General features: G+C 67.0%; 55 protein-coding genes and 1 tRNA gene (2 of these 56 running past the window's edge). 33 read left to right on the forward strand and 23 right to left on the reverse strand.

The annotated features are described in order from the left end of the window. Positions 1–45 carry the final stretch of an NADPH-dependent FMN reductase gene (locus D9V34_RS04420; RefSeq protein ID WP_121687668.1) on the forward strand. Its footprint begins 510 nt before the window's first position, so 45 of the gene's 555 nt are visible here — the last part of the coding sequence; the start codon falls outside the window, past its left edge; its stop codon occupies positions 43–45. A 104-nt stretch (positions 46–149) separates the two neighbouring features. Here D9V34_RS04420 and D9V34_RS04425 read toward each other — a convergent pair whose 3' ends face one another. Further along, positions 150–917 carry a helix-turn-helix transcriptional regulator gene (locus D9V34_RS04425; RefSeq protein WP_147441611.1) on the reverse strand — a complete coding sequence of 256 codons (768 nt, stop codon included), beginning with the start codon at positions 915–917 and terminating at the stop codon, positions 150–152. Between the two features lie 71 nt (positions 918–988). On the opposite strand from D9V34_RS04425, the gene D9V34_RS04430 reads away from it, so the two are divergent. The 7 genes from D9V34_RS04430 (at position 989) to D9V34_RS04460 (ending at position 7918) form a co-directional block, all read left to right on the forward strand. Further along, a complete protein-coding gene (locus tag D9V34_RS04430; RefSeq protein WP_121687670.1) occupies positions 989–1840 on the forward strand; it encodes a siderophore-interacting protein in 852 nt (283 codons plus the stop codon). 40 nt (positions 1841–1880) lie between these two features. Continuing rightward, positions 1881–2909: a Fe2+-enterobactin ABC transporter substrate-binding protein gene (gene fepB, locus D9V34_RS04435; RefSeq protein WP_183091843.1), complete on the forward strand. Its 1029-nt coding sequence runs from the start codon at positions 1881–1883 to the stop codon at positions 2907–2909. Then, a complete protein-coding gene (locus D9V34_RS04440; RefSeq protein ID WP_121687672.1) occupies positions 2893–3903 on the forward strand; it encodes a FecCD family ABC transporter permease in 1011 nt (336 codons plus the stop codon). Before fepB ends, D9V34_RS04440 begins: the two co-directional genes overlap by 17 nt. Next, positions 3900–4952 (forward strand): FecCD family ABC transporter permease, encoded by a 1053-nt coding sequence (locus tag D9V34_RS04445; protein ID WP_245991903.1) that lies wholly within the window; start codon positions 3900–3902, stop codon positions 4950–4952. Before D9V34_RS04440 ends, D9V34_RS04445 begins: the two co-directional genes overlap by 4 nt. After that, positions 4949–5749 (forward strand): ABC transporter ATP-binding protein, encoded by an 801-nt coding sequence (locus tag D9V34_RS04450; protein WP_121687673.1) that lies wholly within the window; start codon positions 4949–4951, stop codon positions 5747–5749. The genes D9V34_RS04445 and D9V34_RS04450 overlap by 4 nt, the downstream gene beginning before the upstream one ends. Next, positions 5742–7070: an enterochelin esterase domain-containing protein gene (locus D9V34_RS04455; protein WP_121687674.1), complete on the forward strand. Its 1329-nt coding sequence runs from the start codon at positions 5742–5744 to the stop codon at positions 7068–7070. The genes D9V34_RS04450 and D9V34_RS04455 overlap by 8 nt, the downstream gene beginning before the upstream one ends. Positions 7071–7213: 143 nt before the next feature. Beyond that, positions 7214–7918, forward strand: a complete 705-nt coding sequence (locus D9V34_RS04460) for an NADPH-dependent F420 reductase (protein ID WP_121687675.1) — start codon at positions 7214–7216, stop codon at positions 7916–7918. Positions 7919–7965: 47 nt separating this feature from the next. On the opposite strand, the gene D9V34_RS04465 is transcribed toward D9V34_RS04460, so the two are convergent. Beyond that, a complete protein-coding gene (locus D9V34_RS04465) occupies positions 7966–9216 on the reverse strand; it encodes an MFS transporter (RefSeq protein WP_183091844.1) in 1251 nt (416 codons plus the stop codon). A 115-nt stretch (positions 9217–9331) separates the two neighbouring features. Between D9V34_RS04465 and D9V34_RS04470 the strand changes: the two genes are divergently transcribed. The 4 genes from D9V34_RS04470 to D9V34_RS04485 are packed head-to-tail and all read left to right on the forward strand — an operon-like array spanning position 9332 to position 12279. Further along, the gene (locus D9V34_RS04470; protein WP_121687677.1) at positions 9332–9700 is read left to right on the forward strand and encodes a MerR family transcriptional regulator; all 369 of its coding nucleotides are present in this window, start codon (positions 9332–9334) and stop codon (positions 9698–9700) included. A 57-nt stretch (positions 9701–9757) separates the two neighbouring features. Further along, positions 9758–10861 carry a DNA alkylation repair protein gene (locus D9V34_RS04475; protein ID WP_121687678.1) on the forward strand — a complete coding sequence of 368 codons (1104 nt, stop codon included), beginning with the start codon at positions 9758–9760 and terminating at the stop codon, positions 10859–10861. A gap of 53 nt (positions 10862–10914) precedes the next feature. Then, a complete protein-coding gene (locus tag D9V34_RS04480) occupies positions 10915–11331 on the forward strand; it encodes an NUDIX hydrolase (protein ID WP_121687679.1) in 417 nt (138 codons plus the stop codon). 54 nt (positions 11332–11385) lie between these two features. Then, a complete protein-coding gene (locus D9V34_RS04485) occupies positions 11386–12279 on the forward strand; it encodes an exonuclease domain-containing protein (RefSeq protein ID WP_121687680.1) in 894 nt (297 codons plus the stop codon). A gap of 18 nt (positions 12280–12297) precedes the next feature. Here the strand turns inward: D9V34_RS04485 and D9V34_RS04490 are convergent, their stop codons facing one another. Next, a complete protein-coding gene (locus tag D9V34_RS04490) occupies positions 12298–12882 on the reverse strand; it encodes a DUF1349 domain-containing protein (protein ID WP_121687681.1) in 585 nt (194 codons plus the stop codon). A gap of 115 nt (positions 12883–12997) precedes the next feature. On the opposite strand from D9V34_RS04490, the gene D9V34_RS04495 reads away from it, so the two are divergent. Beyond that, complete coding sequence (locus D9V34_RS04495; RefSeq protein ID WP_121687682.1) at positions 12998–14767, forward strand: ABC transporter ATP-binding protein; 1770 nt, start codon at positions 12998–13000, stop codon at positions 14765–14767. Here the strand turns inward: D9V34_RS04495 and D9V34_RS04500 are convergent. Beyond that, positions 14764–16542: a sensor histidine kinase gene (locus D9V34_RS04500; protein WP_245991905.1), complete on the reverse strand. Its 1779-nt coding sequence runs from the start codon at positions 16540–16542 to the stop codon at positions 14764–14766. The genes D9V34_RS04495 and D9V34_RS04500 overlap by 4 nt on opposite strands. A gap of 5 nt (positions 16543–16547) precedes the next feature. After that, positions 16548–17312, reverse strand: a complete 765-nt coding sequence (locus D9V34_RS04505; protein WP_281272267.1) for a response regulator transcription factor — start codon at positions 17310–17312, stop codon at positions 16548–16550. A 271-nt stretch (positions 17313–17583) separates the two neighbouring features. Between D9V34_RS04505 and D9V34_RS04510 the strand changes: the two genes are divergently transcribed. From D9V34_RS04510 to D9V34_RS04525, 4 genes are all read left to right on the forward strand, one after another. Then, positions 17584–19008, forward strand: coding sequence for an ABC transporter permease (locus D9V34_RS04510; protein WP_342772980.1), 1425 nt, complete (start codon positions 17584–17586; stop codon positions 19006–19008). 23 nt (positions 19009–19031) lie between these two features. Continuing rightward, complete coding sequence (locus D9V34_RS04515; protein WP_121687684.1) at positions 19032–19709, forward strand: ABC transporter ATP-binding protein; 678 nt, start codon at positions 19032–19034, stop codon at positions 19707–19709. A gap of 149 nt (positions 19710–19858) precedes the next feature. Further along, positions 19859–21604 (forward strand): MDR family MFS transporter, encoded by a 1746-nt coding sequence (locus D9V34_RS04520; protein WP_245991906.1) that lies wholly within the window; start codon positions 19859–19861, stop codon positions 21602–21604. A 9-nt stretch (positions 21605–21613) separates the two neighbouring features. Further along, positions 21614–22240 carry a MarR family winged helix-turn-helix transcriptional regulator gene (locus D9V34_RS04525; protein WP_121687685.1) on the forward strand — a complete coding sequence of 209 codons (627 nt, stop codon included), beginning with the start codon at positions 21614–21616 and terminating at the stop codon, positions 22238–22240. 182 nt (positions 22241–22422) lie between these two features. Here D9V34_RS04525 and D9V34_RS04530 read toward each other — a convergent pair whose 3' ends face one another. Beyond that, the gene (locus D9V34_RS04530) at positions 22423–23004 is read right to left on the reverse strand and encodes a hypothetical protein (RefSeq protein ID WP_147441612.1); all 582 of its coding nucleotides are present in this window, start codon (positions 23002–23004) and stop codon (positions 22423–22425) included. A gap of 146 nt (positions 23005–23150) precedes the next feature. On the opposite strand from D9V34_RS04530, the gene D9V34_RS04535 reads away from it, so the two are divergent. Then, a complete protein-coding gene (locus D9V34_RS04535) occupies positions 23151–23786 on the forward strand; it encodes a YqaJ viral recombinase family protein (RefSeq protein ID WP_051701725.1) in 636 nt (211 codons plus the stop codon). 140 nt (positions 23787–23926) lie between these two features. Here the strand turns inward: D9V34_RS04535 and D9V34_RS04540 are convergent, their stop codons facing one another. Beyond that, the gene (locus tag D9V34_RS04540) at positions 23927–24556 is read right to left on the reverse strand and encodes a M15 family metallopeptidase (protein ID WP_121687687.1); all 630 of its coding nucleotides are present in this window, start codon (positions 24554–24556) and stop codon (positions 23927–23929) included. 128 nt (positions 24557–24684) lie between these two features. Here D9V34_RS04540 and D9V34_RS04545 point away from each other — a divergent pair, with 128 nt between their 5' ends. After that, a complete protein-coding gene (locus D9V34_RS04545) occupies positions 24685–27330 on the forward strand; it encodes a hypothetical protein (protein WP_147441613.1) in 2646 nt (881 codons plus the stop codon). A 96-nt stretch (positions 27331–27426) separates the two neighbouring features. Here the strand turns inward: D9V34_RS04545 and D9V34_RS04550 are convergent, their stop codons facing one another. Next, positions 27427–28455 carry an ABC transporter substrate-binding protein gene (locus D9V34_RS04550; RefSeq protein ID WP_121687689.1) on the reverse strand — a complete coding sequence of 343 codons (1029 nt, stop codon included), beginning with the start codon at positions 28453–28455 and terminating at the stop codon, positions 27427–27429. A 132-nt stretch (positions 28456–28587) separates the two neighbouring features. On the opposite strand from D9V34_RS04550, the gene D9V34_RS04555 reads away from it, so the two are divergent. The 3 genes from D9V34_RS04555 to D9V34_RS04565 are packed head-to-tail and all read left to right on the forward strand — an operon-like array spanning position 28588 to position 31668. Next, entirely contained in the window at positions 28588–29628 is a 1041-nt protein-coding gene (locus D9V34_RS04555) for an iron chelate uptake ABC transporter family permease subunit (RefSeq protein ID WP_245991908.1), read from the forward strand. Continuing rightward, a complete protein-coding gene (locus D9V34_RS04560; RefSeq protein WP_245991910.1) occupies positions 29625–30644 on the forward strand; it encodes a FecCD family ABC transporter permease in 1020 nt (339 codons plus the stop codon). The genes D9V34_RS04555 and D9V34_RS04560 overlap by 4 nt, the downstream gene beginning before the upstream one ends. A gap of 40 nt (positions 30645–30684) precedes the next feature. Continuing rightward, positions 30685–31668 carry an NADP-dependent oxidoreductase gene (locus tag D9V34_RS04565; RefSeq protein ID WP_121687691.1) on the forward strand — a complete coding sequence of 328 codons (984 nt, stop codon included), beginning with the start codon at positions 30685–30687 and terminating at the stop codon, positions 31666–31668. 169 nt (positions 31669–31837) lie between these two features. Here the strand turns inward: D9V34_RS04565 and D9V34_RS04570 are convergent, their stop codons facing one another. The 5 genes from D9V34_RS04570 to D9V34_RS04590 form a co-directional block, all read right to left on the reverse strand. Beyond that, complete coding sequence (locus D9V34_RS04570; protein ID WP_121687692.1) at positions 31838–32719, reverse strand: dihydrodipicolinate synthase family protein; 882 nt, start codon at positions 32717–32719, stop codon at positions 31838–31840. Between the two features lie 125 nt (positions 32720–32844). Next, a complete protein-coding gene (rplA, locus tag D9V34_RS04575) occupies positions 32845–33534 on the reverse strand; it encodes a 50S ribosomal protein L1 (protein WP_030147770.1) in 690 nt (229 codons plus the stop codon). 91 nt (positions 33535–33625) lie between these two features. Continuing rightward, on the reverse strand, positions 33626–34054 hold the full coding sequence (gene rplK, locus D9V34_RS04580; RefSeq protein ID WP_030147769.1) for a 50S ribosomal protein L11: 429 nt from the start codon (positions 34052–34054) through the stop codon (positions 33626–33628). Positions 34055–34274: 220 nt separating this feature from the next. Then, entirely contained in the window at positions 34275–35261 is a 987-nt protein-coding gene (locus tag D9V34_RS04585) for an Abi family protein (RefSeq protein WP_121687693.1), read from the reverse strand. 178 nt (positions 35262–35439) lie between these two features. After that, a complete protein-coding gene (locus D9V34_RS04590; RefSeq protein ID WP_121687694.1) occupies positions 35440–35904 on the reverse strand; it encodes a MarR family winged helix-turn-helix transcriptional regulator in 465 nt (154 codons plus the stop codon). A gap of 87 nt (positions 35905–35991) precedes the next feature. Between D9V34_RS04590 and D9V34_RS04595 the strand changes: the two genes are divergently transcribed. Together D9V34_RS04595 and D9V34_RS04600 are read left to right on the forward strand one after the other, a co-directional pair. Further along, positions 35992–36861: an oxidoreductase gene (locus D9V34_RS04595; protein ID WP_121687695.1), complete on the forward strand. Its 870-nt coding sequence runs from the start codon at positions 35992–35994 to the stop codon at positions 36859–36861. Next, positions 36858–37883: an LLM class flavin-dependent oxidoreductase gene (locus D9V34_RS04600; protein ID WP_245991911.1), complete on the forward strand. Its 1026-nt coding sequence runs from the start codon at positions 36858–36860 to the stop codon at positions 37881–37883. The genes D9V34_RS04595 and D9V34_RS04600 overlap by 4 nt, the downstream gene beginning before the upstream one ends. Before the next feature lie 111 nt (positions 37884–37994). Here D9V34_RS04600 and nusG read toward each other — a convergent pair whose 3' ends face one another. From nusG to D9V34_RS04630, 6 genes are all read right to left on the reverse strand, one after another. Next, positions 37995–38780, reverse strand: coding sequence for a transcription termination/antitermination protein NusG (nusG, locus tag D9V34_RS04605; protein WP_245991912.1), 786 nt, complete (start codon positions 38778–38780; stop codon positions 37995–37997). Between the two features lie 81 nt (positions 38781–38861). Further along, the gene (gene secE, locus D9V34_RS04610) at positions 38862–39179 is read right to left on the reverse strand and encodes a preprotein translocase subunit SecE (RefSeq protein ID WP_396823073.1); all 318 of its coding nucleotides are present in this window, start codon (positions 39177–39179) and stop codon (positions 38862–38864) included. Further along, positions 39177–39249: transfer RNA gene (locus tag D9V34_RS04615), tRNA-Trp, on the reverse strand. The genes secE and D9V34_RS04615 overlap by 3 nt, the downstream gene beginning before the upstream one ends. 258 nt (positions 39250–39507) lie before the next feature. After that, entirely contained in the window at positions 39508–40122 is a 615-nt protein-coding gene (locus D9V34_RS04620; protein WP_183091845.1) for a TetR/AcrR family transcriptional regulator, read from the reverse strand. Positions 40123–40159: 37 nt separating this feature from the next. Continuing rightward, entirely contained in the window at positions 40160–42370 is a 2211-nt protein-coding gene (locus D9V34_RS04625) for a YhgE/Pip domain-containing protein (protein ID WP_245991913.1), read from the reverse strand. Continuing rightward, positions 42367–43071, reverse strand: coding sequence for an AAA family ATPase (locus tag D9V34_RS04630; protein ID WP_121687698.1), 705 nt, complete (start codon positions 43069–43071; stop codon positions 42367–42369). The genes D9V34_RS04625 and D9V34_RS04630 overlap by 4 nt, the downstream gene beginning before the upstream one ends. Before the next feature lie 95 nt (positions 43072–43166). Here D9V34_RS04630 and D9V34_RS04635 point away from each other — a divergent pair, with 95 nt between their 5' ends. Further along, positions 43167–43526: an SdpI family protein gene (locus D9V34_RS04635; protein ID WP_121687699.1), complete on the forward strand. Its 360-nt coding sequence runs from the start codon at positions 43167–43169 to the stop codon at positions 43524–43526. Positions 43527–43553: 27 nt separating this feature from the next. Here the strand turns inward: D9V34_RS04635 and D9V34_RS04640 are convergent, their stop codons facing one another. Next, on the reverse strand, positions 43554–44189 hold the full coding sequence (locus tag D9V34_RS04640; protein WP_121687700.1) for a TrmH family RNA methyltransferase: 636 nt from the start codon (positions 44187–44189) through the stop codon (positions 43554–43556). A gap of 88 nt (positions 44190–44277) precedes the next feature. On the opposite strand from D9V34_RS04640, the gene D9V34_RS04645 reads away from it, so the two are divergent. The 5 genes from D9V34_RS04645 (at position 44278) to D9V34_RS04665 (ending at position 48566) form a co-directional block, all read left to right on the forward strand. Then, positions 44278–45192, forward strand: coding sequence for a metal ABC transporter substrate-binding protein (locus D9V34_RS04645; protein WP_121687701.1), 915 nt, complete (start codon positions 44278–44280; stop codon positions 45190–45192). Beyond that, complete coding sequence (locus tag D9V34_RS04650) at positions 45189–45911, forward strand: metal ABC transporter ATP-binding protein (protein WP_121687702.1); 723 nt, start codon at positions 45189–45191, stop codon at positions 45909–45911. The genes D9V34_RS04645 and D9V34_RS04650 overlap by 4 nt, the downstream gene beginning before the upstream one ends. A 31-nt stretch (positions 45912–45942) precedes the next feature. After that, positions 45943–46845: a metal ABC transporter permease gene (locus D9V34_RS04655; protein ID WP_121687703.1), complete on the forward strand. Its 903-nt coding sequence runs from the start codon at positions 45943–45945 to the stop codon at positions 46843–46845. Between the two features lie 104 nt (positions 46846–46949). Next, positions 46950–47615, forward strand: coding sequence for a metal-dependent transcriptional regulator (locus D9V34_RS04660; protein WP_121687704.1), 666 nt, complete (start codon positions 46950–46952; stop codon positions 47613–47615). 138 nt (positions 47616–47753) lie between these two features. Further along, entirely contained in the window at positions 47754–48566 is an 813-nt protein-coding gene (locus D9V34_RS04665; RefSeq protein ID WP_121687705.1) for an HAD-IIA family hydrolase, read from the forward strand. Positions 48567–48624: 58 nt separating this feature from the next. On the opposite strand, the gene D9V34_RS18230 is transcribed toward D9V34_RS04665, so the two are convergent. Further along, the gene (locus tag D9V34_RS18230) at positions 48625–51981 is read right to left on the reverse strand and encodes a septum formation family protein (protein WP_121687706.1); all 3357 of its coding nucleotides are present in this window, start codon (positions 51979–51981) and stop codon (positions 48625–48627) included. Beyond that, complete coding sequence (pyrE, locus tag D9V34_RS04675) at positions 51981–52529, reverse strand: orotate phosphoribosyltransferase (protein ID WP_030147752.1); 549 nt, start codon at positions 52527–52529, stop codon at positions 51981–51983. Before pyrE ends, D9V34_RS18230 begins: the two co-directional genes overlap by 1 nt. Positions 52530–52606: 77 nt before the next feature. On the opposite strand from pyrE, the gene D9V34_RS04680 reads away from it, so the two are divergent. After that, a complete protein-coding gene (locus tag D9V34_RS04680) occupies positions 52607–53479 on the forward strand; it encodes an exodeoxyribonuclease III (RefSeq protein ID WP_121687707.1) in 873 nt (290 codons plus the stop codon). A gap of 315 nt (positions 53480–53794) precedes the next feature. Continuing rightward, positions 53795–55168 (forward strand): M23 family metallopeptidase, encoded by a 1374-nt coding sequence (locus tag D9V34_RS18235; protein ID WP_147441614.1) that lies wholly within the window; start codon positions 53795–53797, stop codon positions 55166–55168. Between the two features lie 73 nt (positions 55169–55241). Here the strand turns inward: D9V34_RS18235 and D9V34_RS04690 are convergent, their stop codons facing one another. Then, positions 55242–56255: a magnesium and cobalt transport protein CorA gene (locus tag D9V34_RS04690; protein ID WP_121687846.1), complete on the reverse strand. Its 1014-nt coding sequence runs from the start codon at positions 56253–56255 to the stop codon at positions 55242–55244. Between the two features lie 112 nt (positions 56256–56367). On the opposite strand from D9V34_RS04690, the gene D9V34_RS04695 reads away from it, so the two are divergent. Then, on the forward strand, positions 56368–57000 hold the 5' portion of the coding sequence (locus D9V34_RS04695; RefSeq protein WP_121687709.1) for a sensor histidine kinase. The gene runs 615 nt beyond the window's last position; the window shows 633 of its 1248 coding nt (coding positions 1–633); its start codon is at positions 56368–56370; its stop codon lies off the right edge, out of view.

The raw sequence follows: 57000 nt of genomic DNA on the forward strand, positions 1-57000 counted from the left end.
CTCGAGGGCTACGCAGCCTTCGTCGCCGCGCACGTCGCCAAGTAGTTTTCTTCCCCTAGCGACACCTACCGAACCCGAATTTCGGTGCTCAAAGCCCGGGCACAGCTTGTGCCCGGGCTTTTTCGCGCCCGAAAATCCGAACGCACCCGCTAGCGTGCGGCGGCAGTCTCGGGATGCAGTGCGCTGGGCGGCATCCCAAACTCGCGCCCAAACGCCGTGGTGAACGCCGGCGGATTGGTGTACCCGACCTGGACCGCCACATAGGAGACCGCGTGTCCGGCGCGCAGCAGATCACTGGCCGCGGCCATGCGCATGTGGGTTCGCCACTGCCCGAAGGTGAAGCCGGTCTCGTCCACAAAGTGGCGCTGTAGGGTACGCGCCGAGACCATCGCGCGCTGCGCCCACTGCTCCATGCTGAGCGGCGATGCGGGGAACGCGGCCAGCGAGCGGGCCACCCCCAGGGCTCGCGGATCGGCCGGATAGCGCGGCCCCGCGGCGGGTACCTCGGCACACACGCAGCGCCGCAGCTGGGCGATCTTCGCGGCCCGCTCACTCGCGGTGGTGAGTCCGGGCTGCAACAGCACGCGCCCCACCTCCTCGATCTCCGGCGTGCGCGAGATCGCCCGCACCCGGGTCTCCGCGGCCCCAAACTCGGCGACCTGGATATACAGCGGCAGCAGCAGCGAGCCGGCATCCGGACGCACCTCGTGCGCGAGCCCGGCCGGGATCCACAGTGCCCGCTCGGGATCCACCCGGAAGTGTGCGCCATCCAGAATCAGGGTCGCGCCGCCGCTAATCACCCAGGTGAGCTCGTGGCTCTCATGCGCGTACCCCCAGGAATTCGGCGCGGCGGCGGCCGTCTCGGCCGGGGCTGTACCCGCGGTGTCCAAAACTCGAAGTCCCGATGTCCATCCCACCAAAATATTAAAACATAGGCTCGCCTAACCTAAAAGCTCACCGGAATTTTAGTCCCCGAAAGAGGTGGGTTTTGGCCCAGCAGCACCGTGTCCACCCGGGCACCACCCGGGTCAGGCACCCGCTCTATGCCCGCACACTGACCGTGCACGCGATCCAACGTCTCTCGGCCTCGCTGATCGAGCTGCGTCTGCACGGCGACTTCGAGGCCGCACCGCTGGTCTCGGTGCGCGGCGGCATGGCCGAACACGTCAAGCTGATTGTGCCCGATGCGCAGACCGGGGTGCTGTCGGTTCCGCGGATCGTGGATGAGCGCATCGCCGCACCCCTGAACGGTGGGGCCTGGAGCTCCCGCGACTACACGGTGCGCGCGTTCCACCCGGCCACCGCCCAGGCCCCGGCCGAGCTCGTGCTGTGGGGCGTGGAACACCCGCACGGTCCGGTGGGGGCCTGGGTGGCCCGGGCCACCGTCGGCGACACCGTGGGCGTGCTCGGGCCGCGCGGTTCCGAGCTCTTCCCCGAAGACTATCCGCACTATCTCATCGGGGCCGACGAGACCGCCCTGCCCGCACTGGCTCGCTGGATCGAGGAGGCCCCGGCCTGCGCCCACCTCACGGTTTTTGCCGAGGTGGAAAGCCCCGCCGCGCGAATCGAGCTGCCGCACCGGGAAAACACCACGGTCACCTGGCTGGATCGCGGTGCCGGGGAGAGCCTTGCCACCGCGATTACCGCAAGCTCGTGCGACCTCTCCGCGAGCTTCGTCTGGGTGGCCGGGGAGGCGAGCGCCCTGATCCCGCTGCGCCGACACCTCCTCGGCGAGCGCGGCCTGCACCGCGATCAGATCGACGTGTCCGGCTACTGGAAGCGCGGGATCGCCGATCTTGATCACCATGCGCCCCTGGACGCCGAAGATCCCCAGAACTAACACCACTTTCCCCGCAATACCCCAACGATTTGGAGACCCCATGACCACATCCGTGCGCCCCTCGCGGCTGCTCAAAACCCTCGGTGCCCTGGCACTGGCCCTCGGCCTGACCGCCTCGCTGGCGGCCTGCGCCCCGGCGAGCGGATCCACCGGTGAGGCCACCACCGTATCGGACGGCGCAGACTCGGGCGTCTGGCCCCGCACCATCACGCATGAACTCGGGAAAACCACCATTCCCGCGCAGCCCAAGAAGGTTGTCTCCACCTCGCTGACCCTCACCGGAACCCTGCTCGCAATCGACGCCCCGATCGCCGCCTCCGCCGCCGGAACCCCCGGTAACGGCCTGGACAAGAACGGGTTCTTCGACCAGTGGGGCGAGGTGGCCAGCAAGCGGGGTGTGGACGTGCTCTACCCCAACCTGGAACTGGACCTGGAATCGGTCACCGCGGCCAAGCCCGACCTGATCGTCATCTCGATGACAGGTGCCGACAGCACCAAGGACGCCTACGAGCAGCTGAGCAAAATCGCCCCGACCATCGCGCTGAACTACAGCACGCAGAGCTGGGAGGACATCGCCAAGCAGCTCGGTCCGGCGCTGGGCCTGGAGAAGCAGGTGGATGAGACCATCAGTGACTTCTCGGGCAAGATCGCCGAGGCCAAGGCCAAGATCGCCGCACCAGCCGGGAACGTGCAGGCAGTGGTCTTCAACGGCGCCCAGGAGGACACCGCGTTTGCACTGACCACCGGACCGCACAACGCGCTGCTGACCGAGCTGGGTCTGCCCATCACCAACCCCGAGTTCCCCGGCGACAAGCCCGCCGCCTCGGATCGCAAGGACTTCCAGTTCCTCTCCGCCGAGAACGCGGTGGTCTCGCTGACCGCCCCGACCGTGCTGCTGGTGAGCGCCGATGACGCCACCAAGGAGAAGCTGGTATCGGCCCCGGCCTTTGCCAACATCCCCGCGCTGAACGGCGGCACCGTGGTCCCGCTGGGTCTGAACTCCTTCCGCATCGACTATTACAGTGCGCTGGAAGTTGCAAACACCCTCGTCAATGCCTTCCGAGCGTAAACGAAACCTCACGTGGGTTTTGACCGGTGGCGGAGTACTGCTGATCATCCTGGTGATCCTCAGCTTCGCCACCGGTTCTCACGTGATCGAGTTCGGGACGCTGTGGCGAGCGCTCACCGACTTTGACCCCAAGAACAATGACCATGTGATCCTCGCCCACCTGCGCTTCCCGCGCACGGTCATCGGGATCCTGGCCGGCTGCGCTCTCGGGGTGGCCGGGGCGGCGATGCAGGCACTGACCCGCAACCCGCTGGCCGAGCCCGGGCTGCTCGGGATCAACGCTGGGGCCGCCGCGGGAGTGGTGACCGGGTTGGTGTTTTTCCCGGCGGTCTCCAGCTTCGGCGGCATCCTGCTGGCCTTCGCCGGGGCGGCCGCCGCCTCGGTCCTGGTGTTCACCCTCGGCGGGGCCCTGCGCACCCCGAGTAATCCGGTGCGGCTGGTGCTCGCCGGGGCGGCGACCGGGGCGATCCTCGGGGCCTACACCTCGGCGCTGCTCCTCAACGTGCCCACCGCGTTCACCTCGTTTCGGGCGTGGGATGCCGGATCACTGCAGGGCCGCCCGTGGGATGCGATCCTCGCCCCCGGACTCGCCATCGCCGCGGGCCTGATCCTGGCCCTGCTGCTGGGGCGCTCACTCAATGCGGCCGCCCTCGGACAGGACCTCAGCCGCGCGGTGGGGGCCTCGCCCCGGCGGATCACCCTACTCACTGGCATCTGCATCGTGATGCTCGCCGGTGGGGCCACCGCGCTGGCCGGGCCGATCAGCTTCGTGGGCCTCGCCGCCCCGATGCTTGCCCGCACCCTGGTGGGACCGGATCATCGCTGGCTGCTGCCCACCTCGATGATCCTCTCCGCCGACCTCCTGCTGGCCGCCGATATCCTCGGCCGCCTGATCCTCTGGCCCAGCGAGCTGCAGGCCGCGATCGTCATGGCCCTGATCGGAGCCCCCGTGTTTATCTTTATCGTGCGCCGCCGAAAGCTGGTGCAGCTGTGACCCCGCAAGGCACCCTGGCCCCGGGATTTCGGGCGCTGACCCTGAACCACGGGCGGATCAGCCTGCGCTGGCATCCGCGCACGGTGATCAGCTGCGCGGTGCTGATCGTAATCGCGCTGGCCGTGGGGTTTGCCTCGCTCAGCCAGGGCAAGCTGGAACTCTCCCCCGGGGAGCTGTGGACGATCCTGATCGGGCAGGGCGATCCCGCCGCGACCTCGATCGTCTGGGAGATTCGGATGCCCCGAGTCCTCACCGGCCTGTTCACCGGCGCGTGTCTGGCGATCTCCGGTGCGGTGTTCCAGTCGCTCTCGCGGAACGCACTGGGCTCCCCCGACCTGATCGGATTCACCTCGGGGGCCGCCACCGGCGCGGTCGCGGCGATCATGCTCGCCGCGGCCGGGGTGGTGGCCGTGGGCCTCGCCTCGATTGCCGGCGGGCTGGTCACCGCGATCGCCGTCTACGTGCTCGCCCGTAAGAACGGCGAGACCGACGGTCAGCGCCTGATCCTGGTGGGTATTGGGGTGGGCGCGCTGCTTCAGGCGGTCACCGTGATTCTGCTGACCCGCGGGCACGCGGATATCGCCATCGGGGCGCAGATGTGGCTCACCGGCACGCTCAACCTGCGCGGATGGGACAACGTGGCCACCGTGGGGATCGCGCTGGTCTTACTGCTGCCCGCGCTGATCCTCGGGGCCCGGCACCTCAACGCGCTGGAATTCGATGAGGGGCTCGCCCGCCAGCTCGGCGTCAAGACCGAGCGGGTGCGGCTGCTCACGATGGGGGCCGGGGTTGCCCTGGTGGGCCTGGCCACCGCGGCGACCGGACCGATCGGCTTTGTTGCCCTCGCCGCCCCGCACCTCGCCCGCCGCCTGGTGCGGGTCTCCCACGTCCCGCTGGCGGCATCGGCGTGCCTCGGCGCGACCCTGCTGCTGGCCGCCGACCTGCTCGGCCAGGTTCTGCCGATCTCCGCCAAGCTCCCGGTGGGACTGATGACCGGCGTACTCGGCGGCTTCTACCTGCTCTGGCTCCTCCTCCGAAAGACACCATGACCATTCCCCTTCAGGCCCGAGGCGTGACCCTCGGCTATGACACCACCGTGGTGGCCGAAAACCTCAGCGTGGACATCCCCGACGGACGCTTCACGGTGATCATCGGCCCCAACGCCTGCGGTAAATCCACCCTGCTCAGCGCGCTCTCCCGGCTCACCCGGCCGCGGGCGGGCCAGGTCCTGCTGGACGGTGCGGACATCCACGCGCTGGACACCCGCACGGTTGCCCGTCGGCTGGGCCTGCTCCCGCAGGGATCGGTCGCCCCGCACGGCATCTCGGTGCTCGACCTGATCTCCCGCGGACGCTTCGCCCATCAGGGTCTGCTGCGCCGTTGGAGCGAGGATGATCGCAAGGCCACCCGGTATGCGATGGAGGCCACCGGGGTTACCCACCTCGCCCAGCGCAACGTGGATGAGCTCTCCGGCGGACAGCGTCAGCGCGTCTGGCTGGCGATGGTGCTCGCCCAGCAGACCCCGCTCGTGCTGCTGGATGAGCCCACCACCTACCTCGACCTCTCCCACCAGTTGGACACCCTGCGCCTGTGCCGCTCCCTCGTCCAAAACGAGGGCAAAACCCTGGTTGCTGTGCTGCACGACCTCAACCAAGCTGCCCGCTATGCCGATCACGTGATCGCGCTGAACGAGGGCCGGGTGATCGCCACGGGCAGTCCCGAGGAGGTGGTGACCTCGGAGATTGTGCGCAGCGTTTTCAACGTGGATGCGCTGGTGATTCCCGATCCGGTCACCGGACGCCCGCTGATTGTCCCCACCGAGAAGGAGCTTCCCGCCCGTGGATAACGAACTTGCCCCCACCCCAACCGCGCCGAGTGGTGCCCCGCTCCCGGCCGCGCCCGCCTGGCTTGCCGGGTGGCAGCGGCGGTTGAGTGGGGTGGCGGTGCCCCCGGCAACCGACCGAGCGGTGACGGTTCCCGCGGTGGCTGCCTCCGAGGTGACGGCCCCGTCAGCCCTGGCAACCGAGGAGGACTTTTGGGCCGAGGTGTCCATCTCCCCGGTGCTCGGGGAGGCCCGGGTCGTGGAGAGCACCGCGCTGCGCGAGGTCACGTTCCTCTGGGAGGGGGATGAGCCCGAGGTCATGGTGCACATCAACTCACTCACCGATGCTCATCGCCACGACATCACCCCGGCCCTGCTGGAGCGCATCCCCGGAACCCGCATTCGCCACATCAGCTACCTGCTGCCCGAGGACATCCTGGCCGGGTACCGGTTTGTCACCGACACCCATATTCCGCGCGATGTGGGGGCCGCACGCCCCGGCTGGAAGCGGATCCATGAGCGCGGGGTGCCCGATCCTCGTAATCCGCGCACGCTCCCGCATCCGCTGGGCGAAACCTCCTCGATGCTCGTGATGCCCGGCTTTGCCGCACATGCAGCCTGGGACCCAGCGCTTCCTCCGCGCCACCGCGGCGAGCGCCGTATCCTCCGCACCGATCCGCATCTCTCCCCCGCGCGCACGGTGTACCTGTACACCCCGCCCGAGGCGGTCACCCGACTGCTGGTCCTCTTTGATGGGGATCGCTGGGACGCCCTGAACCTCCCCGACGCCCTCGACCGGTTTGGCGCACCGGGTCTCGCGGTGGCGATGGTGTCGGCGATCTCCCCCGAGGATCGGCAGAGCGATCTTCCCCACCCCGAGCGGATCGCCGCGATCCTGCGGGTCGAGGTGCTGCCCGCGGTGGCCGAGACGCTGGGGCAGGTGCTTGATCCGGCGAGGATCATCGTGGCCGGGCAGAGCTACGGCGGCCTGGCCGCGGGGGCCCTGGTACTTGAGCACCCAGATATCGCGCACACCGGAATCGTCCAGTCGGGCTCCTTCCACTTCCGCGCGGACACCGAACCCAGCCCGCACGCCGAAGACCCCGGGGACGTCAGCGAGCGCCTGGCGAGCCGGAGACCCGGGCCCCAGACCGGCCGGCTGATCATGCAGCTGGGCTCCGAGGAGGGGATCCTCGTCCCGCAGGGCCGACTGCTGCGCGACCGGGCGCGCGCCGCGGGGTACCCGGTGAGCTACCGGGAGGTACGCGGCGGCCATGATTTCGCCTGGTGGTCGCACGGGCTGTTCACGGCGTTGGAGGAGGCGCTGCACCCTTCAGGAGCGTGATGTCGGTCCGCCGAGAGATCCGCCGCCCGGTCATAATCGGTCATCCGGGAATCCGGCGCGGTCCGTGGTCGTTATGGTCCTCCACAACCGGCTCCGCATGCGCGCCCGGAGAACGCGCCTCGGCGCACGTCGGAAGGATCATCATGACCACACTCGGCATTATCGGCAGCGGACACATCGGCACCGCGGTCGCGACCCTCGCGCAGCGCGCGGGCGTCCAGACCGTGCTGGCAAACTCGCGCGGCCCGGAATCCCTTACGGACAAGGTGGCCGAACTCGGCGACCAGATCTCGGCCGGGACCGTGGCCGAGGCAGCCGCGCAGGATATCGTGGTGCTCACCATCCCATTGGTCGCGACCCGGGAGTTCCCGGCCGAGATCCTCGCGGGCAAGGTTGTAATCGACACCAGCAACTACTACCCCTCGCGTGATGGCCGCATCCCCGAGCTCGACTCCAATCAGACCACCGTGAGCGAGCTGCTCTCGGCACACCTCGTCGGCAGCCGGTATGTGAAGGGCTTCAACAACATCGCCGCCCGTCACCTGCCCCAGCTTGCACGTCCGGCCGGGGCCGCGGACCGTTCGGCCCTTCCGCTGGGATCCGATGATCCCGAGGCCCTCGCCCAGGCCACCGCGTTGCTGGACACCCTGGGCTGGGATGCGGTCCCGGTCACCCCGCTGGCCGAAACCTGGCGGGTGGAAACCGACACCATTGCCTACACCGCCCCCTACTTCGACCCCGACACCACCGATGCCGGCGGTGAGGACTCGCGTCCGGTCTCGGCCGAATCCCTGCGCGAAACGATCGCCGCCGCGACCCGGGTGGACACCGGCGCCCGCACCGTCTAGACACAAAACATCCCCCGAAACCTCAGGGTTTCGGGGGATGTCGACGTTTAAACGGCCACCGGCTCCCGCAGCACCGCCGCATCCTCGGCCCGGAAGCCCGCGAGTACCCGCAGCACCGGGATCAGCGCCAGCAGCATCAGCACCGCGGCAATCGGCAGCAGCACCAGCGCGCCAATACCCGCGAGTAACAGTCCGCCGATCATTCCACCCAACGCAATCGAGAGGTTCCAGACCGTGACGAGCATTGACTGGGCCGCATCGGCGGCGTCCCCACCGGCCCGCGCCATCACCACCTGGAACAGCACTGAGTACCCGCCGAACGCGTAGCCCCAGGCCAGCGCTCCGATGATCAGCAGCACGGTGCCGACGGAGGTGGGAACGAGCCCCGGCCAGGCGGCCAGCGCGATCCCCGCCAATCCGATGATGCCCGCGGTGATGGCGGCGACCAGGGTCGCGGTGAGGTAGCGGTCCGAGAGCCGGCCCGACCCGAACGTGCCGATAATCGAGGCGGCCCCGAACAAACCAAACACCAGGCTCGGGTTCAGGCTCACCCCGCCGAAGTCGAGGATCGGGGTGAGGTAGGTGTAGCCGAGGTTCTGGCCGATCACGCTCAGGGCAACCGCGGCGAGAACTAGCAGCACCGCGGGCGTGCGCAGCGCGGCGGCAAGACCCTGCTCGACGGGGATGCGCGCATCCGCTCCCCGGTGAATGCCGGGAACGCGCGGGGCACCGAGCGCGGCAATCACGCCCACGATCACGGTGAGGCCGGCGATGATCGCGAACACCGCGCGCCACCCCATACTCGTCCCGAGCAGCGTTCCCAGCGGCACCCCGACGGCAAACGACATGGTGCCGCCGATAAACGCAACACCGAGCGTCGCGCCGAGACGGCCGGGCCCGGTGAATCCGCGGACATAGCCGGGGATCATCGCCCACACCACCCCGGCCGCGAGGCCCGCCACAAAGCGGGTGCCCAGGTGGGTGACGATTTCCGGAGCCATCGCGGTGCCGAGGTTGGCCAGCGCGGACACAATCAGCACACCGAGCAGCAGTGAGCGGCGGTTCCAGGTCGCGGTGGCCCGGGTCAGCGGAATCGCGGCGACGATGCAGCCGATGGCAAACGCCACGATCCCCTGCCCGGCCAGCGACACCGAGACGCCGAGGTCCCGGGCGATCTGGGGTAGCAGACCGGCCGGGAGGATCTCGGTGAGCAGCGTGATGAAGCCCACGCCGGCGAGCAGAATCGCGGCGGGGAGGGGACGAACGGGGCGGGCAACCTGGCCCACAGATAAACTCATGGGTTCAGGATGACGGGCTACCACTAATGGCAGGGTCAAGCCGCCATTCATAAACCCGGGAATGTTGATTCCCATCCGGCTGTTATCCACAACACGCCCACGACGAAGGAGCGCCATGCAGATCGGCGAGCTTGCCACCCGCACCGACACCTCGCCGCGCCTGCTGCGCTACTACGAGGAGCAGGGTCTGCTGCACGCGGGACGCGATACCAACGACTATCGAATCTACGATGCCGACACCGCCGTGGAAACCGTCAACAAGATTCGCTGCCTGCTGAGCGCGGGGATCCCTACCCGGCTGATTCCGCTGCTGCTACCGGGGGTGAACCCCGAAAAGTCGGTGTTTGACACCCCGATCGACCCGGAGATCCGCACCGAGCTGGAGGGCTACCGGCAGCGACTCTACGATCGGCAGGTGCGGGTGAGCGCGAGCCTCACCGCGATCGATGAGTACCTGGATCGCACCTGCACCACCGCGCACTAGAGGCGCTGTCACACGCCCCGACTAGGCTGAGCACACACCTCACCCCCGGGAGATCCCATGCCCTTTGCCGATGAACTACTCGGCCACCAGGCGCTGCGCGCGCTGGAAACCTCGCTGCGAGAGGCCGGGCTGGAGCACTCTCCCGCGCTCACAGCAATCGATGCGGACGTCCTGAGCCCACTCACCCTGCGCGAGCGCACCGACCTGATTCGCGATGCCATTCTGGCCGATGTGCCCGGCGACTTCGCGGTGCTGTCGCGCCTCGTTCACGCGGCAGCCGAGGCACCCACGCCGCCGAGCGGTTGGGGTGTCTGGCCGCTCACCGAGGCCGTGACCTCACGCGCCCTGGCCACCGATCCCGATACCCACCTGCCCGAGGCGCTGGCGCTTCAGGCGGCGCTGACCCCGGGGCTCACCGCCGAATGGGGGATCCGCGGGCTGCTGCGGCACGACCTGCACCGGGCGCTCGGCATCATCCAGACCTGGACATCCCACCCGGATGAGCACGTGCGTCGCCTCGCCTCGGAGGGAACCCGTGCGTATCTGCCGTGGGGTGTGCGGGTGCCGCAGATCATCGCCGAGCCCGAATCGACCCTGCCGATCCTGCACGCGCTCTACCGCGATCCCAGCGAGTACGTGCGCCGTTCGGTGGCCAACCACCTCAACGACATTGCCCGACACCGCCCCGACCTGGTGACCGAGACCACGGCCGCCTGGCTCGCCGATCCCGACGACAACACCGCCTGGCTGGTCAAGCACGCGCTGCGCACCCTGATCAAAAAGGGTGACCCGACGGCGCTCGCTCAGCTGGGCTTCGCCCCCGCGGCGGCCGAGGTGAGCGCGTTGGAACTGACCACCGAGCGGGTGCCCGCGGGCGGCAAAATCGGCTTCTCGGCGACCGTGACCAACACCGGATCGAGCGCCACCAAGCTGGCGATCGACTATGTGATCCACTTCCAGAAGGCCAACGGAACCCTGGCCCCCAAGACATTCAAGCTGGTGACCCGCACACTGGCCCCCGGCGAGCGCATCCGGGTTGCCAAGGAGCACTCGTTTAAGCCGATCACAACCCGGCGCTATCACCCGGGCGAGCACGCGGTGGCGCTCCAGGTGAACGGGGTCGCGTTCGAGCAGGCGGCCTTCGAGCTGGACGCCGACTGATCCGGTCCCGATAGGCTCGGTACGCCCACGTTTGTCTCGCTCGGAGGTTTGTCATGACCCAGCCCGTCCAGTCCGAACCCCGTGTGGGTTGCGGTGCCGCGATTCTTCGCGATGACAAGCTGCTGCTGATCCGCCGCAGGCGCGAACCCGAAGCCGGTTTCTGGGGGCTGCCCGGCGGCAAGGTTGACCCGGGCGAAACCGTTCCCGCGGCGATTGCCCGCGAGATTGCCGAGGAGCTGGGCATCACCCTCGGCGACACCACGCTGCTGTGTGTGGTGGATCAGATCGACACCGAGGCGGGCACCCACTGGATCGCCCCGGTCCACCTGGCACCCACCTTCACCGGCACCCCGCACCTGGTCGAGCCGCACAAGCACGACGGCCTGGACTGGTTCCCCCTCGACGCCCTGCCGAGTCCGCTCACCGTGGCCACGGTGCAGGCGGTGGCAGCGCTGGAGGCGCGCGGCTAGAACCCCCCGGGAGGGGGATAGAGTCGAAAGTTCCGGGGAATTAGGCTGCCGTATATGCCTTTGAACTTTGTGGCCATCGACTTTGAAACAGCAAATTTTGACCGAGCATCCGCATGCGCGGTGGGTCTCACCAAGGTCGTGAACGGCGAGATTGTCTCGACCGATTCCTGGTTTATTTCCCCGCCCACGGGGATGGACTTCACCAACACATATCTGCACGGGATCGGTCCCGAACACGTGTCTGGCGCGCCCACCTGGCAGGAAACCCTCGTGAACATCGAACACTATTCGGCCGGGGCACCGCTGGTGGCATACAGCCCCTTCGATAAGGGCGTATACAACGCGGCCAACGCCCTTACCGAAACACTGCATGCCGGGTTTGACTTCTTTGACGCGCTGGCCGTGGTCCGTAAACACTGCCAGCTCCCCAGCCACAAGCTCCCGCTCGTCATCGAACACTTCGGCCTGCCGACCTTCGACCACCACGAGGCCGGAGCGGATTCGCGTGCCTGTGCGCTCATCACCATGCGGGTAGCCGAGGAGCGCGGGTCCACAACCATCGAGGAGCTGTGGGCCTCGATTCCCGGTCGAAAAGGTTCGGGTTCACCTCGGATCCGAACCCACACCAAGAAGGCCGATCTGCCTCAGCCCAGGGCCGAAGCCGACCCGCACCACCCTCTGTTCGGCGAGGTGGTGTGCTTCTCGGGTGAACTCGACAGTTACACCCGCACGGAGGCACAGCAGATGGTTGCGTCCTTCGGTGCCACGGTGTCCAGTAGCGTCACCAAGAAGACGACCCTTGTGGTGACCGGCGGCTTTGACCCGGCCACGCTCCGCGCGGGTGCGACGCAGAGCACCAAGGTTCAGCGTGCGCAAGAGCTTGCGCAAAAGGGACAGACCATCGAGATCGTCACGGAGCAGACCTTCCTGGAGATTCTCGCCTCATAGCCTCCCGAAGATGCTGCCCTAGTGCAGCTCGGCGTCCGCAGCGGTTTCGGTCCAGCCGAGGAAGGTCGCCGAGAAACCGGCGCGGGTCGGCGCGCAGATCAGCGGACCGGCGGACACGGCGAGTGAGCCCGCAAGCGGTGCCACGCGCACCAGACGCCACGGTTCGGCATCCACTCGGGCGCGCACGGTGACCGAGGTCTCGTCGCGGCTCACCCGGATCGTGATGACGCGGGCGTTCCACTCGGGGACCGGTGCCACCGACCAGTCGGAGTTGACGTGGGTCACGACCGCGCCGAGCTGGAGCGCACCATCGGCGAACTCGACGCCCGCCTTGATCCAGGTGTCCTCGGCCGCCCGCAGGAACACGCCCGCCTGATCAAACTGTTCGGAGAACTCGGCGCTGAAGGACACCTCGACCGCGCGTCCCACCGCAAACGGCGTGATCAGCGCGTGCTCGGTATCGTGCACAAACCCGTAGGAGGTGTGCCGCCAGGCATCGCTGCCCTCCGCTGCCTCCACAACGAGACCGGCGTCGGTCTGCGTGGCGGACACAGGTGCGGTGGTCCAGGTTCCAGCACTCCAGGGGATCAGGCGGTCGGTCATCGGGGCTCCTTTACTCGCGCGATCCGAGGAATGGTCGCTCTCAGTAGGCTATCGCCGACTCGAGCAAAAGCGAGTACTCTCGTGAATCGACCATCGACCCCTAAACCGGAACCTCGTGAACGCACCCCACACCTCCCCCATCCCGCTGCCGCCGCTCGGACACAATCCCGGCCGCGCGTTCCTCGGCCTGCTGCGCCCGCACCGTGGCAAGCTGCTGCTGGCCGCGCTCGCCTTCATCGTCAAGGACAGCCCGCTGTGGCTGATGCCGGTGATTACCGCGCGAGTGATCGACATCGTGGTTGATCGCCGTTCCCTCACCGAGCTCGCGATTGCCGCGGGTCTCGCCGTTGTGCTGCTTTTGCAGAACTATCCACTGCATATGGCCTTCACCCGCCTCTTTAGTACGGTCACCCGCCGGATCGCCGCCGATCTGCGCAACACCCTGACCGAGCACCTGCAGTCCCTCTCGATCGGCTACCACTCCCGGGCGAGCGCCGCGGTCATCCAGACCAAGGTGGTCCGCGACGTGGAAAACGTCGAGCTGATGATGCAGCAGGCCTTCCCCGCCGCCCTCTCGGCGGTGGCCGCGCTGACCGGTGCCATCATCATGACCGCGATCCAGGTGCCCGCCTTCGTGCTGGTGTTCGCACTGACCGTGCCGATAGCCGTGCTGCTGATGCGCTACGTGCGCGCCCGCTCGCGCCACCGCAATGAGGACTTCCGCCGCCAGGTTGAGCAGTTCTCCAAGGGGGTGGGCGAGATGGCCACGCTGATCCCGATCACCCGCGCCCACGGCCTGGAAAAGGTCGCCGTGGAACGCGTCTCCCACCGCACCGAGGAGGTGCGCAGCGCGGGCATCAACCTCGACGTGCTCAACGGCCGGTTCGGCGCGATGTCCTGGGTCGCCTACCAGCTGCTCGGTGTCTTCTGCCTGGTGGCCGCGGCGGCCGCCTCCCTCACCGGTCTGCTGCCGATCACCCCGGGTCAGGTGGTGCTGCTGAGCACCTACTTCACGATCCTCACCGGCGGCATCGTAACCCTGCTCAGCCTGGTACCCGTGTTCACCCGCGGCCTGGAGTCGATCCGCTCGGTGGGCGAGGTGCTGCAGGACCCGGATGTTGAGGAGAACGACGGCAAGTCCCACATCACCGACGTCGAGGGCGAGCTGCGCTTCGAGGACATTCGCTTCCGCTTCCCCGGGGATCCCCGAGTCGCCATCGACGGCGTCAACCTGACCGTGAACCCCGGCGAAACCATCGCGTTTGTGGGCCCCTCGGGCTCGGGAAAGTCCACGATGCTGAACCTCGTGTTGGGCTTCCTGCGCCCCACCAGCGGACGCATCCTGCTGGATGGACGCGACCTGGAATCCCTCGACCTGCGCGAGGTGCGCCGGTTCGTATCGGTGGTGCCGCAGGAGTCGGTGCTCTTTGACGGGACCGTGCGTGACAACATCACCTACGGCCTGGAAAACGTCACCGATGAGCGCGTACTCAAGGCGTTGACCGATGCGCACGCGATGGACATCATCGAGAACCTGCCCCAGGGGTGGGACACGGTAGTCGGTGAGCGCGGCGCGAGCCTGTCCGGCGGTCAGCGGCAGCGCCTGGCGATCGCCCGGGCGCTGGTGCGGGATCCGCGGATCCTGTTCCTCGATGAGGCGACCTCGGCGCTGGACTCCGAATCCGAGTCCCACATTAAGGACGCGCTGGACACGCTGCTGCGCGATCGGACCACCCTGATCGTCGCCCACCGCCTCTCCACCATCCGCTCGGCCGACCGAATTGTGGTGCTGGCCCGCGGCAAGATCGTCGAGATCGGCAGCCACGAGCAGCTGCTGAAGCTCGGCGGGCACTATGCCCGCCTGCACGAGGCGCAGAACGGCTAGATCGGGCGTTCGGCGTCTTCCTCGAGCAGCGGCAGCGTGATCGTGAAGACCGTGTTTCCGGGTTCGGAGTCCAGCGCAACGCGGCCGCCATGGGCCTGCACCACCGCGGCGACGATCGACAGCCCGAGCCCCGAGGTTCCACTCCCGCCGGCCGTGCGGGTGCGGGACTCATCCCCGCGGACGAAGCGTTCAAACACGTGGTCGCGAACCTTCTCGGAAACCCCGGGGCCATCATCGCGCACCTCGATTACTGCCTCCCCGTCCACCACCGCAAGCCGGGCACCGATGTGGGTACCGGCCGGGGTGTGCACGCGGGCATTGGCAAGCAGGTTGACGATGACCTGCTGAATCCGCGGCGCATCACCCAGCACCCGAATCGGGGTGTCGGGGCCCTCGAAGTCCAGCGGATGCTCGGGACCGGCCGCGCGCGCATCGTTCACCGCATGGAACACGATGTCGGTGAGATCCACCGGACGCTGAGTCAGCTCGCGCCCCTCGTCCAGGCGGGCGAGCAGCAGCAGGTCCTCGACGATGCCGGTCATCCGAATCGACTCGGATCCGATCCGCTCGAGCGAGTACGCAATGTCCTCGGGCAGGTCGCCGCCGATCCGGCGGGCCAGCTCGGAGTAGCCGCGGATCGAGGCCAGCGGGGTGCGCAGCTCGTGGCTGGCATCCGAGACGAACCTTCGCAGCTTCACCTCGCCCGCGCGGCGCACCCGCAGCGACTCCTCCACGTGCCCAAGCATCCGGTTGAGTGAGGCACCCACGCGGCCCACCTCGGTACGCTCATCGGCGTCCTTTTCGGGCACCCGCACCCGCAGCGCCGCCTCGGTCCGGTCCTCGGCCTGCGCGGCACGGCGGGCGGATTCGGAGGCCTGCGCGCGGGCGGGCAGGTCGATCTCGCTCGAATAGGTTCCGTTCAGCGTGGTGGACTCGGCACTCGCGGCCGCGCGATCCTTCCGGTCCTCGCCCACTGGCCGAGCGCTGGCGGACCCGGGCGCGCTCCACGGACGCAGCCCGGGCAGGCGACGTCCCGGCGGGGCGGGGGCACCTTCGGTGTCCTCGTCCATCGGGGTTCCCAACGAGAGCCTGGACACCTCGGCGGCAGTGGCGGCCACCCGGTCCAGCGGACGCAGCGCGAGCCGGATCACCAGGTAGGCGGCAGCCACGGTGAGCAGCAGGACACCGGCGGCGAGCGCCAAGATCGCCCGGGTCAGCTGGGAGAGGGTCAGCTCGGTCGCGGCCATCGGCAGTCCCACCACGCTCACGCCCGGACGCAGGGTGGTCTGGGAGACCAGCACCTGCACGTCCCGCGCCAAGATGCGGTAGTTGCCAAGGCCCGGAATGTTCACGGTGACCGGTTCGTTTTTGCCCAGGGCCGCCAGGATCGCGCGGTTCTGCGCGTCATCCAGGGGTTCGGGGACCGCGTCGGCGCTGAGCGCGGCCGAGCGCACGGCCACGCCGTCCACCACGAGCACGCCGAGCGCGCCGGGGCCGGTGCCCGGGTCGCCGAGGAACGACTGGTTTTGTGGGTCGGCGACCCCCGGATTCCGGTCGGGCCGCTGCACCAGGTGCTGCAGCTGCTCATCCACCCGGTTTTCCAGCAGGTTACCCACGGTGAAGACCGCGGCTCCGCCGATCAGGGTCGAGGCCAGCGCGATACCGGCGATCACGATCAGCAGAATCCGCTGACGCAGCGTCAACACCCGCCGCTTCTTTCGAGCGGCGGGGAGGGGTGGGCGTGGCGGAATGTCCGCGAGAGCCGCGGTGGCCATGTCGCTCACTCGCCGGCGACCCGCGCCGGTTTGATCATGTAGCCCACACCTCGTGAGGTGTGGATCATCGGCTCGCGGCCCGCATCGATCTTGCGACGCAGATAGGAGATGTAGAGCTCCACGATGCTGGTGCGACCGTCGAACTCGTAGTTCCAGACGCGGTCGAGGATCTGCATCTTGGAGAGCAGCCGGCGCGGATTGCGCATCAGGTAACGCAGCAGCTCAAACTCGGTCGCGGTGAGGTCGATGGGCACGCCGCCGCGCTCCACCTCATGGGAGTCCTCGTTGAGGATCAGGTCGCCCACCTGCACCAGCGGACCGACCTGCTCAGGGGTGACCAGGGCCGCGCGGCGCAGCAGGCCGCGGATGCGCGCCACGAGTTCCTCGAGGCTGAAGGGTTTGGTGACATAGTCGTCCCCGCCCGCGGTGAGCCCGGCGATGCGATCATCGAGGGCGTCCTTGGCGGTAAGGAAGAGTACGGGCAGGTCGGCGTCGCGGGCGCGCAGGCGGCCGAGGATGCTCAGGCCGTCGAGGTCGGGCAGCATGATGTCCAGGATGACCAGGTCGGGGTTGAACTTGCGGGCGGTGGCCAGCGCGGTCGCGCCGTCCCCGGCGGTCTCCACCTCCCAGCCCTCATACCGCAGCGCCATGCGCAGCAGATCGGTCAGGGAGGGCTCATCATCCACCACGAGAATGCGCAGGGCCCCGCCATCGGCACGGGTCATCGCACTCAGGGGCACGGCGGGTCTAAAGCTGCTGCTATCGCTCATTCCTCCAGTATCCGCGCAAACCTATGAGAAACCTATGCGCAGCGTGGATGTGGACTGTACGAGGCAAAGATGGCCGAACGGACCGCCTGATCCGCCTCCCATAAACAAAACATAAAGATTCATAAGTTACGCATAGCCTCCCCTTGATCCGGGCACAGGGACGCTGCCTAGGTTCGGTTTCGCGGCACCCGGCCGCGGAAAGCGAGACCCAGCAGTGTTCCTGACCTCCCTGCGCCGAGAACTCCTCGGGCGTAAAAAACAAACCCTCATCGTGTCCCTCGGGCTCGCACTCGCGATTGCCCTCGTGGTGCTCGTCGGCGGGGTCTCCGCCGGAATCGCCAACGCCCAGTCCAAGGTGCTGACCGGGCTCTACGGCGTCGGCACCGACGTCACCGTGACCGCCGAACCCCAGGCTCCCGGCACCGCTCCCGGAACCGGACAGCAGTTCAGTTTCGCCGGCGGAGCGCCCGGCACCGGCGGCGACACCAACGTGTCCACCTCCCGCCTGGTTGCCGCCCGCGGAGCCGGAACCCTGGACCAGACCCTGGTCAAGACCGCCGGAACCGTGACCGGCGTTAAGGACGCCAGCGGTGCCCTGGCCCTCAACAACATCACCTTCGGCGGCACCTTCTCCGGCGCGACGCCGGGCACCGAAAACCGCCGCGGGGAGGTCGAGGGTGGCCGCACCGGCGGCGGTAACTTCAACGTGGACACGATCTCGGTCCTGGGCCTTGACCCGGCCGCCACGATCGGTCCGATTGCCGGAGACAAAACCACCTCGGGCCGCGCGCTGGCCACCTCGGATGCGACCGCGAATGTCGCCGTCCTCGACTCGACCTACGCGACCACCGCGAACCTCGCCGTGGGCGGAACCGTCTCCCTCGGTGGCACCGCCTTCTCGATCGTCGGGATCGTCGACGATTCGGGCGATCCCGGGGCCGCCAACGTCTACATCCCGCTGGGGGTTGCCCAGCAGCTCTCCGGCGAAACCGGCAAGGTCAGCACGATCTACGTCCAGGCCACCTCGGCCGACACGATCCCCGCGACCAGCGCCGCCCTCACCAAGGCCCTGACCGGAACCAAGGTCTCCACCCAGGCCGACCTCGCCGCCGGCATCTCCGGGTCCCTCGGCAGCGCGGCCAGCCTGGTCTCCTCGCTCGGCACCTGGCTCTCGATCATCGTCCTGGCCGCCGCCGTGCTGCTGGCGATCCTCTTCACCGTCTCCGGCGTGACCCGCCGCACCCGCGAGTTTGGCACCCTCAAGGCCATCGGCTGGAGCAACGGTCGCGTGGTCGGCCAGGTGGCCGGCGAATCGGTGGTGCAGGCCCTGTTTGGCGCGATTGTTGGTGTGGTTCTGGGCCTGGTCGGCACCATGATCGTCAATGCGATTGCCCCGACCGTGGGGGCCTCAACCCGGGCCGCCGGACGCGGCTTCGGGGGCGGCGGCGAGGGTGGTGGCGGCTTCGGTGGCGGAGCGGGAGTCGGCACCGGGGCCGGTGCCGGTGCCGGTGCCGGCGAGGGTGCCCGGGCGGCAGCCGAGCACACCACCAACATCGCGCTGCACCTGCCCTTTGATCCCTCGCTGATCCTGATCGCTGTCGGCCTCGCCGTCCTCGCCGGGCTGCTCGCCGGTGCCATCGGCGGCTGGCGTGCGGCACGCCTCAGTCCGGCCGCAGCCCTGCGCGCGATCGTCTAGCCCCACTACGCCTAGGAGAAATCATGTACACCCTCACGAGTCTGACCAAGACCTATAAAACCGCCCGCGGACCGGTGACCCCGCTCAAGGACGTGGACCTGCGGATCGAGGATGGCGAGTTCATCGCGATCCAGGGCCCCACCGGCGGCGGCAAGTCCACCCTGCTGCAGATGCTCGGAGCGCTGGATCGGCCCACCACCGGATCGATCCACCTCGCCGGGGACGACCTTTCCACCCTCGGCGAGCGCCGCCGCGCCAAAGCCCGTGCCGAACGGATCGGCTTTGTGTTCCAGGGCTTTAACCTGCTGCCCACGATGACCGCCGGCGAAAACGTCGAGACCGCCCTGGTCCCGCTCGGTATCCCGGCGGCGGAGCGGCGCAGCCGGGCGCGCACCGCGCTCGCGCAGGTGGGGCTGGATGACCGCATCGATCACCGGCCGAGCGAGCTCTCCGGCGGTCAGCAGCAGCGCGTCGCCATCGCCCGCGCACTGGTCAAAAACCCGACCGTCATCCTTGCCGATGAGCCCACCGGCAACCTCGATGAGGACACCCGGGACGACGTGCTGGCGCTGCTCGAGGGCCTCTGGCGCGATCAGGGTCTGACCATGATCATCGTCACGCACGACTCGGCGGTCGCCAAGCGCGCCCCGCGCCGCCTGCACCTCGGCGGCGGTGGAATCACCGAGATCGGCGATAAATAGCGGATCCTTCGAAAGCCGCTCACCCTCGGGTGGGCGGCTTTCGGCGTGCGCGGGCACCAAATCCGTACTTAGTTGACATAGATCAACGATCGGCATATAGTTGACTTTTCGCAAGGATATTAACGAAGCGCTCGGAGTACGCACACCACATGTCAGCAACAACCACCGAAACGGCCCCCTCACCGGCCGCAATGTCTCATCCCGCCGTGATGCGGGCCCTGTCCGGGCTCCTCATGGGTATGTTTGTCTCGATCCTCGCCGGAACCGTGGTCTCCACGTCGATGCCGCGAATCATTTCGGACCTCGGCGGCAACCAGGCCGCCTTCACCTGGGTCATCACCTCGACCCTGCTGGCCACCACGGTGTCCACCCCGATCTGGGGCAAGTTCGCCGACATCACCAACCGCAAGCTGCTGATCCAGATCGCACTGGTCATCTTTGTGCTCGGTTCGGCACTGGCCGGGTTCTCGCAGAACACCGAGACCCTGATTATCTTCCGCGTCATGCAGGGTCTGGGTGGTGGTGGCCTGGCGGCCCTCAGCCAGATCATCATGGCCGACATCATCAGCCCGCGTGAGCGTGGCCGCTACATGGGACTCTTCGGCGCCGTCATGGCCGTGGGTACCGTGGGTGGCCCGCTGCTGGGTGGCGTGATCACCGACGCCATCGGCTGGCGCTGGAACTTCTTTGTCGCACTGCCCTTCGCGATCGCCGCGATCTTCCTGCTGCAGCGCAACCTGAACCTGCCGACCCTGGAGAAGATCAAGGTCAAGATCGACTACCTCGGCATGATCCTCATCGCCGGTGGCATCTCGCTGCTGCTGATCTGGGTTACCCTGGCCGGACACGACTTCGACTGGGACTCCACCACCAGCTTTGTGATGGTGGGTGGCGCGGTTCTCATGCTGATCCTCGCCGTGATCGTTGAGGTCAAGGTCGAGAACCCGATCATCCCGATGAGCCTGTTCAAGAACCCGACCTTCAGCCTCGCCGTGATCGCCTCGATCTCGGTGGGTGTGGCGATGTTTGGCACCTCGGTCTTCCTGGGCCAGTACATGCAGCTCGCCCGGGGCGCGACCCCGACCCAGTCGGGTCTGCTGACCCTGCCGATGATCGGTGGCCTGCTGCTCTCCTCGACCTTCGTGGGCATGCTGATCAGCAAGTTCGGTAAGTGGAAGGGCTACATGGTCTTCGGATCGATTGCGCTGACCGTGGGCATGTTCCTGATGGGAACCATCAAGTACGACACCAACTACGTGGTCGTCTCGATCTACATGTTCATCCTCGGTGTGGGTGTGGGTATGGTCATGCAGAACCTCGTGCTGATCGTTCAGAACACCGTCTCCCCCAAGGAAATCGGTGTCGCAAGCTCCGGCGTCACCTTCTTCCGGAGCCTCGGTGGAACCATCGGTATCTCGGTGCTGGGTTCGGTCCTGGCCACCAAGATCGCCGACGGCATCACCGCCAAGGCCGCGGACATTCAGACGGCCCTGGTTCACCTGGGCCCGGCCGGCGAGGCTGTGGGCAAGCAGCTGCAGAGCGGCGTCCTGCCCAAGGTGGCCGAGATGCCCGACGGTATCCGCGTGATCATCGAGTCCGTCTACGGTCAGGGTGTCGCCGACATCTTCCTGCTCGCGGCCCCGCTGGCGCTGATCACCGTGCTGGCGATCGTCTTCCTGCCCAACCGTTCACTCAGCACCCAGACCGCGACCGAGCGCCTGAAGAACGGTGAGGACGCCCAGTCCGCCGCCGGGGCCGAGGCCGCCGCCGCCGGGGAAAACCTGATCGCCGTGGGTGAGGCCAGCATTGGTGCCCAGGGCGACCTGGTGGCCACGACCGGAACGATTTCCACGCTGAACCCCGACGGCACGCGCCGTAGCGACGCGGACAACTAAACTGGCGTCATGACCGTGGACACCCCCACCCGCATCCCCGCCGACAACGCACGGGCATCGGAGCGCGACAGCGCCGCCGAGGCCGTGCGGCGGGCCGTGGCGGACACCTCAAAACACGAGGTGCCCGCCGCGGGCGATGCCGCGACCCTCCCCGCACCGCATGAACCGCTGTGCGCCCCGGTGACCGTGATCAACTCCTCCGATCCGGAGTTCAACGCCGCCGTCGCCGATCTGGAACACACCCTGATCGGACTGTTTGCCCGCGTGCGCACCACCATTCGTGAGCGTGCCGAGCTGCTGCGTCCGGGCCTCCAGCCCGGTGCCTATAAGGCCCTCGGCACGATCATCTCGCATGGCTCACTCCAGGCCGGCGAGCTGGCCGAGCTGCTGGGGAGCGACCGTAGCACCACGAGCCGGCTGATCCGACAGCTGGTCGAACACGACCTGATTGTGCGCACCCCCGATGTACACGACGGCCGGGTGATCAACCTCTCGGCCACCGATGCGGCCATCGCCGGCATTCAGGAGCTACGCGAGGCCGGCCGCAGCCGCCTCTACGAAAACATGCGGGACTGGGAGACCGAGGACATCGCCCGGCTCTCGCACATGCTGCGCGAACTCACCGGGCTGGTCTAGCGCACGCAGGGCGCGGCACTCCCGGCACGCACGGCATCCCGAACAGCGCCACACCTCACGCAGCACGGTGCCGGGGCGCGCACCGCGCTTTGGCACACGCAGCACCTCAACACAGATAGACGGCGTGGGCCGTGCCTTCCGGAAACCCGGGGCACGGCCCACGCCGTCTGTTTGTCCTGCCGCTACGCCCCGATGCGGGCCGCGAGTCCGAAGGGTGCAGCCCAGCGCCGCGCGAACGGCGCGGGGGCCGCATCCAACAGCACCGAATCTAGCGATGCCGAGTCCGGGGATACTGAGCCCAGCGATACCGAGGTCAGGGAGGCTCGCGAAGCCGCCACCTCACGGGTGGCCGGGATCCGCGACTCATACGCCACGGGAAGCGGACGGGACCCGCGGGCCAGCAGCGCCTGCACGGCGGGCCCAGAGGCCCCCAGCACCACGATGCCGGGGCCCGAGCCGGGCCGTGCACCAAACCGGTCGATCACCCACTCGAGCAACTCCGCGTCCGGAGCCACCACGATGATCGCGTCCAGCCCCTCGGTGGCCGCACCATGACGCACGCTGTGCGCCCAGGCGCTGCGGACCGGGATCCGTTCGGTAACCGCACGCACCAGCGCACGATCGGATTCGGACGTGTGGCTCGTGGATACCACGAGTCCCACCTGCTGGCCGGCCCCCAGCCAGGATGCGGCCGCGGTGGCCGCACCACGACGCTCGGCCTCCGAAGAGGTCGGGCCAACGTGCACCGCGATGTCTCGTCCCATAGCATCTACGGTGTCACGAACCACCGACATCGGCTGGTTTTCGGGGTAAACGGCACCCGAATTGCCGGTAACCGATCGGACCGGTTTCCCGGCGGCGCGCGGCCTCGGTGGTCATCGCCGCCGCGGATTGGGGGGACAATAGAGGGGTGACATCTGGATATCAGGAACGCTTCGTAGCCGACTCAACCGACCGGGTCGCGTGGCTCCGGGCCCGGGCGCGAGGCATTACCGCGACGGATGTGGCCAAGCTGTCCACCCCGCGCTCGATCCAGACCGCCGCCGAGGCGAAGCTCTACGGAACCGGATTCTCCGGCAACGCGTTCACCGAACACGGCCGCCGCCGCGAACCCGAGATCGCCGCCTGGGTCGCCGCAACCCACGGCATCCAGCCCTCCTCGGGGCTCTACCACTCGGAGTGGGAAAAGCGTCACCTGGCCACCCCGGATGGCATCACGATGACCCCCGAAGGCACGGTCATCCTCTCCGAGATCAAGACCACCACCAAGCCGTGGCGCAGCGTCCCGCGTAACTATATGCGACAGATCTGGTGGCAGCAGTACGTGCTGGGAGCCGAGCGGACACTCGTGGTCTGGGAGGAACACAAGAACTTTGTGCCGGTGGGCGAGGAGCCGCTGTGCCGCTGGATCGACCGCGATGAGGTCGAGATTAACAAGCTCGTGGGCCTGGCCAATGACCTGATCAACGAGCTGCACCGCCGCACCTTCATTCCGATGCCCGAGGGATACGAGCACCTGGAGCCCATCGCACCCTACGCGCCGTAATCCAGCCGGCGCACGGGCACCAACCCCAATACCTCGCACGGACGGGCGACCAACCCGACCTCGTCGCACGGACGGGCGACCAACCCGACCTCGTCGCACGGACGGGCGGTCAACCCGACCTCGTCGCGCAGACGCGCACGCTAGTCCGCAACCGGCCCATACACCGCGTGGGCCGCACCGGTCAGATGCGCCCAGTAGCGGTCGCCATAGCTCCAGTGCCACCACTCATGCGGGTAGTTTTCCAGTCCCGCCGCGCCGAGCGCCCGGGCAAGCAGCTCGCGATTCGCCCGCGCGGACACCGAGATGTTTTTCGCGGCAAAGCGGACGGCACCGGCGCTCTCCTCGGGGGTCGCGTCGATCTCGGTCCCCATATCCAGCTCGATTCCCGCGTCGTTCACCAGGGTGAGGTCCACCGCGGCCCCCGCCACATGTGGGGCCACGGAAACAGGTGCAACATAGCGTGCGCTGAGTTCATCCAGGGTGGCAGCATCGGCCTCGGGAAACTCGATCCGTAACGCCGCCAGATACGTCTCGATGATGGCCCGCTGGGTTTCCACCGGACGCAGCCCCTCGGCCACACACAGGTGAAAGCCCACCGGCAGCGCCTGATCGGCGGCGCGGAGGCGCCGAGCCAGCTCAAACCGCACCCGCGATCCGGCCCCGATATTCGGGCGGCAGCGCACCCCGAAGTCCGCAAGATCCACCAGCGCCTCTCCGTTTTCCTCGACCGGGATACTGGCGACGGAGGGGGCGGATATCAGCGTGATCACGCCCTTCAGGCTAGGGCATTACCTCCGACAGCGACACCCCGCTCGACCCACTTTGCACCGGTTCAGTAAAACGTGACAAACTGTAGGGTATTAAATCGCAGCCACTGAGCAGACCCAGGGAGATCCGCGTGCGCACACCCTCCATCCATCATCACCGTGGCCGCCGCGAAGGTCGCTCGCGTACTCGAGCGGGCGCGATCGTGCTGGGCCTCCTCGTAGCCCTGCTTGCCGGACCGCTGCTCGCGGTGCCGGTGTCGGCCGTCGCCGCCGACACCCGGCCCCAGTTGGTGCCCACGATGTCGCCGATCCCTGTGCGCGCGATTTCCGAACTCAACTCCACCCTGCTGGCACCCTATCCGGTGCCGTGGAAATACGAGAACTCGGTCGTCGATAACTCGGTGATCAACCTGGACTATCAGTGGTACGTCGATGGCGCTCCCGTCCCCCAGGCACAGGGCGGTAACCTGCACCAGTTCAATATCACCGGCGACGACGTGGGGAAGCAGGTCTGGGCGGTGATCACAGCCAGCATGATCGACAACACCCTGAAACCGGGCTCCGTGGAAACCACCCGCAGCGTCGCCACCCCCTACGCACTCGAAATCACCGACCCTCGCCCCTCCACCAGCGAACCCGTGGCCGGTGCACCACTGTCGGCATCCGTCACATTCCTCGCCCCCGGCGAGCGCGATATGAAGATGTTCCCCGAGGCGATGCGCCCCAAGGTGTCCTGGACGTGGATCTCAGGCGACAGCACCCCGCTGGCGTCACGCCCGAACACCAGCACCTGGGGAAGCACCGTCCTCGCCCCCACCCAGGCACAGATTGATGCGGGCATTACGGTCACGGCGGTGGCGACCTGGCCCGGATCTACCACCGCCACCCGGACCACACGGGTGGTCTGGAAGAAGATCACCTCGGGCACTGCCGAAATCACCGGCACCCCCGCGGTGGGCGACACCCTGACCGCGGTTACCCGAGACTGGGAACCCGGAATCTCACTCGGGTATACGTGGAGCACCACTGACGGACGGGATATCCCCGGGGCGTACTCGCGCACCTTCACCCCCACGGTCGACCAGGCGGGCAAGAGCGTTCGAGTGCAGGTGTGGGCGTCGGCCTCGAATCGCGCCACGGCTCGGGTCACCAGCGCGAGCGTCGCCATCCCGATGCTGTCGCTGGCGGGGGTCACCGGGACCATCGTCGGGGATCCCGTGGTGGAGGGCACGCTTCGGGCCCTGGCGGTCCATCCCGATGGTGCCCCGGTGACCGGCAGCGGGTACCAGTGGTACGTCAACGGGGGATACATTTTCGGGGCGAATAGGGAAACCTACACCCCGAGCGTCGCGGATCTGGGCAAGACCTTCACCGTGCGCTTCACCGCGTCCCGAGTGGGCTACACCTCGGTGAATGTGACCGGCACCGCCTCCGGCCCCACGCGGCCCGGCACCCAGCCAGCTGCGCTCGGCCTCACCTCCAGCGGGACCCCGCGCGTCGGCGACCCCCTCACCCTGGCGGTTTCGGGAGCCTCACCCGGGTCTCAGATTTCCTTTGAGTGGTTCCGGCTAGATCAACCCGGGCACACGGCGGACGGCGCCACCTACACCCCGCAGCGCACGGATGCTCACCAGGTGGTCCGCGGGCTGGCCCGGGTTACCAAGGCCGGATTTGATACCCGTGTTCTCACGCTGGACTTCCCCGTAGCACCCGCAGACTTCGGGGACTCCATCGCGGAAATTTCGGGTGATCCCAGGGTGGGAGAGGTCCTCAGCGCCCGGAGTTCGGGATGGGGCGATGTCGAGCCTTCGACGTTCACCTATCGATGGTTTGCGACGGACGACCCCGCCCAGACGCTGGGCACCGAGGCCACCCTCACACCGAGTCCTGCGCTGCGGGAACGTCAGGTGGCGGTCGAGGTGACCGGGTCCGCGCTGGGCTATGCGGATAAATCGGTCCTCTCGACGCCGGTCGTGATCACCGAGGATACCAACCTGGAGGTGCACCTCACCGGCATCGCATCCGCCTGGTCCACCCTGACCGCCGCTGCGTCCTCCACGACACCGGATGTCGCCCTGCAGTATCGCTGGGAGGCCCCGGGGGTCGCCCTCGCCGCGACCGCGGGCTCCGAGGGCCCTACGCTGGCCCTCGATCCCGCCTGGATCGGCTCGCGGGTCAGGCTCACGGTTACCGCGACCGCCCCCGGCTTTAACCCGGTGACCCGGACCCTGGAGTCCGAGCCGATCACCGAGGCGAGTTTTGAGGAGCCCACCCTCGCGCTGTCGGGGGCGCTGCTTGTGGGGCAGCGCATCTCGGTGTCGGCACACGGTTGGGGCCTCACCCCGGATACCCAGATTCCAACCTGGTATCTCGATGGTGTGCCGATTCCCGACGCACACAACCCCGTCCTGGATATCACCCCGGACATGCGCGGCGCGGTGCTGAGCGTCGAGTTTGTGGCGACCCGCGACGGGGTCCTGCCGCTGGCCTCGACCCGCACCGATCTGGGCAGGGTCTCGGCCCTCGAACCGGTCCAACCGCATCCCGGTGTCTCCGGCACGTCACCAAGCGCTCGCGACGGCCACCCGAAGCCGCGGCTCGGAACGGTGGGAGCGGCTACCCGCGCACACCAGACCGGATCGGCGGCCGCCCGCGGCCTCGCCGACACCGGCGCCGCGGACCTGGGTGGATTGCCGCTCGTGCTGGCGGTCACGCTGGGTCTGGGCCTCGCGCTGAGGGTCGGGGCAGGGACGATCCGTCGAGGCGCCCGGGGCTGAGACTCCGCGTCGGCGCGGGCAGATCGGGCAGCCCACGCCGGAAACGGCTGCGGCCCCCACGTGTGAACGTGGGGGCCGCAGCCGTATGGAATACCGCTACTTGGTAACCAGGTACGAACGCAGATCCTTCAGGATCTTGCCCGCGCCGATCGGGCCGAGGCCCAGGTACCAGACATCATCGTCCACCCGCTGCACGTGCTTGTCCTTGACGGCGGTGAGGGTGGGCCAGATCGGACCGGCCAGGGCCGCGGTCTCACCGGTAGCCTCGGGGGTGCCGTAGCTGGTGTAGAAGATCCAGTCGCCATCGGCCTGGGCGAGGTTCTCCGAGGAGATCTCGGTGGCCAGCTCGTCGATGTCCTGGATCTTGGGCCGGGCGAGGCCCACATCCTTGAGAATCACGCCGATCAGCGAGGCGTTGCCGTACAGGCGGGTCTTCTGCGGCATGAAGCGCAGCAGCGAGATGGTGGGATTGCCGGGGATATCGGCGCGCAGCTTATCGGCCTCGGCCTGATAGTCGTTGAGCAGGCTCACGGCCTTGTCCTCATCACCGGTGGCCGCGGCAACCAGGCGCAGGTTTTCCTTCCACGGGAAACCCGGGCGGATCGAGAACACGGTCGGGGCGATCTGCGCGAGCTGCGGATACAGCTTGTCCGCCCGCAGCTTGGAACCGAGGATCAGGTCGGGCTTGAGCGCGGCGATGGCCTCGAGGTTGGGCTGCTGGATGGTCCCGATCGAGGTGGCCTTTTTGACCTTATCGGCCAGGTATCCGGGGATCGAGTTGGCACCTTCGGTGGAGGGAATGCCAACCGGGGTGATGCCGAGTGCCAGCACATCGTCGAGCTCGCCGGTGTCGAGGACCACAACCCGCTTGGGCTTGGTCTTGATCTCCGTGGTTCCCTCGGAGTGCTTCACCTCGCGCGGGAAGACGCCGGGCTTGGCCGTGCTGCCGAGCTTAGCGGTCTCCTCATCGGCGGTCTTGAAGTGGGCTCCGCCGGTCGCGACATCGGTGTTCCCCGACCCGGACTTGAGTCCACCCCCATCGGTCTGGGCGCAGCCAGCCGTCAGTGCAATCAGGAGGGCAACGGCCGCGGCCTGGAGCGCTCGCTTCTTTCGTAATTCATACATCACCTCGAACGTAGCCTAGATTTTCTCGACAGGCCAGGTAAGCCTTGCCAACCTTAGGACCGACTGTGTGACGGTAAAACGCGGGTTAGACTGGCCACTGGTTTATCCGCATCCAAACGGGAGGTTCCTCGAGTGGCGTCTGCCCCTGCTCCGGCATCCACTCCGACCCGTACCCGGCAGCACACCGGGCGGAAGATTAGCCTGCTGATCGCTGCCCTCGCGCTGCTGGTGCTGATCGCGCTGGGCTCGCTCCTGATCGGATCCAAGGCGATTCCGCCGCACACCGTATGGGCGGCGCTGTTTGCCCCCGATGGGTCCCCCGATCAGGCGATCATCCTCGGCTCGCGCCTCCCGCGCGCAATCCTGGGGATCCTGGCCGGGGCTGCCCTCGGGGTTGCCGGGGCCCTGGTGCAGGCATTCACCCGGAATCCGCTGGCCGAGCCCGGGCTCCTCGGCGTGAATGCCGGGGCCTCGCTGGCGATCGTGCTGGCCGTGGGTACCTTTGGAATCACCGCCTATAGCGGCTACGTGTGGTTTGCGTTTGCTGGAGCACTGGCGGCCGCGGCCCTGGTCTCGCTGATCGGGATGCGCGGCACCCGCCGCCTGGATCCCGCCCGACTGGTGCTCTCCGGGGTCGCGCTGGGCGCGGTCCTCTCGGGGATCGGAACCGGGCTCGCCCTGCTCAACCCCAGCGCCTTTGACCAGCTGCGCGCCTGGACCGTGGGCTCGCTCGCGGACCGCGGGAGCGACCTACTGACCCCGGTCGCGATCACCGTGGGAATCGGCCTGCTGCTGGCCGCGTTGACCGGTCGCGGCTTGAACGCCCTGGCCCTCGGCGAGGATGCCGCCCGCGGACTCGGCTACCATCCGGGCCGCTCGCGCGTGCTGATTCTGCTGGCGATCACCGTGCTGGCCGGCTCCGCAACCGCCGCGGTGGGCGCAATCGGCTTCCTGGGGCTGATGGCCCCACACCTGGCCCGTCGCATCAGCGGGACCGATCAGCGCTGGCTACTGGTGTTCTCGGCGGTGCTGGCCCCGATCATCCTGCTGATCGCCGATGTGATCGGCCGCGTCATTCTTCCCGGCGAGCTCGAGGCCGGTGTCACCTGCGCGCTGATCGGCGCGCCCGTCCTGGTCTACCTGGCCCGTCGAAAAAAGGTGGCGGGACTGTGAGTGTGACCCACCGCGTGCGCAGCCGTTCGCGCACCCGCACACTGATCGTGTGTGTGATCCTGCTGGTCTTGGCCCTGCTGGTGGGCATCATCATGATCGGCAGCGGCGACTACCCGCTGGGACCCGACCGGGTGCTCGGTGTGCTCTTTGGCGGCGGCAGCGATCTGGAGCGCTCGATCGTGCTGTCCTGGCGTGCACCGCGGGCCCTGGCCGCCATCGTGTTCGGAGCGGCGCTCGGCGTGAGTGGCGGGGTCTTCCAATCGCTGACCCGTAATCCGCTGGGCAGCCCCGACGTGATCGGTTTCGGCACCGGTGCCTACACGGGCGCACTGCTGGCGATCATGCTCGTGGGTGGCAGCTACGTGGCCACCTCGATTGGCGCACTGACCGGCGGCCTGGGCACCGCGCTGCTGATCTACTTTCTGGCCTGGCGACGCGGCTCCCACGGCTACCGGCTGATCCTGGTGGGTATCGGCATCAGCGCCGCCCTGGCCGCGATCAACCAGTGGCTCGTGCTGCGCGCCGACATCGAGGTCGCGATGGCCGCCGCGGTGTGGGGTGCGGGCTCGCTGGGCGGTACCACCTGGGCGCAGGCGCTGCCGGCGATCCTGGTGATCCTGCCGGTGCTCGCGCTGACCCTGGCCGGCGGCCGCACCCTGGGCATGCTGGAGCTCGGCGACGACGCGGCGCAGGCGCTGGGGGTGCGAACCGAGCGGGCACGGCTGATCCTGGTGGTCCTCGCGGTGGCACTGACCGCCGCGGTCACTGCGGTGGCCGGTCCGATCGCGTTTGTGGCACTGGTCGCGCCGCAGCTGGCCCGCCGGCTCACCGGAAGCGCCGGAATCGCGCTGATCCCCGCCGCCTGCATGGGCGCGTTCCTGCTGGTCACCGCGGACCTGCTGGCGCAGCGCATGTTTGCCCCGATCCAGCTCCCGGTGGGGCTGGTCACCGTGTGTCTGGGTGGTGTTTACCTGCTCTGGCTGCTGGGCCGCGAGGGGTCCAAACGACTGCGGTAACACGCTTTCGCATGCTGCAAGAAAGTGGCAGACTCGTTGCATGACCTCCGCAGACTCCCCGCGCCCGCACACCATGCTTGCCGCCGTGTATGACACCCCCGGTCCCGCACAAAACCTGCGCCTCACCGACGAGGTTTCGGTGCCCTTCGCCCTCTCCGATGAGGTGCTGGTGCGGGTGCACGCCTCGGCGCTGAACCCGATTGACACCAAGACCCGGGCCGGTCGCGGGGTCGCCTCGGGGATCGTGCGCTATCCGGCGCTGATCGGATCCGACTTTGCCGGGGTCGTGGTGCGCGCTCCCTATGAGGCCCACCCGCTGCAGCCCGGCACCGAGGTCTATGGGATGCTGCCGGTCCCGCGAGTGAGTGGATCCTATGCGCAGTACGTCGCCGCCCCCTCGCTCTCAATCGCGCCCAAGCCCGATAATCTCTCCTTCACCGAGGCCGCGGCCGTGCCGCTGGCGGCGATGACCGCCTGGGGCGCGCTGGATGCCGCCGAGATCGAATCGGGACAGCGGGTACTGATCCACGCCGGTGCCGGAGGTGTGGGGCACTTTGCGGTCCAGCTGGCCGCGCTGCGCGGGGCGCACGTGATCGCCACCGGTTCGGCCCACAACCTCGACTTCCTGCGTGAGCTGGGGGCCGCCGAGGTCATCGACTACACCGCGCGGAACTTCGAGGACGGCCTCGCCCCGGTGGATGCGGTGATCGACCTGATCGGCAACGTACACGCGAACACCGGTAGCCGCTCGCTCGGCGTCATCGTCGAGGGCGGCGTGATCGTCAACGTCCCCTCGGGCAGCTGGCCCGAATTCGCCGCCGAGGCGGAGGCCGCGGGTGTGCGCGGCACCCACTATAAGGTGTCCCCCGATGCACGCGTGCTCGAGCAGATCACCGCGCTGATCGAGTCGGACCAGCTGCGCGTGGTGCTCGCCGATACCTATCCGCTCGAGCGCATCGTCGAGGCCCATGAGGCGCTTGAGGCCGGGCACACCCGCGGCAAGATCGCGATCTCGATTCCCTAGCGCGCGGTGCCACTCGCCCGGTTTTCCCGGGCAGACTCCTACCCGATCGACAGGGCACGGAGTCACGAGTCCTGAGCCCTGAGCCCTGAGCCCTGAGCTGCCCTGCGCCGAGGCTCGGACGAGTACCCGCAGGGCCGTCGGTGTCCGTCGGGGACCGAGCCTCCAGCGGCTAGGACAGCGACGCGGTGATGGCCGCGGTCTCCTCGGCGGTGGCCGGCAGCGCCGGGCCGCGTGGGTCGGCGGTCGGGGTTCCCTGCGCGCGGGCGGCCGCGTGCAGGCCACCCAGTGGGCTCTGCCCGGCGGCGAGAGCCTCGGCGAGGCGGCGCAGTGCCACCCGGGCGGCGGGAGCATCGGGACTCTGGGTCCAGACCGCACGGTACTCGGCGGGGAGGAGGGCCGCGAGGCCGGTGTGCCAGGCATCCACGGTGGGCGGCTCATCCAGCAGGCCGAGATCGCCGCTCAGGCCGATCGAGAAGCCGGGTCCGCCGGCGGATCGTAGTTCGGCGAGGCGGGTTTCCAGCGCGTCCCGGTCGCGGCCCGGCAGGCGCGAGGGTTCCTTAATCGCCCGCAGGTTGGCGTGGGTCACCAGGTAGTCGAGGGTGTCGGCGCTGATGTCATAGCCGAGCTGTGCGGGCTTGTTGTAGAAGGCCAGCGGGAGATCCACCACGTCGCACACGCGGGCGACGAGTTCGCGCACCTCGCTGTCACCGATGGGGAGATAGCTGAAGGGAGCGAGGATGACGCCGGCGGCACCAGCCTCCTCGGCGGCCTGGGCGCGGGCGATGACCGCGGGGGTCGAGTGGGCGGTGATCCCGGCGTAGACGGGCATGCGGCCGTCGGCAGCGGTCACGGCCTGGGCGATGATCGCCGCATGCTCATGGGCTTCAAAACTGACCCCGGAGCCGGAGGTTGCCAGCACGGTAACGGCATCGATGCCGTGGCTTGGAAGCGGAGAAATGATCTGCTCGAGCGCGACCAGGTCTGGGTTCTGGGCGGCATCCAGCGGGGTGATGGGGTATGCGATGAGGCCGGTAAAAGGGGAGGCTGTCATCGGTCAACTCTACGCGACCCGCGTGGGGATGCGCTGAATCCGCTCGAATCGACCCTCAAAACGCATGCAAAACCGGGCCACCCGCAAAAGCGGATGGCCCGGTAATAATCTCGGTGAAACCGAAATTAGATGCTGTTGACGTCCAGCGGGATGCCGGGACCGAAGGTGGTCGAAACGGCACCCTTGGTGATGTAACGGCCCTTCGAGCTCGACGGCTTCAGACGAACGATCTCTTCCAGAGCGGCCGAGATGTTCTCGTTCAGCTGCTCAGCCGAGAACGATGCCTTGCCCACAACGAAGTGCACGTTGGAGTGCTTGTCGACGCGGAACTCGATCTTTCCACCCTTGATCTCGGACACTGCCTTGGCGGTGTCCGGGGTCACGGTACCGGTCTTCGGGTTCGGCATCAGGCCACGCGGACCCAGGACCTTACCCAGACGACCGACCTTACCCATGAGCTCGGGGGTCGACACGGCGGAGTCGAACGAGGTGTAACCAGCGGCTACCTTCTCGATCAGCTCGTCGCCACCAACCTCGTCGGCGCCAGCGGCCAGTGCGGCCTCGGCGGCCGGACCGGTTGCGAAGACGATAACGCGGGCGGTCTTACCGGTTCCGTGGGGCAGGATGACGGTTCCACGAACCATCTGGTCTGCCTTGCGGGGGTCAACACCGAGCTTGAGGGCAACCTCAACGGTCGAGTTTGCCTTTGCAGCAGCGGTCTCCTTGGCGAGAGCTACCGCGTCAGCGGGGGTGTAAACGGTGTCGGCAGCAACCTTCGCTGCCGCGGCCCGGTAGGCCTTAGACTTCTGTGCCATTTTTTCTCCTAGTGAGAACGTGGTCATTTGCGCCTGGCCGGCGCTGCCACTGTATTGAAAAGTTGAGGGTGTTGCTCGCGGAAGCGAACGACTACTCGACGGTGATACCCATCGAACGCGCGGTACCAGCGATGATCTTCGCTGCTGCGTCGATGTCGTTGGCGTTCAGGTCGGCCTTCTTGGTCTCGGCGATCTGACGAACCTGGTCCATCGTGATCTTCGCAACCTTGACGGTGTGCGGGGTGCCCGAGCCCTTGGCAACGCCAGCGGCCTTCTTGATGAGCTCCGCTGCCGGCGGGGTCTTCAGGATGAAGGTGAACGAGCGGTCCTCGTACACGGTGATCTCAACCGGGATCACGTTTCCGCGCTGCGACTCGGTGGCCGCGTTGTAAGCCTTGCAGAACTCCATGATGTTCACGCCGTGCTGACCCAGTGCCGGACCGATCGGCGGTGCCGGGTTAGCGGCGCCAGCCTGGATCTGCAGCTTGATCAGACCCGTGACCTTCTTCTTCGGTGCCATGTTATTTCCTTCTTTAGTGATCGAGTAACGGGCGGTTGCCCGCTGCTCTCCCGCCGACCCGGTGGGCCGCGGTGGTGTAAAAAACCGTGGGGTAAGCGTCAGAAGACGCAAACCCGATCAAGTCTACGCGATCAGGCCCCAGATCGCGAGTCTCATCTGGGCTGAGAGCGCGATACCCGTGGGCCGCGACAGCGGCACGATGCCCGGCCGCGCCACTCGGTCATTTCCAGAGCGACAACTGGGCCCAGTTGATTGGCGCACCAAGCGATTCGATGGTGAGTGACGGAGAAGTGGGAAACAGCCCAAGCTGTGCGGAAACCCGCAGATTCCAGTCACCACTCGGCTCGATCGACCGCAAGAGGTACGCGATCACCGCGAGTATGTTGTAAACACCAAAGGCACGCTTGGCCGTCTCTACGTCGCGCAGATGTCCAAGGAGCGGCACCGTCGCCGGGGACGGGCGTTTGGGAGCGGTTGCAAGCTTTCTATTGAACAACCTCCCCTGATGCGCCGCCACGTTTCGCACGTAGTTGAGGGATGCAATCCAGCTTTCCAAGACCTTCTTTGTCGGAACACCGAAACCATGTGCAATTTCTGTCGCCAGATCGTTCCGCAAGCCCGGGTAGAGGCTCGTAATATGACCGAACTCCATAACCTCGGTCAGTATCCATATGGGAAGTTCCTGGTCATATTTTTCGCGAAAGTGCGCGATGAAGGTTTCGCTTGATGCTGCCGCATGCGCAGTGACGCGAAGCCGCCATCGCTGGTGCTTAGATTCAGACCGACCACCTCGAGCATTCGGCGGCGGTTCACAGAACTGCGGGGTGAAAACCGATTGCCCCAAATGGGCAGTGCCCGAAATCCTGCCCAGGACGTAGCCAACCTGCATTCGCAATGCGACCTCTACCCGCTCAATCCCCTCAAGAACCAGGGCCCGCAATCGTCGATCAAACTCGATGACGTTCACGACATCGGAAAGGCTCACTCCACTCCGGATCTCATCACGCACCCGTACGAGAATCGGCTCATCGCCAGCCAGGTCCCATTCAGAAGTTCTGAACGGATAGAGATAGCCGGAAAATCGATAGTAGCCAATAGCACGCAGAACACTCTTGCATTCCTCAGCGTCCGCAATTATCAAGCCCCTGTCGCGCAGCTTCGCTAGCTGCTCGTCGAGAGAGAGCCACTTCTTTGTGTACAAAACCATGAATCCGCCCCGCCCCCGCAGATAAGAAAATCGGCCCGAGCCGTGAGGCGAGCGGGCCGATCATGTTGAGTTCAGGCTAACAGGCTCAAACATATTTCACGAGCGATTACCCCACCACCACCACCTCCCTAGTCAGGAGATACACATGGTTTTCTGGGGCCGAATTCGATGTTCGCGACTACTCCTCGGGGCCCGCCGCCTCGATTGTGCGATTAAGAAGCGCATCGAGGGCGGTGCCGAGGGCACGCACCTGGTCGGCGTCGAGGTGGTCAAAGAGCAGTGCGCGTGCGCGGTCCACCTGGACCGGGTACGCGCGGCGCAGGCGCTCGCGACCGGCATCACTCATGGCGGCCACGGCACCGCGCGCATCCACATCACTGCGGCGCTTTTCCGCGAGGCCGCGGCGTTCGAGCACGGCCACGACGCGGGTCACCCGCGAGGGCGAGAGACCGCAGGAGGCGGCGATCTGGTTCATCCGCAGTTCCCCGGCCTCCGCCTCGTCCAGGGTGAGCAGAACGGCAAACTCCGACAGGGTCAGGCCGGCGGCGTGCACGAGGTCCTGATCGAGGATCGGAGGCAGTTCGGAGTTGAGCTTCATCAGCGCACGCCACAGGGTGTTTTCGTCGGGCGTGAGGTCTTCCATATTCCCAGCATAGCTTCCTTGCTTAAGCAAGGAAACCGGGCGTACTATTTGATTGCGCAAGCAAGTACATAAGGAGTTGTGCACGAGATGAACACCGAAAACGCCCGTTTCCCGCTCGGTGAGTACCGGGTTTCCCGCACCGGATACGGTGCCATGCAGCTGACCGGCCCCGGCATCTTCGGCCCGCCCGCCGATCACGACCGGGCCATCGCCGTGCTGCGCACCGCGATTGAACTCGGCGTCGACCACATCGACACCGCCCAGTACTACGGCCCCGACGTGGTGAATGAGTTGATCCGCGAGGCGCTGCACCCGTACGCCGATAACCTGGCGATCGTCAGCAAGGTGGGTGCCGCCCGCGGGCCGCGCGGGGAGATCTTCCTCGACAACGCGCCGGATCGTCTCCGTGCCGGCATCGAGGACAACCTGCGCACCCTCGGCATCGAGCGCCTCGCCGCCGTCAACCTGCGGATGCCCGATCAGGGTGCCGCGCCCGACGCGCTCTTTGACGACCAGCTCGCCGCGATGATCCAGGCCCGTGAGGACGGCCTGATCGCCGGGGTGGGGCTCTCCAACATCAACCGCCAGCACCTCGAGCACGCCCTCAGCATCACCGAGGTCGTGACCGTCCAGAACTCCCTGAGCCTGGGCGACCGCAGCTCGATGGACGTCCTGGAGCTCACCACCGAGCGCGGTATCTCCTTCGCGCCGTTCCTTCCGCTCGGGCGTCCGGGCGTTCACCGGGGCCCGATCGAGAGCCCCCTCGTGCAGCGCATCGCGACCGATCACGGCATCTCCCCCGCACAGGTGGTCCTCGCCTGGCTACTGGCCCTCGCACCCAACATCGTGCTGATCCCCGGCACCGGTTCGCTCGAGCACCTGCGTGAGAACCTGGCCGCGGGAGACGTCATCCTCACCGCCGATGAGATTGCCGCACTGAACGGGCTGACCCGATGAGCACCCCCGTGCAGTTTGGCATCCTCAGCTTCGGCGATCTGGCGCTGGACCCGTCAACCGGGAGGCGTCAGCCCGTTGCCGATCAGCTGGCCGAAACGATCGAGCGGATCCGCCTGGCGGAGGAGGTGGGCCTGGGGTTTTACGGTCTCGGCGAGCACCACCTCGACTCCTACTCGGTCTCCAGCCCGGCGACGGTTCTCGCGGCGGCCGCATCCGTGACCTCCACGATCACGCTGGCCAGCGCCGTCACCGTGCTCAGCACCGATGACCCGGTGCGCGTGTACCAGCAGTTCGCGACCCTGGATCAGCTGAGCCGCGGCCGCGCCGAGATCATCGCCGGCCGCGGCTCCTTCACCGAGTCGTTCCCGCTGTTTGGGGCCGAGCTGGAGGACTATGACGCGCTCTATGACGAAAAGCTCGACCTCCTGCGCCTGATCGATGCGGAAAACCCGGTCACGTGGTCCGGCCGGTTCCGCCCGGCACTGAACGGTGCCGGGGTGTTTCCCCGCTCCTATGGTGCCCACCTGAAAATCTCGGTGGGCACCGGGGGAAACCCGCAGTCGAGCATCAACGCGGGTCTGCGCGGCCTGCCCATCGTCTACGCGGTCATCGGCGGCGAACCCGAACGCTTCGCCCCGCTGGTCGACCTCTACCGCCGCGCGGGGGAGACCGCCGGCCACACCGACTCGGAGGTCACGATGTCCGGAATCGGGCTCATTGCCGACACCTCCCAGCAGGCAAAGGAAACCTTCTACCCCTACTGGCGGCAGACCATGGAGGCCGGGGCCCGTGCCCGCGGCTGGACCGTGCCGAGCCGCGCCGACTATGACGGCTACACCCATCAGGCCCGCACGATCCTGGCCGGAAGCCCCGCCGAAATCGCCGACCGCATGGCCAGCGTCATCGCGGTGACGAACCCCGCCCGCTACGCCCTCCAGATGGACTGGGCCGGCGTTCCCCACCGAGAGGTCATGCGCGCCATCGAGCTGTTCGGCACCGAGGTCATCCCGCAGCTGCGCTAGACCGCGATCACACGCTCCCCGACGCGGCCAGCCACCGACTCCGCTCCCCACTCGCCGCACACAAACGAGGCCCCGTCACTTCGAAAGTGACGGGGCCTCGAAAGGTAAAAACTAGAGCTTGGTAACCTGGTCGAAGCTCAGCTCCACCGGAGTCTCGCGCTCGAACAGCGAAACCAGAACGGTGAGCTTGCCACTCTCCGGCTTGATCTCGGAGATCGAACCCGGCAGGCCCGCGAACGAACCCTCCTTGATGGTGATGGTCTCGCCGATCTCGAAGTCGATCTCAGCGGTGACGGTGCGGTTCTGAACCGGCTTACCCGCAGCCTTGCTGGCGGCAACCTCGGCAACCTCAACCAGGCTCTTCAGCATGTTGAAGGCCTCTTCGAAGCGCAGCGGGGTCGGGTTGTGGGCGTTGCCCACGAAGCCGGTCACACCCGGGGTGTGACGAACAACCGACCAGCTGTCCTCGTTCAGGTCCATCCGCACGAGCACGTATCCGGGGATCCGCACGCGGGTGACCATCTTGCGCTGACCATTCTTGATTTCCACCACGTCTTCCATGGGGACTTCAATCTGGTAGATGTACTCGGCCACGTCCAGCGTGCCCTTACGCTGCTCGATGTTGGCCTTCACCTTGCGCTCGAAACCGGCGTAAGAGTGAATGACGTACCACTTACCCGGCTGCGTACGCAGCTCCAGGCGGAAAGCCTCGTAGGGATCGAGTTCGACGGGGGCCTCGGCCTCTTCGTCGGACTCTTCGGTCTCGGCGTCAGCTTCTACAGCCTCGGTCTCAACCTCTGCAACCTCGTCGGTTACCGTCTCGGTCTCAGCGGACTCGACAGCCTCGACGGGGGTCTCAGCCTCGGTCACGCTGTTCTCGTTCAGATTCTCTGACACCTGATCTCATTCCTTACGTAAGTTGTCGCTTCACGGACGGGCGGGTGCGCGATGCACGGATCCATCCGAAATCGCGAGGGCCTACGGTGCGCCGAAGACCCAGTTCACCAGGGCGGCGAACAGCATGTCTACGCCGTAGACGAGACCCATCATGATGAGAACAAACACCAGCACAACGAGCGTGAAGTTGATCAGCTCCTTGCGGGTCGGGGTAACAACCTTCTTCAGCTCCGCAATTACCTGCTTGAGGAAGAGGATGATCCCGGCAAACGGTCCGCGCTTCTGGGCGCGCGCCTGCTTTGCAGCAGCGACGATTTCCTCACTGGGTTCGTCGATTACGTTTGCGACCACGTGTTCACACCTTTCATGTGTCGGTGTTTCTAAGACACCGACGCGCAGGGCGGACAGGACTCGAACCTGCAACCTGCGGTTTTGGAGACCGCTGCTCTACCAATTGAGCCACCGCCCTATGAATCGAATTGTCGATCACAGGATGTGAAACCTACCTTACAGTGCCGAACCCCGACTCACCGAATCGGTGAAAAAAGGGCGCAGAAAAGCTTGTCAGGTTTCTCCTACGCCGCAAGTCTAGGGGACAAATACCGGCGAAGTAAAGTCGACACCACTTTTGTGTGCGCACACCGGGCGCATCATCGCCGCCACCCGCCTCAACAGCGCCGCGGGCCCCGAGAAAACTCGGGACCCACGGCGCGAAACGAGCGCGCAACTATCCGGCGACGGACACTCCGGTGATGTATGCGGGCGAGAACACGCTGAGAATTGCCTCGGCGGTTTCGTCCCGGGAGCGTTCGGGATCAAACACGACCCACTCCAGTCCCGCCACCAGCACCGCTCCGAAGATCGCACTCGCGCGGATCTCGGCGGCCACCGATGTGCCGCCATCGATGTCCTGAAGAACATCGGCAAACACACCGATCAGGCGATTTCGCACGATTGTCAGCGACTCCCGCCACATCCGGTCGGTGCGGAACAGTTCGGCCACCAACAGCTTGGCCATGGCCTGATTGTCGCGGATCCGATCGAGGGTGCCCTCGACCAGCGCACGCAGGGCCGCGGGCCCAACCAGGTCCCCGCGCACTCCGAGGAGGAACGCGTGGAACTGGCCAAGACCATCGTCCATCAGGGCTTCAAACAGCTGGTCCTTGGAGGTGAAGTTGTAGTAGACGCTGCCCTTGGCCACGCCCGCCTCGAGCGCCACATCATCCATCGTGGTCCCGGTGATCCCGCCCCGAGCCGAAAGCTCAAGGGCGGCATCCAGGATCGCACGCTTGGTTTTGGAGACCTTGGGCATCAGGGGTGCCTCCGGGCTGATTGCGCTCATCACAAACTCCTTCACACGGATGGACATCGACCGGCGATTAGATCGCGAGTTCCGGGCTGAGTCGCTTCATGGTCCATACCTTCTGGCGACCGGCAGCATAGGCGGAGATCGCGAAGCTGATCACCAGTAGTCCGATCATATAGGCCAGGGCGATCCAGAAGCGGGCGTCGACGCCTCCGGTAATCAGCTGGCGCAGTCCGTTGACCACGTAGGTCGCGGGCATTACCGGGTGCAGGATCTGGAAGAAGCCGGGGGTGGTCTCCACCGGATAGGTTCCACCCGAGGAGCTCAGCTGCAGCATCAGCAGCACGAGGCTCACCACGCGGCCGGTCGCGCTCCCCAGCAGCACGATGAACATCTGCTGCAGCGCGAGGAACGCCAGGGTAGTCAGGTACATAAACGCCGCGGTGGCGACCCAGTAGACCGGCTGCAGACCGATGCCGTAGACGAGCACCAGCATCATGATGACCACCTGGCCGAGGCCAATCGCGGCGGCCGGGATGAATCCGGTCAGTGCTGCACGCAGGCCCGAGGTGCGACCGGCGAGGGCGCGGGTGGGCAGGGCGCGGAGGATCAGCCAGGTGATCAGCGCACCCACGAAGGCTGCCAGGGCGATGAAGAAGGGCGCGAAGCCCTCACCAAAGCTGGCTGCCTTATTCTCGTTGGTGGTGGCCAGACCGACCGGGTTCGCAACCACGGGTGCTGTGCGATCGATGCGAGCGGTCGAGTAATCGGGCGCCTTTTCGGCACCCTCGCCCAGCTTGGTCGCCAGCTCGTCGCTACCCTCGGCAAGCTTCTGGGTGCCGTCGGTCAGGGTTTCGCCGCCGGTGGCGGCGCTGCGAGCACCGTCGGCCAGCTGAGTGGAGGAGGAGGCCAGGGTGTGCGCGCCGGTGTTAAGCTTGGCGGCACCGTCGGCCAGCTGGTTGGCACCGGGGACGGCCTGGTTCAGGCTCGAGGCGAGGGTTCCCGCACCCGAGGACAGGGTTCCGGCGCCGGTGTTGAGCTTCTGCACGGCGTCGTTCACGCCGGTGGCGCCGGCGGCGAGGGATCCGATGCCCTGCTGCAGGGCCGGGACCTTCTGCGTCAGCAGAGCGGTTCCTCCGGCAAGCTGGTTGGCGCCCGCGGCAAGTGTGGAATCCTTGGCGGTTCCCGCGGAGATCCCGGCGGTGGCACCAACGAGCTTGTCCATCGGGATGCCCTTGCCCGCGAGGAACTCATTGAACTGAGCCACGGTCATGTTTTGGGTGGCCGGGTTGGCCATCGCGTCGCGGATCGCTCCGGCCAGCTGCGCGGTCTGATCCGCGCCGGTGTGCAGCGTGCCCACACCGGCAGCCAGCGCCTGAGCGCCGTCGTTGAGCTGAGCGGCCTGGCCCGGCAGGGCCGCCGCCTGCTTATTCAGTTCGGAGGCACCGGCTCCGAGGGCCGGGGTCTTCTCGGCGAGCTGTCCGAGTCCGTCGGAGAGGGTCTTGGCACCGCCGGCGAGGGTTCCCGCACCGGTTGCGGCCTTGCTCACGCCGTCGGCGAGGGTCTTGGTTCCCGCACCCAGGGTGTCGGTTCCATTGGCCAGGGTGTTTGCCCCGTCGGAGAGCTTGCCGGATCCATCGGCGAGGGTGTTCAGCCCCACCACGAGTTCACCCGCACCCTCGTTCAGCGCACCCGCGCCCTCGGCGAGGGTGCCCGCACCGTCCGCGGCCTGACGCACACCGTCGGCCAGGGTGCTCACGCCCACCAGCATGGTGTTGGCGGTCTGCTCGCTGACCTGCTCGGTCACCGCGTTGCGCAGCAGCGTCATCGCGCTCTGACCGAGGGTCGAAGCGAGGAAGTTGTTGGCGTCGTTGAATTCGACGTCGATCTTGGCCTGTTCGGGCTTGTCATCGGCAACCGAGACGGCCGAGGCCGAGAAGTCCTTGGGGATGGTGACCGAGAAGTAGTAGGTTCCATCGGACACACCCTTGCGGGCGGTGTCGGCGTCCACCTTGCTCCACTTGAGGTCGCCACCCTCAAGCACCTTATCGACGACCTTATCTCCGGCGTTGACCCGGGTTCCGTCGTCCATGGTGGCGCCGGCGTCCTCGTTCACCAGGGCCACCGGCAGGTTCTTCATCTCGTCGGTGGGTGCCCAGAAGGCCCAGAGGTAGAGGGCACCGTAGATCAGCGGAATGAACAGCAAAACCACGAGGGAGATCTTGGGCAGCGTGCCCTTTTTAAAGCGGGTCAGTTCGGTCCCCGCGGACGCGAGCGACATCATACGAGTTCCTCCAGGAGGGTCTGAGCGTGGGGAGCCGGGGAGGTCTGGGACACCGGAATCTCGGTGACCGGGACGCTCACGCCGGCATACAGTGCGGGTTCAAAAGCGGAGGCAGAAACCAGGACGCCGATGCCCGAGGCAGCAATTTCGCCCAGGCGGGTGATCACGGCTGCCTGCGCACGCAGGTCGTGCACGTGGTCGATGCCATCCACGATCAGCACGTCGGGGGCATCCATCAGGGCCAGGCCGATGCGCAGCAGCAGCTTGGTGTCCTCATCGAGGTCCCAGATCATGGTTTTGGCGGCGGGGATCGGGTGGGATCCAAACGCGGGAACCAGCGCCCGCACCACGGCGACATCGTCAAAGCGGCGCACCAGGGCGTACCAGGGGGCGTTCCAGCGGGCGCGCTCGGTGACCGCGTCACCGACGGTGACGGCCTCCTCCAGGGTGTCGATCCCATCGAAACCGGCGATGGCGCTCTGGTTGCGCAGGGCGCTCAGGCCCTCGGCACCGCGCACGGTGAGGGTGCCCGAGCTGGGCTTCATTCGACCGGCGGCGGTGAGCAGGAAGCAGGTCTTGCCGCTGCCGCGCGTACCGGTCACCACACCGAAGGGTGCGTCGAGGGTGAAATTGAGGGGGCCGTAGACCGAACCACGAGCCGCGTTGAGGGCGATGTCATTCGCCTGAAGCAGTGCCGTCACTATCGTGACCTTTCTCATCTTTTGTACTGACTAGTCAGTTTAGACTCGTCGGTACAAAAATCGCAAGTTATGTACCGAGCCCATAGGGTTGAGGCATGGAGACACTGACGTCACTGCTGACCGCGATCCCCATCACCATCGGAGGAATCTTCATCACCTGGATGGGCTGGCGCGGAGGCCAGGGCAAACTCGAACGCAATGCACTGATGGGCGTGCGCAACCCGACCACCCTGCAATCCGATGCGGCCTGGGAAGCAGCGCATCGCGCGGTCGCAAAACCCACGATGATCGGCGGAATCGGCGCGGCAATCAGCGGCGTGGTCGCCGGATTCCTCCCGGGCGACATCAACTACATCGCGGTGCTTGTGGGTGTCGGCTGGATGCTGGCCTGGGTCACCGGCAGTCTGGGCACCGCGACGCGCGCGGCCGAAAAGGCTGCCGCCGCCGAGGCCTAGATCACTACTCGCCCGCAGGCACCGCCGCTAGAACGAGACGTGCTGCATGACCCACGCGTGCATCGTCACCGCGGCGGCGGCCGAGGCGTTGATCGAGCGGGTGGAGCCGAACTGGGTGATTTCCACCACGGATTCGGAGGCGGCAATCGCCTCGGGCGAGAGGCCCGGGCCCTCCTGGCCGAAGAGCATCAGGCAGCGCTCGGGTAGCTCGAAGGTTTCCAGGATCACCGATCCGGGCACGTTATCGATGCCGATGATCGGCAGATTCTCGGCGGCGCACCAGGCAACCAGGGCCTCGATGGACTCGTGGTGGATCACATGCTGGTAGCGATCGGTCACCATCGCGCCCCGCTTATTCCAGCGCCGGCGGCCCACGATGTGCACGGCGTCCGCGCCGAATGCGTTGGCGCTGCGCACGATCGAGCCGATATTCATATCGTGCTGCCAGTTTTCGATGGCCACGTGGAACGGGTGACGATGCTCGTCGAGGTCGGCGACAATCGCCTCCATCTTCCAGAACCGGTAGCGGTCGATCACATTGCGGGTGTCGCCGTACTGCAGCAGCTCGCGATCGAAGTGCTCCTCCTCGGGCCACTCGCCCACCCACGGCCCCACCCCGGCGGTGGAGAGTTCATGGGTCGGGGCGTCCTGCTGCTCGGTCATTCCCTAAGCGTAGCCGCCTCGGGCCAAAATTCTGGCATCGGCCACGGAAAGTTTTCGGTGCACCGAAAAGTTAAGCTATGGTTTCTCCATGACCCGACCAACCCTGCGCCTGATCGCCCTTGCCGCCCTGACCACCCTCGGCCTCACCGGCTGTTCCCTGCTGGACGAGGGCGGCAACTCCGCCCCCACCGCCGGGGAAAAACCCCTCGTTCTCACCAGCTTCACGGTGATCGCCGATATGGCCCGCGAGGTGGGCGGCGACCGGGTCCGGGTTGAATCGATCACCAAACCCGGTGCCGAGGTCCACGGTTATGAGCCCACACCTCATGACATTCGCAATGTGGCCGGGGCATCCCTGCTGCTGGAAAACGGCTTCGCGCTGGAGGGATGGTTTGACCAGTTCACCCCGAACGTGCCGCGGGTGGTTCTGAGCGAGGGCATCGATCCGATCCTGATCGCCGTCGGCGATAAGGCCGGTGCCCCCAACCCACACGCCTGGATGTCCCCGGCCGCCGGACAGGTCTACGTACACAACATCGCCCGCGCGCTGGGCGAGCTGGCTCCCGAGCACGCCGAGGAGTTCACCCGCCGCGGCGAGGCCTATGCCGCGCAGATTGGCGAGGTGCGGGACGGGCTGAGCGAGCGGTTGTCCACGATCCCCGCAGATCGCCGCTTCCTGGCCACCTGCGAGGGCGCCTTTAGCTATCTCGCCAGGGACGCCGGATTAGAGGAGGGCTACCTGTGGGCGGTCAACCAGGAAAACGAGGGTACCCCGCAGCAGATGGCCGATCTGATCGCCCAGGTGCGCGAACGCCAGGTCCCCACGGTGTTCTGCGAGTCCACGGTGAGCGATAAGGCCCAGCGCGAGGTGGCCGCGGCGACCGGCGCTACCCTGACCGGGCCCCTGTATGTCGACTCGCTCTCCGATGGTCCCCCGGTGGGCAGCTATCTCGAACTGCTGCGCTATGACCTGGATCTCATCGCCGACGGACTGAGCCGATGAGCGCCGCCGCGATCCACGTGCGGGACCTGCACGTGGCCTACGGGTCGGTGATCGCCCTCTCCGGGGTCACCCTGGACCTCGCTCCGGGGAGCGTAACCGGGCTGGTCGGGATGAACGGCTCGGGCAAATCCACCCTGTTCTCGGCGCTGATCGGCATGCTGCCCGGCGCACGCGGCGAGATCCGCCTGCTGGGAAAGGACCCGGCCGCCGCCCGCACCGCGGGGCTGGTGGCGTTTGTTCCGCAGACCGAGGTGATCGATCGCGACTTCCCGATCAGCGTGCGTGAAGTCGTGATGCTCGGGCGCTTCGGCCACCTGGGATTCACCCGTCGGCCCCGCGCCACCGATCGCGCCGCGGTTGCCGCCGCCCTGGAACGGGTGGGTCTGACCGAGCTCGCCGACCGTCCCATCGGGGCGCTGTCCGGCGGTCAGCGTAAGCGGGCGTTTGTGGCACGCGGCATCGTCCAGGATGCGCGCGTCCTGCTGCTGGATGAGCCCTTCGGCGGAGTGGATGCGGTCTCACAAACCCTGATCACCGGCGTCCTGCGCGAGCTGCGCGACGAGGGCCGCAGCCTGCTGGTGGCCACCCACGACCTTGCCGGAATCCCCGACCTGTGTGACGAGGTGATCCTGCTGAATAAGCGGATCCTCTTCCACGGCGACCCCGCCACAGCCCTGCGCCCGGAAAACCTGGCCCTCACCTTCGGGGTTGCCCCGTGATCCCCCTTCCCCCGAGCTCCGGAGATTCAGCATGACCGATATCCTCACCTGGTTGACCGAGCCCCTCAGCCACGGCTTCATGTCCCGCGCCCTGGTGGCCACCCTGATCTCGGCGAGCGTGTGTGCGCTGCTCTCCTGCTGGCTCGTGCAGATCGGCTGGTCCCTGATGGGCGACGCGGTCTCCCACGCGGTGTTCCCCGGCGTGGTCTTCGCCCACATGATCGGGGTGCCCTTTGCCCTCGGTGCCTTCATCTTTGGGGCCGGGGCGGTCGGGCTGATCGGTGCCCTTCAATCACGCACCACCCTGAAATCCGACACCACGATTGGCGTGGTGTTCACCAGCCTGTTTGCGCTGGGGATCGCAGTCAACTCGGTGTTCCCCAGTCAGGTGGATCTCAACCACATCCTGTTTGGCAACATTCTGGGGGTCGGCGTGAACGATCTGCTGCTGGTCGCGATTGTTGGCTTCGCCAGCGGCGCGGTACTCCTGCTCAAGCGACGCGACCTGACCCTGTACGCGTTCGATCCGGTTCAGGCACACACCCTGGGCATCCGGGTGCGCGGGCTGCGGATCCTGCTGCTGCTGATCCTGGCCCTGGTGGTGGTCATCACCCTGCAGACGGTGGGGATCATCCTGGTGGTCGCGATGCTCATCATCCCCGGAGCCACAGCGCTGCTGGTGAGCGGACGCATGTCCCGCATTCTGCCGATCGCCGTGGTCTCCGCGCTAGTCTCATCGATGGTGGGCGTCTATGCGGCGTACTATCTCAACGCCTCGGTGGGCGGGGTTGTGGTCCTCACCCAGGCCGCGCTGTTTATGCTCGCGCTGGTCCTCGGCCCACGCGGCGGCTTATTGCCCAACATGCTGCGCTCTCGGCGGGCGGCACAGACCTCGCGGGTGCCGGAATCGGGGGTGTTGGTTGGGGTGAATTAGGCGGGCAGCAGGGATGAGTTCACCACCCCTCCCGGCAATTCGCGGGGGTCCGGGTACCCTGGATACGGACCCGCTACCCGGTGCGGGCCGCCGAGGAGAGCCCGATGCCGCTGAGCACCCGTTATGAGGACGCCCACGAGGACTACCTGAAGACCATCTACTCGTTCACCGAGTGGCAGGATGCCCCGATCACCCCCTCGGTGCTCGCGACCCGGCTGGGCCTGGCCCCCTCAACCGTGACCGAGATGGTTAAGAAGCTTGCCGCCGCGGGCCTCGCCGACCACGTGAAGTACGGGGCGATCAGCCTCACCGAGACCGGACGGCTGCGGGCACTCGCGGTGGTGCGTCGGCACCGACTGATCGAAACCTGGCTTGTCAACGAGATGGGCTACACCTGGGATGAGGTCCACGATGAGGCCGAGGTGCTGGAGCACTCGATCAGCGACCGGCTACTGGATGCGATCGCCGAACGCCTCGGCAACCCCACCATCGACCCCCACGGCGATCTGATCCCCACCGCCGACGGCGAGGTTATTCGTCCCGAAGCCATCACCCTGGCGCACTGTGCGCCGGGCAGCGAGGTCACCGTGGTGCGCATCCGGGACCGGGACCCCGAGATGCTGCGCCAGCTGGCCGAACACCACATCGGACCGGGCAGCCGGATTACCCTGGTGACGCTCTCCCCCACCCCGGTCCTGCGCGCTGACAACACCAACATCGTGCTGTCGATCGGAGCCGACGAGATGATCTGGGTCTCCACCGGTCACTAGCCGACCCTTGCCGGCGCACTCTGGGCCCCGATCCGACGCGCCCGACGGCCACTCTTCGGGGAAACCGTGCAGCCGCCCGGGCATCGTGGTCCCATAGACTGGGAGTGACCCGTTCACCCAGTAGAGGGAGCAGTACCGATGACGCAGAAGCGCGCCGAAGTCGAATGTTGGCTGACCGACATGGACGGCGTTCTCGTGCATGAGAACCGCGCCATCCCCGGAGCCGCCGAGCTCCTCGAGCAGTGGCGTAACGAGGGCAAGCCCTACCTGGTGCTCACCAACAACTCCATCTTCACCCCGCGTGACCTGAGCGCACGTCTGCGCTCCTCGGGTCTCGAGGTCCCCGAGGACCGCATCTGGACCTCGGCCCTCGCCACCGCCGCCTTCCTGAAGAGCCAGAAGCCGGGCGGCACCGCGTTTGTGATCGGCGAGGCCGGTATCACCACCGCGCTGCACGAGGCCGGCTTCATCATGACCGAAACCAACCCCGACTACGTGGTGGTGGGCGAGACCCGCAACTACTCGTTCGAGGCGATCACCAAGGCCATCCGCCTGATCAGTGGCGGTGCCAAGTTCATCTCCACCAACCCCGACGCCACCGGCCCGAGCCGCGAGGGTCCGCTGCCCGCAACCGGCGCGATTACCGCGCTGATCACCAAGGCCACCGGCTTTGAGCCCTACGTGGTGGGCAAGCCCAACCCGATGATGTTCCGTTCCGCCCTCAACAAGATCGGCGCCCACTCGGAAAACACCGGCATGATCGGTGACCGTATGGACACCGACATCGTCGCCGGCATCGAGGCGGGTCTGCACACCGTTCTGGTGCTCACCGGCATCAGCGATGACGAGGAGATCGGCCGCTACCCGTTCCGTCCGGACGAGATCCTCAACAGCGTCAAGGACCTGCTGCACCCACCCGTGGAAAGCGAAAACTACGAACCCATCGCCTAGCTCACACAGCAGAAAACCCCGGTCGAGATTCTCGGCCGGGGTTTTCTGCTGTCGGGACCTAGCCGGGCAGTACGCTCGTGGTCAGTGGCTCGCCACCGGTGCGGGTCACGAAGCACAGGTAGCTGCGCTGACCGTCGTTCCACTGCTGCTCGGTGATCGGGAACGTGGCCTGAACCTGCAGGTCGGTGTACTCCCCGACCGCGATGCGTTCAGGAGCCGAACAGGCCAGGGCCGATCCGGCCACGATGCTGGCCTCCCCGGGGAACGGGGCATCGGATTCGGCGGCAATCGCCACCGGTGCCAGGAGCTGCGCGGCATGCGGCTGAGCGCAGTCGACTACGGTGAACTCGGTTGCCCAGGCGTCGGTGAACGGGGCGATGCACTCGCCACCGGTCAGCGTATTCCATGCGTGCGGCGCGGCCGCATCCGGGGTTTCCTGGGTGGCCGTGGGGCTCGGGGGCGCACTGGAGGCAGAGGATGTGGGAAGCGCGAATCCTCCCGCAAGCGTGTTGCTCAGGAAGAACAGCACACCGAGGAGTGCGAGGAATCCCGCGCCGATTCCCACCAGCAGTCCGGTTCGACGTCCCGAACCACGACCGCCCGAGGTGCCCCCACCGGGCTTGTTCGTGCGGGGAGGCGTGGGAGGCTGGGAGGCAGAGGACCCACCCGGGGGCACCGGATCCGCGGAGAACGCAGACCCGCTGGTATTTTTCGGAGTCTCGGACGCTGCGGACTCATTGGCGAGCTTCGGAGATTCAGCCTCCGCGGACCCGCCGGTAGGTACCGGGACCGGGAACAGGGCCGTTTCCGGATCGGCCGTCAGGTTGACCGCGGCGCGGGGCAGTGGAATCTCACTGGTCAGCGGGGGCAGTTCGATTGAGCCGGTGATCGGCGGCACAATGGTCGCCGAAACCGTGGCATCCATACCCGCGACGACGTCCTCGGTGTCGGGTGCGTCCTCGCCTGCGGAAGTATCTGCACCTGCGGGAGTATCTGCACCTGCGGCGGCCTCCTCGGCGGCGCTCGGCACCACCGGTGCCTGATCGCGGATCAGCTCGGCCAGGAGCGCCTGATCGATCGGTGCGGTGTGGGTGTCCTCCGGGGAGGTGGCGAAAGCCTCGACCGGTGCCTCCACGGGAGCCTCGGCATCACCTTCACCGCGGCGGTCGCGCACACGGGCAACCAGGTCACGCACGCTGGCCTCACCGGAGGGAACCGCCGGTGCCGGAGTCGCCGGTGCAGCGGGGGATGCCGGAGCGGGGGCGGGCACCGGAGCGGTCGGAGTTACCGCGGCGGCCGGAGGTTCCGGGGCAGCCAGGGTTTCCGGGGCAGCCAAGGTTTCCGGCGCAGCCAGGGTTTCCGGGGCAGCCAGGGTTTCCGGGGCAGCCAGGGTTTCCGGGGCGGCGGGAGCGAGGGCCGGTTCGGGGGCGATCAGCCCGCTCGCTGCGCGCTCAGAATCGTTCGTCGTGGCGTCCGGGTTGGAGGGCTCCTGCGTCGCAGCCTCGGGTGCCACCGCCTCGGGGGCCGGGCCGGCGACACTCCAGAATCCCGCGGCGGCCGGTGCTGGCGCGGGGGGAATCTCGGAGACGGGTTTAGGTTCGGGGCTCACCACCGGCACGGGTGCGGCCGTCTCCGGCGCAGACGGCGAAACAACCGGGGGCACCGAAAGCATCGGAGTCGCGATAGTTGGAGCCTCGTCGGCCGAAGGTTCCGCGGGGGCGGCAGGGCGCTCATCGGCGTGGATGCTGGGATCCAGCTGATCATTCGGAGTGAGTCCCCAGTTGAATGCAGCCGGTGCGGCGTCATCATCGGGGCGCGAGTCTCCCACCACGGGCAGCAGGATCGACGGGGTGGATTCCCCCACACTGAAGGCGGGCTCATCATCGAATTCGGCGGTGCCTGGAACTTCGACGCGGGCGTGCGGATCGCCGGGTAGCTGCGGGCTCGACGCGGTGCGGATAATCGGCAGCGCGGACGCGTTGGTGTCGTGGAAGTCGCCGGAGACCGGGGTCTCCGGCGCGACGGTGTCTTCGGGCTGCTCGGGCACCGACCCGCGTGAAACTTCGCCTCGTGCTTCGGCCACGGCGGCGTCGGCCGCGCGCTGGGCCTGACGTTCGGCTTCGGCTGCCTCGGCGGCCGCGCGCAGCTCGGTACGATGCGGCAGCGGGGGCGCGTCATCGGGACGAATCACGGTGATCGGCTCGGCACGCAGATGGGTCTGGTCCCAATTCTCGGCCGCCGGTGCCGACTCTTCGGACGTGGCCGGCTCGACAGCATCGGCAGGCACGGCGACATCGGCGGGCGCAGCCTCGGAGGCAGGCTCGGCGGCATCGGCGGGCACCGCATCGGGGACGGGCTCGGCAACGTCAGCGAGCGAGAAGGCCTCGGTGGGCGCATCCGCGGCGGGGGCGATATCTGCATCCACCGCGTTATGCGTGCTGTCGGTACTCGCCACTCGTTCGGCGACGGCAGCACCATCGAGGGCGGCATCGTGATCGAGGACAGCTTCGTCGAGGGCGGCATCGTCGGGAGCAGACACGGCGGGAGCAGACACGGCGGGAGCCGACGCGGCGGCGCTGGCGGGCACAACATCGTCCCCGTCACCCTCCGGTGCCAGCGGCCCGATCCCGGCCAGCGGGAACGCGGACCCCACGGAGGGGAGGTGCAGAGCCGCAGTCTCGGTCGGGACCGCGATCAGCTCATCAAAATTGGTGGACGCGGCCGGAACCGCATGAACGGACGGTACCGCCCGAGTCGGCTCAGGCAGAACGGTCTCGGGCAGGGAAGCTTCGGGCACAAAACCAGACGCGGACGCGGGCACAAACTCTGACTCGGGCGTAACGTCAGACGCAGACTCGGGCTCAGGCTCAGGCTCAGTCTCAGTCTCAGGCTCAGGCTCAGGCTCAGTCTCAGTCTCGGCCTCGGGCACGGGTTCCACCGCAGGCACCGGTACCGGCGCAAACACGGCCGCAGGCTCGGGCCGCTGATCGGGCAGGTCGTCCGCCGCAATCACGGGGATCGCTTCGGTCGGAGGCACCACCTCACCCGGCTCATGCACGAGGGCCTCATACACACTCTCCGAACCATCCTCGACCTCGGAGCCCGCGGGCGGTTCTTCGCCGAGGGCCTCATAGATGCTGGAGAGCTCGATGGTGTCCGTGTTGGCCAGTGCAGCCATCAGCCACTCGGTGCCGAGTGGACCGGAGTCGGAATCGGGTTCGGCTGCCGAATCGAGTGCGGAGTCGGAGTCGACTACCGAATCAGGCTCTGCTGCTGAATCGGGGTCGGTCGGGGACAACGGGTCCCCCGAGGTGGCCGGGATCACCGGGTTCGCTTCCTCCTCACCCGCGCGGGCGGGGGTGTGCAGCGGCTCGGAATCGTGGTTCTCGGGGGTGCGCCCGTTGTCCCCGGCCACTACTCGAGCCCCAGGTCCGACAGACCGATGGCGGAGAAGTACGGGTACCCCTCGGCCTCGATGATTTCCTTGGCACCGGTGTTACGGTCTACCACCACGGCGACACCGGCGATCACGGCACCAACCTTCTTCAGCGCCTCGATGGCCTGCAGCGGCGATCCACCGGTGGTCGAGGTGTCCTCAAGCACGATAACGCGCTTGCCTTCGAGGTCCGGGCCCTCAATCTGGCGGCCGCGGCCGTGGTCCTTGGGCTCCTTGCGCACCACGAAGGCGTCATAGCTCAAACCGCGGGCGGCACCCTGGTGCAGCACGGCGGAGGCGATGGGGTCGGCACCCATGGTGAGACCACCTACGGCCACCACGTCCGGGATGTCAGCGATCAGGTCGATCATGACCTGACCGATCAGCGGAGCAACCCGGTGGTCCAGGCTCACCCGGCGAAGGTCAACATAGTAGGTGGCCTTCTTCCCGCTGGTGAGCGTGAAGTCGCCGTGGAACACGGCATCGGCCTTAATAAATTCAATAAGTTTTTCACGTGCGTCGGTCACGGACCCTAGTTTACGGTGCGGCGCACCCGCGCGCACGGTACCCGCGTGTATAACGCGCGGGGCGCTACGGTGGAGATATGCGAATCGCCACCTGGAACGTCAACTCAATCCGTGCCCGCGTCGACCGTGTGGTGGACTGGCTTGTCCGCGAGGACATCGATGTGTTGGCGATGCAGGAGATCAAGTGCAAGCCCGCGCAGTTCCCCCTGGAAGCGTTTACCGCCGCCGGGTATGAGGTGGAGATCCACGGGCTGAATCAGTGGAACGGTGTGGCCATCGCCAGCCGTCTGCCCATGAGCGAGGTTACCCACGAGTTTTCCGGGATGCCCGGGTTCGCCAAGAAGCCTCCGGTCCCGCTGGATCCCACCGCTCCCGGAACCGATGCCGAGGGCTACCCGCTTGAGGCCCGCGCGCTGGGTGCAACGATTGACGGCCTGCGCCTGTACAGCCTGTATGTGCCCAACGGTCGCGGGCTTGACGATCCGCACTGGCACTATAAGCTCGCCTGGCTTGATGCCCTGCGTGCCGACACGGAGCGCTGGCTCGCGGCGGATCCCGACCTTCCCCTCGCGCTGATGGGCGACTGGAACGTGGCACCGTTTGATGCGGATATGGGTGATCCCAGCTTCACCGTCGGATCCTCGACCCACGTCTCCCCCGAGGAGCGCGCGGCTTTCCACGCGTTCGAGGCCGCCGGGCTGACCGACGTGGTGCGGCCGCTGGTTCCCGAGGGCTACACCTTCTGGGATTACACTCAGCTGCGGTTCCCGCGGAACGAGGGGATGCGCATCGACTTTATCCTCGGCTCGCGCGGATTCGCCGACCTGGTCACCGATGCCTCGATCCACCGCGATGAGCGCAAGGGTGATGGTCCCAGCGACCACGTTCCGGTGGTGGTGGATGTGGCTCTTGAGGGCGAGGATGACGACATGCCGATGATCTTCGGCTAGTCACCCTATAGAAAACAGGTGTTGTCAGATTACGTACGTTATTAGTCGCATCTGTTTTTTAAATATCACCCGAGGATCCGCGGAATTCCGGGGTGCGCCGTTATGGTTTTGTTACTTTTGTGGAATTTACCAGGCAAAATCCGCGAGATTCCGTTAGTCTTGGCTCTAGCCGTTGCGAAAAGATGCCCCTCAACGGGGCTCTCCCCCTTCCGCAACACCCCGTCTTGATCACCCACCCGGTGTGACTACCCGCGGTAGCCATGCCCATTTTGGAGCAACTCAGTGAACCAGAGCACGACACCCGAGAGCGAACGGGTGGCTACTGCACCCCTGCCCTCACGTCGCGCACTGCGTGCTGCCCGTGAGGCCGAAAGTGCCGCGGCCGCCCCCGCGACCCCGGTCCCCACCGCCACAGCACACGCCACCCCGGTTCCGGCTGCCGCCTCCCCGAGCCCTACCAGCGCGCTCGATCCGATCGAGGATCACGGCGTCGCCTCGGTGGCCACCGGCATCGCCGGTTCGGCCCCCGCTCCGGCCCAGGCACCCACCCGGCCCGCCGCAACCCACGCGGTCACCGAGTCGCTCACCGAAACTGCCACGGCCGCATTCATCGCTCCGGCACCCGCGGTCACCGATCCGGCATCGGCGGTCATCGGACACGCAGACTCGGCCCCCGCGGCCATCGCCGAAACGACGGCACCCGCGGCACGTCTCACCGCACCCCAGGCAGAGCAGACGACGACTCCGGCCCCACGCACACCGACCGCCGCCCCCAGCTTCAGCGTTCCCACCTTTGACGAGATTTTTAGTGGAGTGCCCGCGGCCGGCCAGGCAGCACCCGCCGCGGCCCGCACCGAGGACGCTCGTTCCGAGCAGCCGCAGACCGACACCCACACGCCTCGTCAGAAGCGCGGAACACGCGCCCCGCGTTCCGCCTCCGCTCACCGCACCGGTCGCCCCCAGGGTCCGCGGGCGGCGCGTCGTCCGCTGCGCCGGGCCGTCTTTTCCGCGCTGATCGTTCCCGCCCTGTTTGGAACCGCCGCACTTCCCGCATTCGCCATCGACTCCTCGGCCTCCGCCGCCGGACCCACCGGGTACTCGGCCATGCAGCTGATCCGCGGAGAGTCCAAGGCACCGCAGACACTGACCGTGAGCGCCTCGGCGGCGGTGGAAGACATCGACCGCGGCACCTATGAGACCAGCCGCGGCGCGATGGCCCCCACCGGCTACAACGCCTCCAGCGCTCTCGAAGCGTATGCGGGACCGTCGGCACTGGGTTGGTGGCGTCCGCTGCCCGGCCCGATCACCTCGCCGTACGGTCCGCGCGGTCTGATCTGTAACAGCGTCGGCTGCTCCAACAGCTTCCATGAGGGTATGGACTTCGCCGGTGCTTCGGGCACCCCGGTCCGCGCCATCTTCGGCGGCACCGTGACCTTCGTGGGTAACGCCGGGGCATTCGGTAACCGGGTGATCGTGGATCACGGTAACGGCGAGGTTTCGCTGTACGGCCACCTGCTGACCGGTTCCGCCGAAGTCAAGGTTGGCCAGACCGTCGAGGCCGGACAGATCCTCGCCGGCGTGGGCGCAACCGGTGTGGTCAGCGGCCCCCACCTCGATCTCAAGATCGAAATTGACGGCAAGATGACCGATCCCGCCGCGTTCCTGCGCAGCAAGGGCGTCCCGGTCTAACCAGCCCCACCACGCTCGTGCCACCCACGAGTGTTTCGACTACTCCACGGCCCGCGCGGCACACGGTGCCCGGCTACAGCCAGTGCTTCTTTTTGAAGATGCCGTAGAGCAGCCCGGCAAATCCCACCATGAGGGCGATCGAGAACGGGTATCCCCACTCCCAGCTCAGCTCGGGCATGTTGTGGAAGTTCATGCCGTACACCGACCCGATCAGGCTCGGGGCAAAGATGATCGCGGCCCAGCTGGAGATCTTTTTCATCTCCTCGCTCTGCCGCAGGCTCGCCTCGGTGAGTATCCGGGTCTCATCGTTTTGACGCTGCCCCACCAGGGCCGCATTCACGGTGAGCGCGTTTTCCAGCAGGCTGCGATAGGCGCTGGCCCGCTCGATGACCCGCGTCACATGGTCGCCCACATCGCGCAGGGCCCGACGCTGTTCGATCGCGTCGGCTGGCAACCGCGCGGCCATCGACACCAGCATGCCGGGCAGCGGGGTCGCCGCCCGCTGAAACGCGATCACCTCGCGGGAGAGCTCATAGATGCGCTGGGATTGCTCATGCCCGCCCGAAAACAGGGCGTCCTCAATCTCATCGATATCGTTTTCCAGCCCGGCGAGCACCGGCTCATAGCCGTCGACAATCTCGTCCAGGACCGCGAACAGCACGGCCTGGGGGCCCTCGGCCAGCCGTGCCGGTTCGGCCTCGAGGCCACGCCTGGTCTCGGCAAAGTTCGGGGCTTCGGAGTGACGGATCACAATCGCCGTGCGCGGTCCGGTAATCACGTGCACCTCGCCGAAGTCCACCCGCTCCTCGGCGTCCACGTAGCGTGCCGACCGCAGCACGGTGAGCGTGGTCTCGCCGTAACGCTCAAACTTGGGACGCTGATGCCCCTGGGAGGCGTCCTCAACGATCAGCTCATGCACCCCAAAATCGGTGGCCAGCGCATGCAGTTCGGCGGAATCCGGACGGTACAGACCCATCCAGGCGAACCCATCGGGATGCGATTCCAGGGCAGGCAAGGTCTGATCAATTCCCAGCGGAGACGCCACTCGGACACCCGCCACGTACACAGCATTGTCGATCATGACCATGTTGGTTTCCTCCCACATCCGCCGTCGATTCTCACCGTAGCCCAGTTCCCCTGCACACTCGCTGATCGCCACGTGGGGGCGTCGGAGTACCACCGTCACCTAGGCTGAAGCTATGCCTACCCGTGCCGAGATCAGGTTTGACCGTGTCCTAGCGGCCGTGCTGTTTGTCTGTGCCCTCCTCAGCCTGGCGCTCTACCAACAGATGGGGATCTTCGCGAATCCGGCACCGCTGTGGGTGGGCGTGGTTACCTCGCTGTGCTTGTGTGGCACGCTGGCGTGGCGGCGCAGCTATCCGGTCCTGGTGATGTTCACGGCCGGAACCATTTTTGTGGTGGCGGCCCTCCTGGGTGTCGCCGAGCAGCTCCTCGCCAATGTGGTCCTGTTCCTCTCGATCTACACCGTCGGGGCCGTGGTGGAGAATCGGGATCGCGCCCGGCTGATGCGCATGCTCATGATCGCCGGAATGTTTGTGTTCCTGGTGGTGGGCATGTTCATTCAGTCCACCAACACCCACCTCGTCTCCGGGATCCCGCAGGTGGGGGCGCTCTCCCCGCTGGTCGCGTTTATGCTCGCGCAGATTCTGATCAACATCCTCTACTTCGCCGGGGCCTACGTCATGGGCGAGATCGCCTACCGGGTGCGTCTGCGCGAGCGTCAGCTACGCGCACTCACCACCGAACTCGAACGCGAGCGGGCTCTCAGCTCCAGCCAGGCGGTCGCACTGGAACGGGTACGTATCGCCCGC

Source organism: Mycetocola lacteus (genome assembly GCF_003667575.1).
In the GTDB taxonomy this organism is placed as follows: domain Bacteria; phylum Actinomycetota; class Actinomycetes; order Actinomycetales; family Microbacteriaceae; genus Mycetocola; species Mycetocola lacteus.

What these genes read in the sequence shown, in the direction of transcription:
- rplK (WP_030147769.1), bottom strand. Translation starts at nt 34,054, where the DNA reads ATGGCACCGAAGAAGAAGGTCACGGGTCTGATCAAGCTGCAGATCCAG.
- D9V34_RS04690 (WP_121687846.1), bottom strand. Translation starts at nt 56,255, where the DNA reads ATGGTCATGATCGACAATGCTGTGTACGTGGCGGGTGTCCGAGTGGCG.
- fepB (WP_183091843.1), top strand. Translation starts at nt 1,881, where the DNA reads ATGACCACATCCGTGCGCCCCTCGCGGCTGCTCAAAACCCTCGGTGCC.
- D9V34_RS04525 (WP_121687685.1), top strand. Translation starts at nt 21,614, where the DNA reads ATGACCGTGGACACCCCCACCCGCATCCCCGCCGACAACGCACGGGCA.
- D9V34_RS04500 (WP_245991905.1), bottom strand. Translation starts at nt 16,542, where the DNA reads ATGGCCACCGCGGCTCTCGCGGACATTCCGCCACGCCCACCCCTCCCC.
- rplA (WP_030147770.1), bottom strand. Translation starts at nt 33,534, where the DNA reads ATGGCACAGAAGTCTAAGGCCTACCGGGCCGCGGCAGCGAAGGTTGCT.
- D9V34_RS04530 (WP_147441612.1), bottom strand. Translation starts at nt 23,004, where the DNA reads ATGGGACGAGACATCGCGGTGCACGTTGGCCCGACCTCTTCGGAGGCC.
- D9V34_RS04680 (WP_121687707.1), top strand. Translation starts at nt 52,607, where the DNA reads ATGCGAATCGCCACCTGGAACGTCAACTCAATCCGTGCCCGCGTCGAC.
- D9V34_RS04440 (WP_121687672.1), top strand. Translation starts at nt 2,893, where the DNA reads ATGCCTTCCGAGCGTAAACGAAACCTCACGTGGGTTTTGACCGGTGGC.
- D9V34_RS04565 (WP_121687691.1), top strand. Translation starts at nt 30,685, where the DNA reads ATGACCTCCGCAGACTCCCCGCGCCCGCACACCATGCTTGCCGCCGTG.
- D9V34_RS04480 (WP_121687679.1), top strand. Translation starts at nt 10,915, where the DNA reads ATGACCCAGCCCGTCCAGTCCGAACCCCGTGTGGGTTGCGGTGCCGCG.
- D9V34_RS04450 (WP_121687673.1), top strand. Translation starts at nt 4,949, where the DNA reads ATGACCATTCCCCTTCAGGCCCGAGGCGTGACCCTCGGCTATGACACC.
- D9V34_RS04570 (WP_121687692.1), bottom strand. Translation starts at nt 32,719, where the DNA reads ATGACAGCCTCCCCTTTTACCGGCCTCATCGCATACCCCATCACCCCG.
- D9V34_RS04515 (WP_121687684.1), top strand. Translation starts at nt 19,032, where the DNA reads ATGTACACCCTCACGAGTCTGACCAAGACCTATAAAACCGCCCGCGGA.
- D9V34_RS04590 (WP_121687694.1), bottom strand. Translation starts at nt 35,904, where the DNA reads ATGGAAGACCTCACGCCCGACGAAAACACCCTGTGGCGTGCGCTGATG.
- D9V34_RS04650 (WP_121687702.1), top strand. Translation starts at nt 45,189, where the DNA reads ATGAGCGCCGCCGCGATCCACGTGCGGGACCTGCACGTGGCCTACGGG.
- D9V34_RS04460 (WP_121687675.1), top strand. Translation starts at nt 7,214, where the DNA reads ATGACCACACTCGGCATTATCGGCAGCGGACACATCGGCACCGCGGTC.
- D9V34_RS04625 (WP_245991913.1), bottom strand. Translation starts at nt 42,370, where the DNA reads ATGATGTCGCTCGCGTCCGCGGGGACCGAACTGACCCGCTTTAAAAAG.
- D9V34_RS04470 (WP_121687677.1), top strand. Translation starts at nt 9,332, where the DNA reads ATGCAGATCGGCGAGCTTGCCACCCGCACCGACACCTCGCCGCGCCTG.
- D9V34_RS04585 (WP_121687693.1), bottom strand. Translation starts at nt 35,261, where the DNA reads ATGGTTTTGTACACAAAGAAGTGGCTCTCTCTCGACGAGCAGCTAGCG.
- D9V34_RS04655 (WP_121687703.1), top strand. Translation starts at nt 45,943, where the DNA reads ATGACCGATATCCTCACCTGGTTGACCGAGCCCCTCAGCCACGGCTTC.
- D9V34_RS04665 (WP_121687705.1), top strand. Translation starts at nt 47,754, where the DNA reads ATGACGCAGAAGCGCGCCGAAGTCGAATGTTGGCTGACCGACATGGAC.
- D9V34_RS04645 (WP_121687701.1), top strand. Translation starts at nt 44,278, where the DNA reads ATGACCCGACCAACCCTGCGCCTGATCGCCCTTGCCGCCCTGACCACC.
- D9V34_RS04550 (WP_121687689.1), bottom strand. Translation starts at nt 28,455, where the DNA reads ATGTATGAATTACGAAAGAAGCGAGCGCTCCAGGCCGCGGCCGTTGCC.
- D9V34_RS04465 (WP_183091844.1), bottom strand. Translation starts at nt 9,216, where the DNA reads ATGAGTTTATCTGTGGGCCAGGTTGCCCGCCCCGTTCGTCCCCTCCCC.
- D9V34_RS04620 (WP_183091845.1), bottom strand. Translation starts at nt 40,122, where the DNA reads ATGAGCGCAATCAGCCCGGAGGCACCCCTGATGCCCAAGGTCTCCAAA.
- D9V34_RS04490 (WP_121687681.1), bottom strand. Translation starts at nt 12,882, where the DNA reads ATGACCGACCGCCTGATCCCCTGGAGTGCTGGAACCTGGACCACCGCA.
- D9V34_RS04475 (WP_121687678.1), top strand. Translation starts at nt 9,758, where the DNA reads ATGCCCTTTGCCGATGAACTACTCGGCCACCAGGCGCTGCGCGCGCTG.
- D9V34_RS04635 (WP_121687699.1), top strand. Translation starts at nt 43,167, where the DNA reads ATGGAGACACTGACGTCACTGCTGACCGCGATCCCCATCACCATCGGA.
- D9V34_RS04485 (WP_121687680.1), top strand. Translation starts at nt 11,386, where the DNA reads ATGCCTTTGAACTTTGTGGCCATCGACTTTGAAACAGCAAATTTTGAC.
- D9V34_RS04505 (WP_281272267.1), bottom strand. Translation starts at nt 17,312, where the DNA reads ATGAGCGATAGCAGCAGCTTTAGACCCGCCGTGCCCCTGAGTGCGATG.
- D9V34_RS04520 (WP_245991906.1), top strand. Translation starts at nt 19,859, where the DNA reads ATGTCAGCAACAACCACCGAAACGGCCCCCTCACCGGCCGCAATGTCT.
- D9V34_RS04640 (WP_121687700.1), bottom strand. Translation starts at nt 44,189, where the DNA reads ATGACCGAGCAGCAGGACGCCCCGACCCATGAACTCTCCACCGCCGGG.
- D9V34_RS04660 (WP_121687704.1), top strand. Translation starts at nt 46,950, where the DNA reads ATGCCGCTGAGCACCCGTTATGAGGACGCCCACGAGGACTACCTGAAG.
- D9V34_RS04600 (WP_245991911.1), top strand. Translation starts at nt 36,858, where the DNA reads ATGAGCACCCCCGTGCAGTTTGGCATCCTCAGCTTCGGCGATCTGGCG.
- D9V34_RS04595 (WP_121687695.1), top strand. Translation starts at nt 35,992, where the DNA reads ATGAACACCGAAAACGCCCGTTTCCCGCTCGGTGAGTACCGGGTTTCC.